Annotated in this window: 51 protein-coding genes and 1 tRNA gene (1 of these 52 running past the window's edge); 26 read left to right on the top strand and 26 right to left on the bottom strand. The window is 66.8% G+C overall.

The genetic code is table 11. From position 1 onward, the window contains the following. Positions 1 to 30: 30 nt before the first annotated feature. Together ACOGJB_RS05150 and ACOGJB_RS05145 are read left to right on the top strand one after the other, a co-directional pair. On the top strand, positions 31 to 861 hold the full coding sequence (locus tag ACOGJB_RS05150; RefSeq protein ID WP_419839739.1) for a DUF6159 family protein: 831 nt from the start codon (positions 31 to 33) through the stop codon (positions 859 to 861). An 84-nt stretch (positions 862 to 945) separates the two neighbouring features. Next, positions 946 to 1,146, top strand: coding sequence for a hypothetical protein (locus ACOGJB_RS05145; RefSeq protein ID WP_419839738.1), 201 nt, complete (start codon positions 946 to 948; stop codon positions 1,144 to 1,146). A gap of 77 nt (positions 1,147 to 1,223) precedes the next feature. Here ACOGJB_RS05145 and ACOGJB_RS05140 read toward each other — a convergent pair whose 3' ends face one another. The 3 genes from ACOGJB_RS05140 to ACOGJB_RS05130 all read right to left on the bottom strand — a co-directional run bounded on the left by ACOGJB_RS05140 (position 1,224) and on the right by ACOGJB_RS05130 (position 4,410). Further along, a complete protein-coding gene (locus tag ACOGJB_RS05140) occupies positions 1,224 to 2,072 on the bottom strand; it encodes an LLM class F420-dependent oxidoreductase (RefSeq protein WP_419839737.1) in 849 nt (282 codons plus the stop codon). A gap of 172 nt (positions 2,073 to 2,244) precedes the next feature. After that, positions 2,245 to 3,468, bottom strand: a complete 1,224-nt coding sequence (locus ACOGJB_RS05135; RefSeq protein ID WP_419839736.1) for an aminotransferase class III-fold pyridoxal phosphate-dependent enzyme — start codon at positions 3,466 to 3,468, stop codon at positions 2,245 to 2,247. A 258-nt stretch (positions 3,469 to 3,726) separates the two neighbouring features. Then, positions 3,727 to 4,410, bottom strand: a complete 684-nt coding sequence (locus tag ACOGJB_RS05130) for a nitroreductase family protein (protein ID WP_419839735.1) — start codon at positions 4,408 to 4,410, stop codon at positions 3,727 to 3,729. Between the two features lie 178 nt (positions 4,411 to 4,588). Here ACOGJB_RS05130 and ACOGJB_RS05125 point away from each other — a divergent pair, with 178 nt between their 5' ends. Then, a complete protein-coding gene (locus ACOGJB_RS05125) occupies positions 4,589 to 5,776 on the top strand; it encodes a CaiB/BaiF CoA transferase family protein (protein ID WP_419839734.1) in 1,188 nt (395 codons plus the stop codon). Positions 5,777 to 5,914: 138 nt separating this feature from the next. Here ACOGJB_RS05125 and ACOGJB_RS05120 read toward each other — a convergent pair whose 3' ends face one another. Next, positions 5,915 to 7,174 (bottom strand): acyl-CoA dehydrogenase family protein, encoded by a 1,260-nt coding sequence (locus tag ACOGJB_RS05120; RefSeq protein ID WP_419839733.1) that lies wholly within the window; start codon positions 7,172 to 7,174, stop codon positions 5,915 to 5,917. Positions 7,175 to 7,239: 65 nt separating this feature from the next. Between ACOGJB_RS05120 and ACOGJB_RS05115 the strand changes: the two genes are divergently transcribed. Continuing rightward, complete coding sequence (locus ACOGJB_RS05115) at positions 7,240 to 8,028, top strand: NUDIX hydrolase (RefSeq protein ID WP_419839732.1); 789 nt, start codon at positions 7,240 to 7,242, stop codon at positions 8,026 to 8,028. A gap of 324 nt (positions 8,029 to 8,352) precedes the next feature. Then, positions 8,353 to 9,924 carry an HNH endonuclease gene (locus ACOGJB_RS05110; protein ID WP_419839731.1) on the top strand — a complete coding sequence of 524 codons (1,572 nt, stop codon included), beginning with the start codon at positions 8,353 to 8,355 and terminating at the stop codon, positions 9,922 to 9,924. A gap of 447 nt (positions 9,925 to 10,371) precedes the next feature. Here the strand turns inward: ACOGJB_RS05110 and ACOGJB_RS05105 are convergent, their stop codons facing one another. After that, complete coding sequence (locus tag ACOGJB_RS05105; protein ID WP_419839730.1) at positions 10,372 to 13,437, bottom strand: AAA family ATPase; 3,066 nt, start codon at positions 13,435 to 13,437, stop codon at positions 10,372 to 10,374. After that, positions 13,434 to 14,672, bottom strand: a complete 1,239-nt coding sequence (locus ACOGJB_RS05100) for an exonuclease SbcCD subunit D (RefSeq protein ID WP_419839729.1) — start codon at positions 14,670 to 14,672, stop codon at positions 13,434 to 13,436. The genes ACOGJB_RS05105 and ACOGJB_RS05100 overlap by 4 nt, the downstream gene beginning before the upstream one ends. Before the next feature lie 177 nt (positions 14,673 to 14,849). Here ACOGJB_RS05100 and ACOGJB_RS05095 point away from each other — a divergent pair, with 177 nt between their 5' ends. Both ACOGJB_RS05095 and ACOGJB_RS05090 read left to right on the top strand, forming a co-directional pair. Next, positions 14,850 to 15,689: an SMP-30/gluconolactonase/LRE family protein gene (locus ACOGJB_RS05095; RefSeq protein WP_419839728.1), complete on the top strand. Its 840-nt coding sequence runs from the start codon at positions 14,850 to 14,852 to the stop codon at positions 15,687 to 15,689. 130 nt (positions 15,690 to 15,819) lie between these two features. Beyond that, positions 15,820 to 16,599, top strand: a complete 780-nt coding sequence (locus tag ACOGJB_RS05090) for an alpha/beta fold hydrolase (RefSeq protein WP_419839727.1) — start codon at positions 15,820 to 15,822, stop codon at positions 16,597 to 16,599. A 123-nt stretch (positions 16,600 to 16,722) separates the two neighbouring features. Here the strand turns inward: ACOGJB_RS05090 and ACOGJB_RS05085 are convergent, their stop codons facing one another. After that, on the bottom strand, positions 16,723 to 17,502 hold the full coding sequence (locus ACOGJB_RS05085; protein WP_419839726.1) for an SDR family NAD(P)-dependent oxidoreductase: 780 nt from the start codon (positions 17,500 to 17,502) through the stop codon (positions 16,723 to 16,725). Positions 17,503 to 17,676: 174 nt separating this feature from the next. Here ACOGJB_RS05085 and ACOGJB_RS05080 point away from each other — a divergent pair, with 174 nt between their 5' ends. Then, a complete protein-coding gene (locus ACOGJB_RS05080) occupies positions 17,677 to 19,206 on the top strand; it encodes an MFS transporter (RefSeq protein WP_419839725.1) in 1,530 nt (509 codons plus the stop codon). A 171-nt stretch (positions 19,207 to 19,377) separates the two neighbouring features. Here ACOGJB_RS05080 and ACOGJB_RS05075 read toward each other — a convergent pair whose 3' ends face one another. Beyond that, complete coding sequence (locus ACOGJB_RS05075) at positions 19,378 to 21,924, bottom strand: DNA polymerase (protein WP_419839724.1); 2,547 nt, start codon at positions 21,922 to 21,924, stop codon at positions 19,378 to 19,380. Between the two features lie 121 nt (positions 21,925 to 22,045). On the opposite strand from ACOGJB_RS05075, the gene ACOGJB_RS05070 reads away from it, so the two are divergent. Continuing rightward, positions 22,046 to 22,357, top strand: coding sequence for a HigA family addiction module antitoxin (locus ACOGJB_RS05070; protein ID WP_419839723.1), 312 nt, complete (start codon positions 22,046 to 22,048; stop codon positions 22,355 to 22,357). A 9-nt stretch (positions 22,358 to 22,366) separates the two neighbouring features. Here ACOGJB_RS05070 and ACOGJB_RS05065 read toward each other — a convergent pair whose 3' ends face one another. The 5 genes from ACOGJB_RS05065 to ACOGJB_RS05045 form a co-directional block, all read right to left on the bottom strand. Beyond that, a complete protein-coding gene (locus ACOGJB_RS05065) occupies positions 22,367 to 22,963 on the bottom strand; it encodes a hypothetical protein (RefSeq protein ID WP_419839722.1) in 597 nt (198 codons plus the stop codon). A gap of 74 nt (positions 22,964 to 23,037) precedes the next feature. Continuing rightward, positions 23,038 to 24,228 carry an AAA family ATPase gene (locus ACOGJB_RS05060; RefSeq protein ID WP_419839721.1) on the bottom strand — a complete coding sequence of 397 codons (1,191 nt, stop codon included), beginning with the start codon at positions 24,226 to 24,228 and terminating at the stop codon, positions 23,038 to 23,040. Between the two features lie 75 nt (positions 24,229 to 24,303). Further along, a complete protein-coding gene (locus ACOGJB_RS05055) occupies positions 24,304 to 25,374 on the bottom strand; it encodes an aminotransferase class IV (protein ID WP_419839720.1) in 1,071 nt (356 codons plus the stop codon). Positions 25,375 to 25,640: 266 nt separating this feature from the next. Continuing rightward, positions 25,641 to 27,167, bottom strand: a complete 1,527-nt coding sequence (gene hpaE, locus ACOGJB_RS05050) for a 5-carboxymethyl-2-hydroxymuconate semialdehyde dehydrogenase (protein WP_419839719.1) — start codon at positions 27,165 to 27,167, stop codon at positions 25,641 to 25,643. 60 nt (positions 27,168 to 27,227) lie between these two features. After that, positions 27,228 to 28,187 (bottom strand): helix-turn-helix domain-containing protein, encoded by a 960-nt coding sequence (locus ACOGJB_RS05045; protein ID WP_419839718.1) that lies wholly within the window; start codon positions 28,185 to 28,187, stop codon positions 27,228 to 27,230. 221 nt (positions 28,188 to 28,408) lie between these two features. On the opposite strand from ACOGJB_RS05045, the gene ACOGJB_RS05040 reads away from it, so the two are divergent. The 12 genes from ACOGJB_RS05040 to ACOGJB_RS04985 all read left to right on the top strand — a co-directional run bounded on the left by ACOGJB_RS05040 (position 28,409) and on the right by ACOGJB_RS04985 (position 41,054). After that, positions 28,409 to 29,443, top strand: a complete 1,035-nt coding sequence (locus ACOGJB_RS05040) for a carbon-nitrogen hydrolase family protein (RefSeq protein WP_419839717.1) — start codon at positions 28,409 to 28,411, stop codon at positions 29,441 to 29,443. A gap of 24 nt (positions 29,444 to 29,467) precedes the next feature. Next, positions 29,468 to 30,409: a phenylacetaldoxime dehydratase family protein gene (locus tag ACOGJB_RS05035; RefSeq protein WP_419839716.1), complete on the top strand. Its 942-nt coding sequence runs from the start codon at positions 29,468 to 29,470 to the stop codon at positions 30,407 to 30,409. Continuing rightward, positions 30,406 to 31,035, top strand: a complete 630-nt coding sequence (locus ACOGJB_RS05030; RefSeq protein ID WP_419839715.1) for an ABC transporter substrate-binding protein — start codon at positions 30,406 to 30,408, stop codon at positions 31,033 to 31,035. The genes ACOGJB_RS05035 and ACOGJB_RS05030 overlap by 4 nt, the downstream gene beginning before the upstream one ends. Continuing rightward, positions 31,032 to 31,772: an ABC transporter substrate-binding protein gene (locus ACOGJB_RS05025; protein WP_419839714.1), complete on the top strand. Its 741-nt coding sequence runs from the start codon at positions 31,032 to 31,034 to the stop codon at positions 31,770 to 31,772. The genes ACOGJB_RS05030 and ACOGJB_RS05025 overlap by 4 nt, the downstream gene beginning before the upstream one ends. Before the next feature lie 15 nt (positions 31,773 to 31,787). After that, positions 31,788 to 32,645, top strand: coding sequence for a branched-chain amino acid ABC transporter permease (locus ACOGJB_RS05020; RefSeq protein ID WP_419839713.1), 858 nt, complete (start codon positions 31,788 to 31,790; stop codon positions 32,643 to 32,645). Then, complete coding sequence (locus ACOGJB_RS05015) at positions 32,632 to 34,332, top strand: ABC transporter permease subunit (protein ID WP_419839712.1); 1,701 nt, start codon at positions 32,632 to 32,634, stop codon at positions 34,330 to 34,332. The genes ACOGJB_RS05020 and ACOGJB_RS05015 overlap by 14 nt, the downstream gene beginning before the upstream one ends. Then, a complete protein-coding gene (locus tag ACOGJB_RS05010; RefSeq protein ID WP_419839711.1) occupies positions 34,329 to 35,222 on the top strand; it encodes an ABC transporter ATP-binding protein in 894 nt (297 codons plus the stop codon). The genes ACOGJB_RS05015 and ACOGJB_RS05010 overlap by 4 nt, the downstream gene beginning before the upstream one ends. Continuing rightward, positions 35,131 to 36,414: a cytochrome P450 gene (locus tag ACOGJB_RS05005; protein WP_419839710.1), complete on the top strand. Its 1,284-nt coding sequence runs from the start codon at positions 35,131 to 35,133 to the stop codon at positions 36,412 to 36,414. The genes ACOGJB_RS05010 and ACOGJB_RS05005 overlap by 92 nt, the downstream gene beginning before the upstream one ends. Positions 36,415 to 36,947: 533 nt before the next feature. Beyond that, the gene (pgsA, locus tag ACOGJB_RS05000; protein WP_419839709.1) at positions 36,948 to 37,547 is read left to right on the top strand and encodes a CDP-diacylglycerol--glycerol-3-phosphate 3-phosphatidyltransferase; all 600 of its coding nucleotides are present in this window, start codon (positions 36,948 to 36,950) and stop codon (positions 37,545 to 37,547) included. Between the two features lie 94 nt (positions 37,548 to 37,641). Continuing rightward, positions 37,642 to 39,126: a molybdopterin-binding protein gene (locus tag ACOGJB_RS04995; RefSeq protein ID WP_419839708.1), complete on the top strand. Its 1,485-nt coding sequence runs from the start codon at positions 37,642 to 37,644 to the stop codon at positions 39,124 to 39,126. A gap of 100 nt (positions 39,127 to 39,226) precedes the next feature. Continuing rightward, the gene (locus ACOGJB_RS04990) at positions 39,227 to 40,129 is read left to right on the top strand and encodes a TIGR03560 family F420-dependent LLM class oxidoreductase (protein ID WP_419839707.1); all 903 of its coding nucleotides are present in this window, start codon (positions 39,227 to 39,229) and stop codon (positions 40,127 to 40,129) included. Positions 40,130 to 40,202: 73 nt separating this feature from the next. Continuing rightward, positions 40,203 to 41,054: a TIGR03619 family F420-dependent LLM class oxidoreductase gene (locus ACOGJB_RS04985; protein WP_419839706.1), complete on the top strand. Its 852-nt coding sequence runs from the start codon at positions 40,203 to 40,205 to the stop codon at positions 41,052 to 41,054. A 35-nt stretch (positions 41,055 to 41,089) separates the two neighbouring features. On the opposite strand, the gene ACOGJB_RS04980 is transcribed toward ACOGJB_RS04985, so the two are convergent. The 3 genes from ACOGJB_RS04980 to ACOGJB_RS04970 form a co-directional block, all read right to left on the bottom strand. Beyond that, positions 41,090 to 42,334, bottom strand: coding sequence for a CaiB/BaiF CoA transferase family protein (locus ACOGJB_RS04980; protein WP_419839705.1), 1,245 nt, complete (start codon positions 42,332 to 42,334; stop codon positions 41,090 to 41,092). 112 nt (positions 42,335 to 42,446) lie between these two features. Next, positions 42,447 to 43,064, bottom strand: coding sequence for an MFS transporter (locus ACOGJB_RS04975; protein ID WP_419839704.1), 618 nt, complete (start codon positions 43,062 to 43,064; stop codon positions 42,447 to 42,449). Positions 43,065 to 43,172: 108 nt separating this feature from the next. Continuing rightward, entirely contained in the window at positions 43,173 to 44,033 is an 861-nt protein-coding gene (locus tag ACOGJB_RS04970) for an enoyl-CoA hydratase/isomerase family protein (protein ID WP_419839703.1), read from the bottom strand. A 415-nt stretch (positions 44,034 to 44,448) separates the two neighbouring features. On the opposite strand from ACOGJB_RS04970, the gene recA reads away from it, so the two are divergent. The 4 genes from recA to ACOGJB_RS04950 all read left to right on the top strand — a co-directional run bounded on the left by recA (position 44,449) and on the right by ACOGJB_RS04950 (position 50,319). Continuing rightward, on the top strand, positions 44,449 to 45,534 hold the full coding sequence (gene recA / locus ACOGJB_RS04965) for a recombinase RecA (protein WP_419839702.1): 1,086 nt from the start codon (positions 44,449 to 44,451) through the stop codon (positions 45,532 to 45,534). 188 nt (positions 45,535 to 45,722) lie between these two features. Next, entirely contained in the window at positions 45,723 to 47,516 is a 1,794-nt protein-coding gene (locus ACOGJB_RS04960) for a flavin-containing monooxygenase (RefSeq protein ID WP_419839701.1), read from the top strand. Positions 47,517 to 47,562: 46 nt separating this feature from the next. Further along, positions 47,563 to 49,161, top strand: a complete 1,599-nt coding sequence (locus tag ACOGJB_RS04955) for a MiaB/RimO family radical SAM methylthiotransferase (RefSeq protein ID WP_419839700.1) — start codon at positions 47,563 to 47,565, stop codon at positions 49,159 to 49,161. 84 nt (positions 49,162 to 49,245) lie between these two features. Further along, entirely contained in the window at positions 49,246 to 50,319 is a 1,074-nt protein-coding gene (locus ACOGJB_RS04950; RefSeq protein ID WP_419839699.1) for a tRNA (adenosine(37)-N6)-dimethylallyltransferase, read from the top strand. Positions 50,320 to 50,360: 41 nt separating this feature from the next. Here ACOGJB_RS04950 and ACOGJB_RS04945 read toward each other — a convergent pair whose 3' ends face one another. From ACOGJB_RS04945 to dapF, 5 genes are read right to left on the bottom strand one after another with little or no spacing between them, the layout of a single operon-like run. Beyond that, positions 50,361 to 51,557 (bottom strand): aminotransferase class I/II-fold pyridoxal phosphate-dependent enzyme, encoded by a 1,197-nt coding sequence (locus ACOGJB_RS04945; RefSeq protein ID WP_419839698.1) that lies wholly within the window; start codon positions 51,555 to 51,557, stop codon positions 50,361 to 50,363. 4 nt (positions 51,558 to 51,561) lie between these two features. Next, positions 51,562 to 51,960: a type II toxin-antitoxin system VapC family toxin gene (locus ACOGJB_RS04940; RefSeq protein WP_419839697.1), complete on the bottom strand. Its 399-nt coding sequence runs from the start codon at positions 51,958 to 51,960 to the stop codon at positions 51,562 to 51,564. Further along, positions 51,875 to 52,219, bottom strand: coding sequence for a hypothetical protein (locus ACOGJB_RS04935; protein WP_419839696.1), 345 nt, complete (start codon positions 52,217 to 52,219; stop codon positions 51,875 to 51,877). The genes ACOGJB_RS04940 and ACOGJB_RS04935 overlap by 86 nt, the downstream gene beginning before the upstream one ends. Positions 52,220 to 52,252: 33 nt before the next feature. Further along, positions 52,253 to 53,614: a GTPase HflX gene (gene hflX, locus ACOGJB_RS04930; RefSeq protein ID WP_419839695.1), complete on the bottom strand. Its 1,362-nt coding sequence runs from the start codon at positions 53,612 to 53,614 to the stop codon at positions 52,253 to 52,255. Continuing rightward, positions 53,614 to 54,609: a diaminopimelate epimerase gene (dapF, locus tag ACOGJB_RS04925; protein ID WP_419839694.1), complete on the bottom strand. Its 996-nt coding sequence runs from the start codon at positions 54,607 to 54,609 to the stop codon at positions 53,614 to 53,616. Before dapF ends, hflX begins: the two co-directional genes overlap by 1 nt. Positions 54,610 to 54,703: 94 nt before the next feature. On the opposite strand from dapF, the gene ACOGJB_RS04920 reads away from it, so the two are divergent. Further along, on the top strand, positions 54,704 to 54,856 hold the full coding sequence (locus tag ACOGJB_RS04920) for a hypothetical protein (protein ID WP_419839693.1): 153 nt from the start codon (positions 54,704 to 54,706) through the stop codon (positions 54,854 to 54,856). A gap of 35 nt (positions 54,857 to 54,891) precedes the next feature. Here ACOGJB_RS04920 and ACOGJB_RS04915 read toward each other — a convergent pair whose 3' ends face one another. From ACOGJB_RS04915 to metX, 5 genes are all read right to left on the bottom strand, one after another. After that, a complete protein-coding gene (locus ACOGJB_RS04915; RefSeq protein WP_419839692.1) occupies positions 54,892 to 55,851 on the bottom strand; it encodes an SDR family oxidoreductase in 960 nt (319 codons plus the stop codon). Positions 55,852 to 55,873: 22 nt separating this feature from the next. Next, positions 55,874 to 55,950: transfer RNA gene (locus tag ACOGJB_RS04910), tRNA-Gly, on the bottom strand. Positions 55,951 to 56,037: 87 nt separating this feature from the next. Beyond that, positions 56,038 to 56,262, bottom strand: coding sequence for a hypothetical protein (locus ACOGJB_RS04905; RefSeq protein WP_419839691.1), 225 nt, complete (start codon positions 56,260 to 56,262; stop codon positions 56,038 to 56,040). A gap of 13 nt (positions 56,263 to 56,275) precedes the next feature. Further along, positions 56,276 to 56,485: a hypothetical protein gene (locus tag ACOGJB_RS04900; RefSeq protein WP_419839690.1), complete on the bottom strand. Its 210-nt coding sequence runs from the start codon at positions 56,483 to 56,485 to the stop codon at positions 56,276 to 56,278. After that, a protein-coding gene (gene metX / locus ACOGJB_RS04895) for a homoserine O-acetyltransferase MetX (protein WP_419839689.1) crosses the window boundary here: on the bottom strand, positions 56,482 to 56,764 show its end. It continues 956 nt past the right edge of the window; only the last 283 of its 1,239 coding nucleotides appear in the window; its start codon lies off the right edge, out of view — the gene reads right to left on this strand; the stop codon is at positions 56,482 to 56,484. Before metX ends, ACOGJB_RS04900 begins: the two co-directional genes overlap by 4 nt.

Raw genomic sequence — 56,764 nt, 5'->3', positions numbered from 1 at the left:
CGGCGCGCCGACTGACTCGGGAGCATGGCTATGGGCCGATTCGCTAACACGTGGCGCCTGACGAAGAACTCGTGGTCGTTGCTGAAGCAGGACCGGGAGCTGTTATGGCTGCCGGTGCTCAGCATGCTGACCTTGCTCGCAGTCGTGGCCGCGGCAGCCGTTGTGGGCTTCGTGACCGGCAGCTTCGACGCCGACCAAGGCGCCGAGGGGCTGGGCGGCAGTGCAGCCGTGCTCGGGCTGGTGTTCGTCTTCGTGGCAACGGCGACAGTGGTGTTCTTCGAAGGCGCGCTCGTGGCCGGCGCGCACGAGCGCATGACCGGCGGCGATCCCACGGTGCGCAGTGCCATGAGCAAGGCGGCTTCACGGCTGCCGAGCCTGCTGGGCTGGGCGCTCATCACCATGACCGTCGGGCTGGTGCTGCGCTTCCTGCGGGAGCGATTGGGCTTCCTGGGCCAGATCCTCACCTTCTTGGCGGAGGCTGCGTGGGGTGTAGCTACCTATCTCGCGGTGCCTGCCATCATCATTGACGACTACGGGTCGTTCGCTGGCGTCAAGCAGTCGATGTCGTTGGTCCGTCGCACTTGGGGCGAGAATCTCATCGCCCAAGCGGGCTTCGGGTTGCTCGGCTTCGTGATCGCCTTGCCGATCATTCTGGTAGCGGTGCTGATCGCCGCGCTGGTGCCGGGGGTCGGGATGTTCATCGGCATCGCTATCGGCGTGCTCGGCGTGCTTGCCGTCAGCGTCGTCGTCAGCGCCTTGGGGCTCTATTTCAAGACAGCGCTGTATGAGTACGCCACCGACGGGGTCGCCCACGGCGGCTACGACATCGATCAGATGCAGACGTCGTTCCGCACGAAGTAGCTGTCAAGCGGCTGGAAAAAGAACTCGCCGGATTCGAATGCCGCAGCTACTGTCGGGTCATGGCCGTTCGGACCTTGCGGGCACATGATGAGTGCTGCTGAGCTCGGCGCGTTGGCGGCGATGGCTGCCGCTGTAGTGGGCCCGATGGTCAGCGTGTTCATCTGGTGGTCGAGCCGGGTGGAGTCCAAGATCGATGCGCTCGGACGTGATGTCTCAGACGTCAAGCAAGCGGTCGCCACCCTGCGTGCGGACGTGACGTGGCTCAAATCGCATTCTGGCGACTAGCGATGCCATCACACGCTCGCGGCGTCTCGATCCCGGCTCTCAGCGCCTCAGGCCGCGCTCGGCGGCGAGGGGTGCGGTTAGCGATCGCCTGAGGTTGTGATGCCGTGCTCGGCGGCGAACGCCTGTAAGCCTGCGCTGATCTCGGCGACGTCGCCGGTATTCCACGAGACGACGAGTTCAGTCACGCCGACAGCTGAGTACTCGGCGGCCAACTCTGGAGTCAGTTCATTGGCGGTGAGACGCACCGACACCTCAGCGGGGATGCCTTGGCGGCCTGCGGCGTCGGCGGCTTCGCGGATAACCGGGAGGCGCTTTGCGGCGCTCTCGGGCGTCAGCATCATGGGATGCCAGCCGTCGCCTAGCCGGCCTACGCGCCTCAGCGCCGGCCGGCGGTTGCCGCCGATGAGGATGGGCGGGCGCGGCTGCTGCAGCGGTTTCGGCGAGCTGACCGCGCCCTCGAACGAGTAGTGCTGCCCCTTGTAATCGGCGCTGGGTTGGGTCCACAGCAGGTCGAGCACCTCGATGAACTCATTGCTGAGCTGGCCGCGGTCGTCGTATTCCGCGCCCAGCAACTCGTTCTCCTCGGGCAGGCTGCCCACGCCCAGCCCCACCACCAAGCGACCGCCGCTCAGCCGGTCCAATGTGGCCAGCTGCTTGGCCAGCACCATTGGGTGCAGGTACGGCATGACCAGCACGCTGGTGCCGAGTCGCACTCGTGACGTGTGTGCCGCTATCCAGGTGAGCGTCACCAAGGCATCGTGGTAGGGCCGTTCGCCTAGGCGGTCCCACACGTAGCCGACGTTGAGCACGTGATGGTTCACCCACACCGAGTCGAAGCCGAGCTCCTCGGCCTCGACGGCCAATCCGACCACGTCGGCGGGGTCGTCGACCCCGAAGTTGTTGGGCACAGTGAAGCCGTATTTCATGACTGGGTGCTCCTTTCGCTGCGCCAGCACAGCACATCGGCGTGTGGTGCAGCAGCAGTAGCGATCATTGTGGGCGGGTCGCCTGTGAATGAGACCGGCAAATCATTGGTCCGGCCGGCCGCTTCGTGCCGGGGCACACCGCAAGATCGCCCAGCGGCGCTGTGTGGCCGGTTCAGTCGAGTGCGGCGAACGCCGAGTCGGCGATGTCGCAGGTGCGCCTGATGTCGTCGTCGGTGTGGGCAGTGCAGACGAAATTGTTGTGATAGCTGAGCAGGTAGGCGCCGCGCCGGATGCACTCTGCCACCCAGCGGGCGTGAAACTTCGAGCCTCCCTCGCCGACGATGCGCAGGTACGGCATCGCTGGCACGCCGGTCACGCGCAGCTCGTGGCCGTGCGCTGCCGCCACATCGGTCAGCGCTTCGCCCAGGCGAACCCCGGTCTGGGTCGCGGCGGCGGCCGCATCGGTCGAGCGCAGTTCTCGCAGCGTCGCGAGGGCTGCTGCCATCGGGGCGGCGTTGAAGAACTGGGTCCCGGTAAAGAACGTCTGCCCGGCGGCGTCTTTCAGTGCGTCGCTGCCCGCCAGCGCCGCCACGGGGTGCCCGTTGCCGATCGCCTTGCCGAAGCACATGAGGTCGGGTGTGAACCCGTATGCGACATGCGCGCCGGCGAGATCGATCCGGAAACCGCTGCGCACTTCGTCCAGGATCACGACGATGCCTGCTGCCCTGCATGCCGACTCGACGGCCGTCCAGTAACCGTCCGCCGGCAGCTCGTTGTCTGCGAAGACGGGGTGGTGGTACGGCGACGAGATGAAGCAGGCGATATCGCCCGGGTGGTCGTCGATGGCGGCTTGCACCGCTGCCGCATCATTCCACGGCACCTCGATGACGAACGCTTGGTCCTCCGCAATGGTGCCCTTGTTGCCCGGTGGCTGCATCCACGGGGCCGAGCCGTGGTAGCCGCCTTCGATCTTGAGGATGTAGCGCTTCCCGGTTGCGGCGCGGGCGACCATGACGGCGAGCCCTGTCGCATCGGCGCCGTTCTTGCCGAACAGCGCCCAGTCGGCGCCGTCGACGAGATCGACCAGCTCTTCGGCGAGCTCGACCATGACCGGTGCGGCGAGGCTGACCGTGCTGCCGTCGGCGGATTGCTTCTCCGCGGCCTCTTCCACCGCCGGGTGGTTGTATCCCAAGATGTTCGGGCCGTATGCGCACATCCAGTCGATGTAGGAGTTGCCGTCCACGTCGGTGAAGCGGGCACCCTCCGCAGAGGCGAAGAAGACCGGTCCGTCCTCGATGATGGCGGGTCCGTAATGGCCGTAGACGCCCTTGGGAATCACCGACTGCGCCCGCTCGTACAGCTCGCGAGACTTCGATGTCGGCATCGGTTCGCTCATGACCTACCCCCTGTGAACACCTATAGAGCCTGACATACCGGATTCGGGAACGCAGCAGCCGGGACAGGTCCTTGAGCATGAGCGGGTAGCCACAGATGCCGAAGCTGTGGAGGCCGCCGGGAACTCTGCGACGTTGCAACCTGCTGGATTGCTGGAGCAGAGGGCCCTGCCGCCTCCAGAGCGGGCACACGCATTCGCAGGGCTTCTCGGTCCTTCACATGCGTGACGGTGAGCGAACTCGCCATTCGGCCGGGTCGATCAGCTTGCCCAGGCTCGACCGAACGTGTCGCGGTATGCCATCTCGGCCGGTGGCCGTCGAGTGATCGGGCCGTTGCCTTTGCCGACTGGGTACCCGATCGGCACCATCGCAACCGTGGCCCATGTCTCGGGCACGCCCAGCAATGACTTCACCTCGTCCTCCCGGAAACAGTGCAGCGTCGTGAGCGTGCAGCCCAGCCCTTCGGCCACGCACGCCAGCATCAGGTTCTGCACTGCCGGGTACACCGAGCCGCCGCCCACCATGCTGATCCGATCCAGACCGGCATCGGTGATCGCCATCATTGCTGGGTTGGCGCAGAACACGACGATCGCTGGGGCCTCAGCCAGATGTTCGGCGAGGTAGTCGCCCGCGGCGATGATCCGCTCCCACTTGGCAACTTCGTCGGCGGGGAGACCCTCGAGTCGCTTCGCGAATCCGCCGGTGTACCTCGCCCACTCCGGCGCGTAGATGTCGGCCAGTCCTTGCTTGACGGTCGGGTCGGTCGCGACGACCACGCGCCAGGGCTGCTGGTTACCGCCGGTGGGGGCCCAGCACGCCGCCTGCAGAAGCCGTTCCAGGACATCGGGCGGAATCGGGTCGGTGCGAAGACGGCGCACGGCCCGCAGCGTGCTCATCGTCGTGTAGATGTCCGCGGATTCTGTCTGCGCTGATGCGGCTGACATGGTCACCGTCCTTTGAGGTGTGGTCTCCGTAGTCTGGCAAGCCAGGATCGAGCGGCGAGACGTCGAGGCGGCCGTGCGTTGGTGCGCAGTCAAGCAACGCGGCGATCGCTCAAGAGCGAGCCGGGCTGGTTTGCAGCGACCCGAGACCGTCGCGAAGAGCGGGGGTTACGATCCTGCGATGGGAGTTCTTGATGGCTACGCCGTGCTCGACTTGTCGATATTGGTGCAGGGTCCCCAGGCGGCGTTGACCCTGGGTGACATGGGAGCGTCGGTCACCAAGATCGAGCTGCCGGGCATGGGTGACTTGGCGCGGGTCATTCCCGTGTCGCCCGATGATCCGCGAAATCCGTATTACGAAGCGTGCAACCGGGGGAAACGGTCGGTCACCCTCGACCTGCGCACGCCGGGCGGCAAGAGCGCGCTCGAGCGGTTCGTCGCTGAGACCGATGTGCTGATCCACAACTTCGTACCCGGGACCATGGAGGCCTGGGGCCTGTCGTATGAGCACCTGTCGGCCATCAATCCCCGGCTCGTGTACGCGACCGGTTCGACCTTCGGGCCGATCGGGCCCAAGTCCGGCCGTGAGGGAGCCGATTCGAGCGGTCAGGCAGAGGGCGGGCTCATGTTCGCCACCCGGATCGACGGCGGTCCCCCGATCATGAACGGCGCTGTCATTGCCGACCATGTCGGCTGTCAGAACATGGTCTCCGGCATCCTTGCGGCGCTGCTCCATCGCCGGGAGACCGGGACGGGGCAGCGGGTCGACGTGTCGCTCGTGGGCGGCATGATCTACGCCCAGGCGTCGGAGATCACCTACACCCTGCTGACCGGTCGCAACCCCGAGCGGATCGATTCGGGCCATGCTTTCGTTCCGACTCTGCTTCACACCGTGGAAGCGGCCGACGGCTGGATCCACCTGCTCAGCGGCACCGGGCCGGGGTGGCCCGTATTTGCTAAGCTGCTCGACCGGCCGGACCTCGCCGACGACCAACGCTTCTTGGATTTGATCCTGAGCTCTGAAGCCCGGGCCGAGCTGGTCGCCATCATCGACGAGGTCTTCCCGACGAAGACCCTCAAAGAGTGGGAAGCGGTGCTCACCGGAGCGGGTGTTCGCTACGGGCTGGTCCGCGATTACGAAACGATCGCGGCTGACGAGTCGATGTACGAGAACGGCTACTTGCGACGAGTGGAGCACCCCGACGGCGACCGTGCGGTAATCGGCACGCCGATCCGCATGTCGGCCACGCCGCTCGAACCCAGTGCCGTCGCCCCCGAACTCGGCCAGCACACCGAGGAGGTGCTGCTCGAGCACGGCTACACGTGGGACGACATCACAGCGCTGCGAGAAGAGGGCGTCTTCGGCTGAGCATTCCCGGCCGGCGGATGCATTGACCGGCTTGCCCTCTCGGCGCTGATCTTGCTGCTTTCTGTTCCCGTCCCGTGTGCCCATCCGTCAGGGCTCATGTTCCACCGAGGCCACGGCGTCGCGCGTCGGCGCAGCCTCTCACGCGTATATCGTGCGCAGCGAGCGTGCGATGCGGTCGGTCTGGATCTCGGTGCTGCCGTCCACGTAGTTGGCGATGCGGGCGCCGACGAGGTGGTGACCCCACGGATAGCTGCTGCGCAGGCCTTCAGCGCCCATCGCCTGGATGCATGCGGCGATGTCGGCCTCCGCCGTCTCGGTGGCGAACTTCTTCGCGTGAGCGGCGGGCAGGATTGCGCCTGAGGCGTCGCCGGTGCGCAGAGACTCGGTGACGGCTGCGACGGCTCGCTCGGTGAGCAGCTGGGCCGCCTCAAGTCGGTTCTGCACGTCGGCCAGCTTCCAAGCCAGCCCTTGGTGCCCGAGGATGGACTTGCCGAACGCCTCGCGCTGCGTGGCGTAGCGCACCGTGCCTGCCAGCGTCGCCTCGACCATGGCGCAGCACATGACGGCGACGTAGGTGCGGGCGCCGTTCACGCTGGACATGGCTGCGAGGAATGCTTGCCCGGGTGGGCCGATGAGATCTTCGGCGGGGGCGATGTAGCCGTCGAGCCGGAAGCCGCCTGTGCCGATGAGGTGACCGCCCGCCAGTTCATAGGGGGGCAGCCGTTCGAATCCCGGCCGGGTGCCGTCGATGAGGAACGATGCGATGCCACGGCCCCGAGAGCCGGGTTCGGTCTGCGCATAGCAGAAGATGACGTCGGAGTGAGCGGCGTTGGTGATCCACGCCTTGGCCCCGTCGAGCCGCCAGCCGCCCTCGATGCGTGTTGCGGTGGTGGCGATGTTGGCGAAGTCGCTGCCGGCGCCCGGTTCGGTCAGGGCTGTCGAGCCGAACCGGCGCCCGGCCATGAGGTCGGCGAGGTAGCGCTCGCGGTGGGCGTCGCTGCCGAGGTTTGCCACCCTGGCGGCAACGTTGCCAGTGTTGACGAGGCTGAAGGCGAACGGCATCGACACGGCGCTCAGCACTTCGACGATGCGGCACTTCTGGGCGAAGTTCATCCCGAGCCCGCCGAGCGCGGTGGGCACTTCCATGGCCAGCAGCCCGATCCCTGAGGCCTCCTTGAGGGCCTCGGGCGCCATGCGTTTCTCGGTTTCCCAACGGTTCACATTCGGTGCCACGACCGTGTCCCGGAATTGTGCGACCTCTTCGACGAAGGCCTCGAATGCCGCGGCGTCCATTCCGGCCGCCGGATGGTTGGTTGAAACGTCACCACGGCCGCCGACATCGCCCGCACCGAATCGGGGAATCGTGTTGCGCGGGGTTTCGGTGTCTTCGGCAGCCATCGCGGGGACGGTAGCAGCGGCCGTCACAGCCGAGTCCAAGGTCTCTGGGGCTCGACGACACATGCATGGACGTGTGCATCGCGGCCGGGGTCGAGTCTGCGCGCAACCCAGAGCCGGCAGCGCGCGGTGACGAAGGCATGGTCATCCGGGCAGCTGCCGATGCCACGGCTGCGGGCAACTCGGAGCCGAGCGGGCGCAGCCACCTACGCTGCGATGTCGTGGTTGGGCAGCACTCCGTCGTCGGGGCGTTCGAGGCTGAGCGCTTGTCCGAGGTGCTCAGCCAAGACTTGGACACGCCGCATGAGGGTCCGACTGCGGCCGTGGCAGCGGTGGTGCGACGGGGCGGCGGCGGTCCCGAGATGCTGTTCATTGAGCGCGCTATCCGCAACGGCGACCCATGGTCTGGCCACATGGCGTTTCCGGGCGGCCGGACTGAACCCGACGACGACGACACGTTCGACACGGCCGTGCGCGAGAGCCGCGAGGAGATCGGCTTCGACATCACCGCGCACGCAGGGGTCCACTGGCTTGGCCGGCTCAATGACCTCGAAGGCAATCCGCGTTGGCGCGGTGCCGCCCTGCGGGTGACCCCGCATGTGTGCTGGCTTGAAGGCGACCGTCCCGCCTTGACGCTGAACTACGAAGTGGCGGACGCGCTGTGGGTGTCGGTGGCGGAACTGGCCGACCCGAAGCACCACATCGACTACCTCTACCCGCCGCGGCCCGATGAGCGCTTCCCGGGCATCGAAGTCGGGCACGGACGGGTGGTCTGGGGCATGACGCTGCGGATGCTGCAGGACCTCTTCACTCGAACCGGACACCCGCTGCCCATCACATTCAGTCCTTCGAGCTGACCCGGCGAGCGCTGCATCCAGTGCCGTCGCCGTTAGCGGTTCGCGCGGTCTTCTCCCCGCAGCAGAGCCGACAATCACTGAAATCAGTCAGCTACGAGCCGCGCGAAGGGCCGTGCCCATGGGTGGGGAGACTTCCTCTCATCCAGTGCCCTCGACTGTCAGCGATGGCAAACACGTAGGTCAGGGTCCTGAGTGCGAATGAGATCAGCCGCTCGTTTCCGCAGGTCAGCGCCTGGTGGAGCGGGCTCCAAGTGTCATATGGCTGCAACAATTCTGGCAGCGCACAAGTGTTCGGGTGTGACACCGCATCGGTATGATGAACGTATGTTCTCTCAGGTGCGGCAGGCGCTCGACTCGCTCGCAGCAGCGCTCGACGGCGTCGATGGCGCGCCCACTGGGGAGCTGCGCGAGGCGCTGGGGCTGGCCAAGCCGCTGCGCGCCAAGCTCGAGACGCTCGAGACCGCCGTGGCCGCACAGATCGCGCAGCGCGAACGTCACGGAGACGGCGGCGCCGGAGTGCTGCATCAGATCGCGGCAGTGCCGCGCTCAGAGGCAGCCCGCAATGTGCGCACCGCTGCCGAGCTCGAGCGTGTGCCCGATGCGCAGTCCGCGCTGGCCGAGGGCGAGATGTGCATGGCGAACGCCGCCCGTTTGGCCCGCGCAGCGCGCGACACCAGCCCCGACGCGGTGCAAGACGACGCCGAGTTCGTGAATCTGGCCAAGACGCTGCCGCCCGACGAGTTCGCCCAAGCCTCCCAGCGTTGGACTGCACAGCACCGCAACGCTGCGGACCTCGCTGAGCGGCATCGCCGAAACCGCCGAAACCGCAGCGTGCGGTTCTGGAACGGCGACGACGGAACCGTGCAGATGCGAGGCGCGTTCGACGCCGAGATGGGTGCCCGCATCCAGGCCCGCATTCGTGACGAAGCCGAACGCCTCCGCCAGGCCGACCGTCGCCTGCTGCGCAACGGTACTGCCGCGAGTCCGCAGGACGCAGCCCTCCAAGACACAGCACCTAACAGCACAGCAGGCGACGGCGTGGTGCCCGACGGCGCGGCACGCAACCGCTCGTCTGGCGACGGAGCCGTACGCACCCGCGACCAGCGCATGGCCGACGCGCTCGACCGCATCCTCGCCCACGCTGGCCCCGCGCCCATAACCATCCACGAATCCGGTAGCAGCGACGCCGCTGCAGGCGACAGCACGAACAAATGTTTGTCCTCCAACGCCACATTCCCAGGTGGCTTGCCAACAGATGCGACCGCTGTAGACGACGAAACCAACAGCGATGTCGTGACAGCAAGCGCATCCTGTTGCGGCGACGACGCCGCTACCGGCTGCGGCCACGCCCCCTGCGACTGCACAGGCGCACAGGGGCACACAGCCCACTCGACGCAGATCATCGTGCGAGCCGACCTCGCAAGCCTGCTCGACGAGTGCTCTGGCATTGGCGAGATCGCCGGCGCCGGCCTCCTTCCTGCCGGTGTGGTCGATCGGCTGAGCTGCAACGCTGACGTTTCAGTGGTGCTGTTCGGCGATCAGCTCACACCGCTCTATGAGGCTGTCGCATCACGAGCGCCTACCGCGGCCCAACGCCGCGCCCTGATCGCCCGCGACGGTGCCTGCGTCGGCTGCGGCGCCCCGCCCGGAGATTGCGAGGCCCACCACATCATCCCCTGGAAACGCGGTGGTCCTACCAAGATCGACAACCTCGTGTTGGTGTGCTGGTCCTGCCATGACCGCATCCACGACCACAACTGGCAAGTCATCCGCCGCAACGGCCGCTACCGACTCATACCGCCCGACGCCGAGTCGCCACCCAACCCCGCCCCAGCTCACAAGCCCGTTTCATCGTGCAATCTCGCTCAGTCTCGAGAGCCCGCCCTGTTCCCATAGCAGGATGCTGAATGCGGCAGGTATGGCTGTAGCGGCAAGACCCTGACCTGTGGGTTTGCGATCAGCGAGCGCCCCACAAGCCACTCTTGCGGCATCTTGCCGTTGCTGTGTCAGGAAGCACTTGCGACGGTTTCCATGCCGCCTCCTCCCTTGTCGCTGCGGTTTCCAGCAACTTCGACCGCATTGAGAGTTACCTGGCATGGCACCAGCGACGCGCCGCCGCGATCGGCAGTGCCCCTGAGGACGGCGTAGGCCTGTCCAACAAGGACTTGGGACCAAAAGCGAATGCGGAGCACAGCAGCCACCGCAGCCGCAGCTCCTGCCAGCGTGCGCGTCCCGCATTGAGGAGCGTCCCCACCCGCTGGTCGCTGGTTTTCGCAGCGGTGACGTAAGCCGATTCGTGCGTCGGTAAAGGCGGCGCCCTGGCGATCAGTTCAGAGCCCGGGGTCAGATCTGGGATATCGGGCCGACGGTGATATCGGAGCCCTTGTCCGTTCGATGGACTTCGATGCCAGTGTGAATGCGTTCGCGCAATTCGGAAACGTGACTGATGAGGCCAACGGCGCGGCCGCCCTCGCGCAAGCGGTCCAGTTCGTCCATGGCGAGCTGCAACGCTTCGCTGTCGAGGGTTCCGAAGCCTTCATCGACGAAAAGAACGTCGAGATGCACGCCGCCGGTGCGAGCAGTCACTACATCGGCGACGCCGAGCGCAAGCGACAGCGACGCTTGGAAGGTCTCGCCGCCCGAGAGTGTGGAGACCTCGCGTTCGGCGCCCGTGTGGGCGTCGTGAACGCGCAGGCCGAGTCCGGCCTTGGCGCCTTGCCGTTCGCCCTCGCGGTAGACGCTGAGTCGGTACCGGCCGCCGCTCATGGCACCGAGTCGACGGCTGGCAAACCCGCATATCTGTTCTAAGTAGGCCGACAGCACCCATCGCTGCAGTGACACCTTCGGAGGAAGTCGTCCGCTGCAACGGTTGGCGGCAGCGGTCCAGAGTTCGGCGTCGGCGAGGGCGCTTGCGTACTCAGCGTCTACATTTCGATGCTCATCGGCCCAATCGCCGATTGCATCTCTGGCGCTTGCGATGCGGGTGTGATGTTCTCCGGTCTTCTTGGCCGCTGCGGTCGCCGCCTCCGCGGCTTCTTGGCTCGCGTGCGTATCGGGTCGATCATCGGGCAGGCACTCCAAGTCATCTGCACGGAGGTCGCGTTGAGTGTCATGCATCGCTTGGTCATGGCGCGCCACTTCGTCTCGCAACTCTTCGCGTGCAGTGGCATCAAGCAATGCGGATTGAGCCTCGTCAGAAGTGGTGAACGGGGAGCTTTCGAGCTGTGCTGCGAGCGTGCCGGCCAATGCGTCGAGCGCAGTTCGGGCCTTCGTCTGATCCTCAACGGAAGTCTGCAATTCGTCGAGACATGATTCGACAGCTTGGAGACCGGCCACGGCTTCGTCGAGGTCGAGTTCGCCGATCGCTTGGCTGATCTTGGATCTCAGTTCTCTGGCGTCGCCCTCTGCCGCCTCGGCCGCAGCGAGGGCGAGTGCCGCGGCGGTACCAGCTTTCCCGGACTGTTGCCGTGCCGACTTCGCCTTGCTCTGGTGGTCCGCAAGCACATCCTGCAGTGCTGGCTGCTTGCCGGCCAGCTCCGTGGCAGCTGTTAGCTCGGCGGCGGCAGACTCCGACTGTCTGGCTGCAGTGTCCGCATCATCGGCAACGTCACCGGCCCGTCCGCGCAATTCACCAATCCGGGATTTGATGCCCTGCAGCACGTCGCCCGCACGCTCTTCGGCTTCGACGGCGCGCTCGACGGCAGCCGAGGCGGCTTCGAGATGCTCGAAACGGACGGCGTCGCCGGCAGGCTCGGCTGGGTTCGGATGCTCCGCCGAACCGCAGACGGGGCACGGCTCAGCGTTGACAAGCGAGCCTGCAAGCACGGCAGCGATTCCATCGAGGTAACGACGTCGCAAGTCGAGTTCTTCATCGCGGCGATCGAAGGTTGAGTCTTTTGCGGACTGCAAGGACCTTGTGGCGTCGCTGAGTTCAGGTGCCAGTGATTGAAGGCCGACGGCCGCTTCAGCCCGCTCATGTGCGCTCGTCGCGGCGGCTGTGAGCGCCGAGATTCGATCAGCGGCCGATTTGGCATCGCGAAGCTCCCTTTCAGCTTCTTTGCTCTCGGAATCGTGCTCTGCGGCGGCACGTTCCAGCTGTTCTTGTCGATCGAGGTGGGCGGCGGCGGCATCCCGCTTAGCAGCGGCATCTGACTCTCGCTGGCCTGCGGTGCTGGCGTCGTCGGCGAACTTGCTGAGCTTGTCCAGGTGAAGGGCGATCTGCGTGCCAAGGTGCGCAAGGCGGCTCTGCAACGCTGGGTCGTCGACGGACGGGATGGCGAAAGTGTCGGGGAGGTTCAGCGTCTCGGCCAAGCTCTCGCGCAAGGCTGCGTAGTGCGCTGACACAAGCGCAGCACGCTGAGCGAGTTTCCCGCGCCTGCTCTGTTCGTCGTCAAGCACTTGTCGCAGCGCTTCGGCGTCGTCGGCGAGGCTGAGGGCTTCCCGCTTCGCCTTGATGTCGGCCATGGCATTGACGAGCCTGCTCAGCTTATGCCGAAGGCCCTCGCGCCGATCCCACCGGCCTGCGAGTTGTGTCGCGCAGCTGTGGTCTTCGTTGGCCGAGCGCTGCCTTGCCTCGGCAGTCGCCGCTATCGCAGCGGCATCGCCGGCAACCGACTGCGCTCGTTTCAAGAGTTCGTCGAGTTCGATCTGATCGGCGGGCCATGGCGCATCGGCCGAGTCTGCGGCCCCCGATGGCTCAGCAGAATCGTCGGGTGATCCGCCGCTCTCGTCGAAGGGGAACTCCTCGCTCCACCGATCGGCTGCCCGGCTGCGTAGGCCGAGGAGTTCGCGCTCGATGCCTGCTGCTGTGTCTCGCCGATGCTTGGCCTGTTCGTCCAGCCAACTCGCCGCCGACGCATAGATCGACGTGTCGAACAGCGTGAGCAGCAGTTTCTCGCGCTCATCGGATTTGGACCGAAGCACTTTCTCGAATCGCCCTTGGGGGAGCAGGACGACCTGCTGGAACTGCGAGGCGGTGAGGCCGATCAGCCGGGTGACTTCGGCATTCACCTCGGCAATCCGCTGCGCGACGGCACGCCATTGTTCTCCTTCCCGTCGCTCCAGAGTCGCCTCGGGCTTGTTCTCGGTGGTGCCTTCGCCTCGCTTCTTGGCACGCTCATGCCAAGGAGTGCGACAGATGCGCCAGCGGGTGCCTTGGGCGGTGAACTCGAGTTCGACCAAGGGAGACGCATGAGGCGGGGCATGATCCGAGCGGAGGGCGTCATGGCGGCGCTCTCCGGGCACCTCGCCGTACAGAGCGAAGCACAGCGCGTCGAGCAGGAATGTCTTGCCGGCACCAGTCGGGCCCCAGATCAAGAACAGCCCATCTGCGACGAGCTGGTCGAAGTCGATCGCGGTCTCTGCAGGGTAGGGACCCAAGGCGCAGAACGCGAGGCGGTGCGGTCTCATGTCTCGTTCCCGGCGGCGGCAGCCGCGAGCGCCGAGGCCAGCACCTCCTCCTGGGCATCTGACGCGTCGGCGCCGTGCTGATCTGCCCAGAATCGCCGGATGAGGTCGAGCGGGCTCTCTGAGTTCTCCACGGCGCCGACCACGTCTTGGCTGCCGGGCGACATTCGCCCTTCGGGATGGTGTTCGAGCGCCACGGCGTGCCGAAAACGGGCTTGCAGCCTCTTCATAGCTTGCAACGGCAACTCGGGGTCGGTGAGCTGGAACCGCACCCGAGCCTGCTCGGCATCGTCGAACGCAGGGTCTCGGAGGAGGTCGGCCAATCGGCCGCACAGCGTGCGCAGCGGAAGGCCGACGCCGAGCGGAACGATCTCGGTGCAGCAGCGCCCGGCGGCATCCATCTCGACGATGCGCACCGACTTGATCTGGTCTTCCTCGGAGAACGAGTACGCGAGCGGGCTGCCTGAGTAGGCGATTCGGCCGTTGTCGAAGGGTTGGCTGCGGTGCAGATGGCCGAGCGCGACGTAGTCGAAGCCGTCGAATACTTCGAGGTCGACACGGTCGATGTTGCCGATGCTGAGATCGCGCTCGGAATCGGTGGTCGTGCCTCCATCGACGAACGTGTGCGCCACCACGATCGTGCGAGTGGCGCCCGCAGCGGTGGCGTGTCGGCGGATCAATGCCGTTGCGTGCGCTGTGACGTCGTGGTGATTGGCGCGTCGAGTTCGCTCACGATCCGCGGTCTCAGCATCTTCAGCCTCAGAATCTGCGACGTCGGAGGCCTCGCTGGACAGTGCACCGAGCTTGTTGAGAACCTGGCCGGCAAGTGCTGGCTCGAGGTAGGGCACCGGATAGACGAGAACTGGTGGTCCGTTGTCGTCGGCGTCGATCTGCACGGGCTGCAGACATCGGCCGACATCGCCTCGGACGGTCACGCCCGCTTGTTCGAGGACCCGATCGGCAATCGCAACTCGAGACGGCGAATCGTGATTGCCGACGATCGCCACGACCTTCGCTCCGGTTGCGCGCAGTTGTACCAGTGCGTCGTCGAAGAGCCTCACGGCGTCGGCTGGGGGAATCGCTCTGTCGTACAAATCGCCCGCAATGACCACGAGGTCGACCTTGGCTTCCGCTGCCAGATCGACGAGGCGGTCAACGACTTCTTGCTGCTCGTGCATCAACGACGCGCCATGGAATCTTCGGCCCAGGTGCCAGTCGGAGGTATGCAGGATTCGCACGGCCGCAGAGTACCGAGGGGCTGTCACGTTGAATCCGGAAAATCGAGATTCCCGAGCGCCGACATATCGCAACCGCATGAGTTCGTCGGCCCTGCGCCGGTTCTCGCTGCGTTCGTTAGTGTCCGCACACCGATGGCCGATGGATGAGTGTCAGGACCTGGAGCGGGGGAGAGCTCAATGAGCGATGTATTCGAGTTGGAGCTGCTGAGTTCGGGATGGGGGTTGATCGAAGGGCCCCGGGTGGACCAGCACGACAACCTCTATTTCTCCGATGTGCCCAACGGCGGTGTGCGTCGGCGGAGGCCCGACGGCGAGATCGAGGTCGTGGTGCCGAAGCGTCGGGGGGTGGGCGGCATGGTGCTGCACGCCGACGGCGGCGTCGTGGTGAGCGGACGCAACATCCAGCACGTCACCGACGCCGGCTCGGAGGTGCTGTTCGCTCCCGATGTCGCCGGCTTCAACGACATGCACACCGATGCGGTGGGTCGCGTCTATGTCGGTTCGCTGCGACGCAATCCCTTCGACGAGTCGTCTGCCGACGTGCCGGGCGAGCTGTACCGCATCAACCTCGACGGCTCCGCTGACGAGGTGTACGGCGACGTGCGGCTCACGAACGGCATCGGCTTCTCGCCCGACGGCTCACGCCTGTACCACTCCGACAGCATCCCGGGCCGGGTGTGGGTGTCCGATGTGGACGGCGACGCGGTTTCCAACCGTCGGGAGTTCGTGCGGGAAGGCAAAGTGCCTGACGGCTTGGCGGTGGATGTCGAAGGCGGCGTGTGGGTGGCGCTGGCTGAAGGCGGCCGGGTGCAGCGCTACACGCCCGACGGTGAGTCGGACGTTGCCGTGCCGGTGCCCGACCACTTCGTCACCAGCGTCTGTTTCGGCGGTGCCGACATGCGCGATCTCTATGTCGTGACCGGCGGCGGCACCGACGACGGCGGCTGCATCTATCGCACCCGTGCCCCCGTAGCCGGCGTGCCGACCCCGTTGGCGCAGGTGCGCCTGAACCCGTGAGCGCTCTGCACGCCAGCTCGAATCTCCGCTCTTCCTTCGCCAAGCACGACATGCGCGCGCCAACTGGATCTGCGCTGGGGAGCCGGCGAGCGAGCGTGGTCGGCGATTCTCCCGTAGTGGGGGAGGCGGCATGAGCAGCATCTTTCGCTGGTCCTACGGTGCCCATGACGCGCCGGTGCTGCTGTGCCTGCACGGCATCGGCTCGTGCGCTGATGCCTTTCTGGGTCAGCGCCCGCTGGCTGAGCGCCTGGGGATGCGGCTGGTGGCCTGGGACGCTCCTGGCTACCGCTATTCGGCTGATCCCGACGACGCCCCCGGCATCGACGGCTGGGCTGATGCGGCTGCGTCGCTCATCTCTGCAGAGTCAGGTGGCCCGGTCGCCGTGCTCGGTGTCTCGTGGGGCGGCGTCACCGCGACCCGGCTGGTTCTGCGCCACCCTCAGCTGGTCTCGGCGCTCGTTCTGGCCGACTCGAGTGCCGGCGCTGGAACCAAGCCCGAACAGGCGGAAGCCATGCGTGCGCGGGCGATCGACTTCGTCGACCTGGGTCCCGAAGGCTTCGCCGCCGCACGGGCGCAGCGGCTCGTCAGCCCCGATGCAGCCGACGATCTTCGATCTCATGTCGCCGACATGATGATCCCGTCAATCCGCATGCCCTGCTACCAGTGGGCGTGCGACTCGATGGCCGAATCGAACCACTACCCGGACCTCGGTCGCATCGCAGCGCCGACGCTGGTGGTGGTGGGGGAGCACGACGAGGTCACTCCACCGCGCGCGTCGCAGCGGCTTGCGGAGGGAATCCCCGATGCTCGCTATGCCGAGATCGCCCACGCCGGCCACCTCGCCAACCAAGAACAGCCCGAGGCGTTCAACAACGCCATCGCCGAGTTTCTGGCGGGCGCGACCGGCTGAACGCTCGGCGCGTCGCAGCCGGCTGACGCGCTGGGCTCGCCGTGAGCATCGAGGGGCGGGTAGTGCCTTTTCCGCGATGGGCACACCCATTCGTCCGGCCTTGTAGGCGGCCAGAGATGTCGACTAGCGCGGGGGCAGCCGGATGCCGCCGTCGACCCGGATGACCTCGCCGTTCATGTACGGGTTGGTGATGCACTCCATGACCATGAAGGCGAGCTCTTCGCCGTAGCCGAGCCGCTTGGGGAACAGCACGCTCTGGCCCAGGTGCGCCTTGAACTGATCGGACTGCTCGCCTTCGCCGTAGATCGGCGTATCAATGAGGCCCGGTGCGATCGTGTTGACACGGATGCCGGTAGCGGACAGGTCACGGGCGATCGGCAGGGTCATGCCCACCACGCCGCCTTTGGAGGCCGAGTAGGCGGCTTGGCCGATCTGGCCGTCGAATGCCGCGACCGAGGCCATATTCACCACAGCGCCGCGTGACCCGTCGGCATCGGCGGGTTCGGTCTTGGCCATCGCTGACGCAGCTTGGGCGAGCATGTTGAACGAGCCGATCAGGTTCACGTTGATGACGAAGCGGAACTGCTCGAGGTCCATCGGCACGTTGTTGCGGTCGATGGTGCGCCCTGCGCGGCCCAGCCCGGCCGAATTGACTAACGCTCGCAGCGGCCCCATCTCCGATGCGGCATCGACGGCTGCGCTGGCGTCGTCGACGCTGGTGACGTCGCAGCGCACGAACAAACCGCCCAAAGACGAAGCCACCTCGGTGCCGAGGTCGTCCTGCAGGTCGGCGATGACGACATGAGCGCCTGCGTCGGCGAGCTGGCGTGCGCTGGCCTCGCCGATGCCCGACGCGCCGCCGGTGACGATGGCTGAGGTTCCGCTGAGGTCAAGGCGCGGCATCTGGGAAATCTCCTGGTTGCGTGTGAGCGAGTCTCGTGTCCGCCTTCGCGGACTGCGGGACGCGATGACGCTAGCCGCCGCCGTCGCGACGGCGGCAGGGGCGACTGGGAGCTTGTCGGCGAGGGCTTCCTCCCCGTTCAGCGGCGAAGCGGGCCGCTAGCGTCAATCCCCGGCATGACCGATTCGGCCTCCGAGATCGCGGCCCGTCGGAATTCGGCCGCTGTACCCGCTCCCGGCGCGACCCCAGCGACGAAGCGCGATGGGGCGCTCGCCGAAGATGCACGATCTGCCCACGCCACGCCGGCGACGGGCAGCCATGTTTCAGGCGCACTGCGGTCGCCCGGTGGCGCAGTCGGAACGGGCAGCAGCGCGGGCATGTTCACTTCGCTGCGTGTGCCGGCGTTCCGAGCGCTGTGGTGGAGCGGCGCATTCTCGTTCGTCAGCGTTCACATGCAGTTCCTGCTGCGCGGACTGCTGGCTTGGGATCTCACCGAACGAGAGGGAGCGCTCGGGCTCGTCTACCTTCCGTTCGGCGTCGCATTGCTGCTGGCCACGCCGCTGGGCGGGGTCGCGGCCGACCGTCTGTCCAAGCGGCGGCTGATGCTGGCGGGCCAGCTGATACTGACGCTCACCGCGGTCGGCATGGGCGTGGCGGTGGCAACCGGCACGATCAGTTTCTGGATGCTGCTCGTGGCTGCCGGCCTGCAGGGGCTGATGTTCGGGTTGATCGGACCCGCTCGCATCTCGATGACCACAGAGATTGTGGGTCGTGAACGAGTCGGCAATGCCATCACGCTGTCATCGCTGTCGATGAGCGGCAGTCGGCTCTTCGCCCCGTCGTTGGCGGGCACCCTGGCGGGCACTGCTTTGTTCGGATTTGCCGGCGCCTATTTCGTCTCGGCGACATGTGCCGCGGTCAGCCTTGTGCTCCTGCTGCCGCTTCCGGAGACTCGCGTTGTGGCGCCCGGTCGACCCGCGGCTGCAAGCCACGCAGCGTCAGACGTCGCTGCTGATGCCGAGATGTCCGTGCATTCGCGGCGTGGTGCCTTCGCCTCGGTGGCGTCCGCGTTAGGCAGCGCCCTGGCTGACATCGCCGAGGGCGTCCGCTATGTGGTCGGTCGACCGCGGCTCCGACGGGTGATTGTCGTCTCGACAACGGTAATCATGTTCGGCTTCAGCTACATCGTCTTCTTGCCAGCGCTTGTGGAGGGATTATTCGAACGCAGCGAAGCGGATGTGGGCTATCTCACCTCGGCAACAGCGGTTGGCGCGGTCGCCGCCGCAGCCATGCTCGCGAAGCGCGCCGATTCTTCGAGTGCACCGCAGCTCCTCGTGATTTCGGGATTCGGTTTCGGTGCCACCGTCATCGCCTTGGGCCTCTCGCCTTCCTATTGGGTCGCCATGGCGTTCGCCGCCGGCGTGGGCGCTGCCGCCACCGGTTTCATGACCTTGTCCCAAGTGCTATCGATGCGAGCAAGCGACGACGCACACCAAGGCCGGGTGCAGTCGTTGCTGCAGTTGGCCTTCGCGGCTTTTGCGCTCACTGCCACTCCGGCGGGCGCTCTGGCCGAGTTGGTCGGGCTGCGCACGGTGATCGCTGGCATGGGTGCCGCGGTGATCGTCGCCATGGCGGCCTATGTGCTCACGGGCCGACGCGAGAACCAATTTGCAGAGAACGGTGCCGTGGCAACGCGTGCCCGCTGAGGACCAGAGTCGGTAGGTGCGGTAGCGGGGCTTGACCTGCCGCAAGCGCGGGTATTCGTAGCCCCTTCGGCGACCTGCCCGCGCCGGTCCCAAGTCACCGACCTCAGCGAGATCTGCCCAGTCGCCTCGGGAACCGCCAGAGGGCCTCGCTTGGCGGGCGGCGGGATCAGGTCAGCCCACCTCGGTCAGGATCGAGGTTTCGGACAGGCTCGTGCGAATGTCGGTGTCGGCCACGGTGGGCACATCGGGGCACCAGTGTGACATCGCCGCTTCCAGCGTCGCCTTGACGTCGGCGGCGATTGCCGGGGCGTCAGGTTCGTCGCACTCGATGACGACGCTGTCGTGCACGGTTTGCACGGCATCTGCGGTCGGGTAACGGGCCAGCATCTCGCCGAGGCGTCCATATGCATCGAGCATCACGTCGGCCACGCCGCCTTGGATCGGCGCGTTGCGGTACGCGTTGGCCATCTGGCCGACCCGGGTGTGCAGCGCGCGCTGGAGCAGAAACTGCTGGTCGGCATCGCCCATCGCGACGCCCACCTCATCAATCACTGCGCGCCGCAGATGTCGCTGCTCGAGCACCTTCTCCACTGCTGGTCGCAGCAATCCTCCCACCGGAGCCGACGGGGGAGCGAGCTCGAATCGCTGAAGTACCCGGCGCCATACCGCTGCAGGGCGAGGCTTGGCCGAGCAACCGACCACGGCCGCGGCTTCGCCCAGCACCCAGTCCACCGAGAAGGTGAACTGCTGGCGACGGCCAGCCGGTGTCCGGGAGCTGAACGACAACGGAGCGCCGTCGGACCGCACGACCACCGGTGCCGCGAATGACAGCGCCCATGCCACCTCCGCGACGTTGACCTCTCGCAGGTCGATCTGCGGGCCCTGAGCGAATCGGCCAGCGTCGATCGCCTCTGCACGCTCCGCAGCGGCCACCGCTTCGTGGACCTCCTCGGCACTGTGATGCCGACGCTGCTGATTGCGCAGTGTCCGGCGGGCATCGTCAGTGCGCGGCCACAGGGCTCCCAAGCGCAACGACAGCGGCCAGTCGGCGTCCAGCGAGGTTGCCGCGAAGTGCCCGATGGATCGGTCACGCTCGTCGACCCATGCGGCGATCCCGGGGTACGCGGCGAGGTATGCCTCGATCAGCGCGTCCGCCTCGCCGCGGCTGGTGGGCACGCCGGCATCAGTCAGCCCGCGGGATAGCCCCGCGCCGCGCTGCCCGTACAGGATTCCGAAGTTGATGCGTTTGGCCTTCGTGCGGAATTCCTCGTAGCGGGGCCGGTCCAGCGCCGCCAGGCCCGCCGGACCGCCGAGCTGCACGCCGAACATCCGCTCCGCCGTGGCGGTGTGAATGTCGTGGCCCGCGATGAAGGCTGCCCGCAGGCCCTCGTCGCTGGCCAACTGTGTGGCGAATCGCAATTCCGCCTGACTGAGGTCGGAATACACGAAGGCCCGACCGGGCGGCGCCTTCATGTAGGGCTTGAGACGCGGGGTGAAGTTCTGCGCGTTCGGATTGCGGCTGGCCAGCCGGCCCGTGTTGGTGCCCACCACCTGCAGGTACTCCGGGTGGAGCCGACCATCGGGCCACAGGTGCTCAGACATCGTGCGGCCGTAGGTGCTGAGAGTCTTGGACAGATCGCGATACGCCAGGAGCGCCGTGCAGATGTCGCCGCCGATGCCCGCGAGCACCGACGCGCCGAGTGAGTCGGTGGGCGCCAACGGCCGGGCGCGGCCATCGGCCTTCAGCGTCCACGCTTCAACCCGGTCGGCTGCGAAGCGATTCAGCACATCACGTGCCTGCAATTCGCTGTCTGGATTCCAGTTCGGTTCGAGGCCGCCGCCGAACAGGTCGCCTTGACCGCCGCCGGTCAGCTCAGCGAGCTGTGTCAGCACCTCGGTTCGCCGGATCGCCAGCTCGGCCAGCTCGGCCTCCCACCCTCGTGCATCGAAGGGCAAGCCCGCCCGCTCCATGCGGTCCAGGAATGGCCGGGCCGACTGCTCCAGGCGGCATACCTCCTCCAGCCCAGCCTCCTGGAGGCGTTCGCGCAGGACGTCGGATACCCACAGCGTCTCGACGGCATCCGCCGCGGCGTAGGCCACTTGGCGGTCGTTCAACGGGCCATTGGCGCCGAATGACAACTGCGTCGTGGCCTTGCCCTCGACGCGCAGCCCCAGGTAGCGCTCGGCTGCCCAGGCCAGCCCGTGGAAGAAGCCGAACCCGGTCAGGCCCTGGTGCAGCAGGGCATCGGCAAGCTGCGCGTCCCACCAGCGCAGCGATCCGACGGCCGCTCCAGCCGCGATGGCCGGCTCCATGAGATGGGTGTCGATGACCCGATCGTCGAAGTTTGCATTCCAGGCATCCGACGCCAGATCCTGCACCCGGAGACCGTCGTGCAGTGCTGTGGCCAGTTCTGCCAGATCGTGCGTGGTGACGTCAACGACCCAAGCGCGTTCGGTGCCGTCGGGGGCACGGGTTGCCGCCGAGATCACCCGCAACTGCGGGACGTGGCCGCGTGCCGCCACACCGCGCGGCTCGTATTCGGTCTCGGTGTCGATCGCACGACTCACCGAGGCGGCCAGTGCATCGACGAAGTCGCCGAGCCCATCAGGACCCACCACGCTGACCGGCACATCGGCAGGATCCTTCGTCTGCACCGGGCGTGGATCGAGCCGTCGGGCATCGATTCTGCCGTCGGCGACATCGGCTGCGAGGTCCACGAGCGAACCCTAGGACGGCCCTGTCACAGCCACCGAACTGCCGTTAACGTGCCCGTTCAGCGAGACTGGTAGGTGGACGCAACCGACGCGAAGTGCGTCGACATCTACGGAGGAACCGGTCATGCCAATGCACGATCCGCCCCATCCCGGCGAGGTCATCAAGTCGGAGTGCTTGGAACCGCTCAGACTGACGGTCACGCAGGCGGCGCAGGGCTTGGGCGTGACCAGACAAGCGTTGTCGAGTCTCGTGAACGGCCGCAGCGGTGTGTCGACCGAGATGGCCTTCAGGCTGTCTGCGGCGTTCGGATCGTCGCCTGAGACGTGGTTGCGAATGCAGGTGTCCCACAACCTCTCGACGGCCCGCGAGCAGTTCGCGTCGCTGGAGGTGGAGCGCTTCTCGGACGCCTCGTGGGCAGTCGCGCCCCGCGCGTGATCAATGCAGTCACGGAACCGTCGCGCAGCACTCAGCAACCGAGTCGCGAAAGCGTTCGAACGAAGGGCTCAGGCCTGTCAGCGCCACCCCACTCTCGATAGCGGACGCGATGTGTTCGGCGATCCTCGGCGAGTCTGCTTCCGAGTACGCGTGCCTGCGGTCGCCCCTGCCTGTGCGCTCCCTGAGCTCCTCCTTCGGATTTGCCACTGCGTCCCAGTTGCGGCTTGATCGTTGAAGGGCGTCCTTCCAAACGGAAGGGCGAAGTTGCTCGGTGGCGTCGGGAAACAGCAACCACCACGCCTCAATCTCGTGGACCGGTACGACAGCGTGAGCATTGGGGAGGCCGGAATCGCGGAGTGCTGTTTCCGTCTCCTGTTGCAGCCTGCCTTGCGGGTCGTCGATGTCCGAATCCCGATGAACGAAGATGCACGCAACAGGTCGTTCGTTGCTGTACACAACATCGGCGATTCTGTCTGTCCATCCCAGTACGGACTGTTCCGATGCATCGCGCTGCAGCGACGTCGGTTCGCGGCGGGCTTGGATGCGTCCTTTGAGTTCAGGGCAGAGCGCTTCGATCAGGCGCTTGATGGCCTGGGTGTCATTCATGCCCTCGCCAAAGACGAGTACGACCGGAGCGCGACCACGTTTCGTGGGCCGAGAATTCTGAGCCACGTGATGCCTCAGTCCGGGACGCCGCCCAAGGCTCCGCTGAACCAGAGTTCACCAAGTCGCAGCTTGGACTTGACCTTGATGCGCATCAAATCATTCCTTGAAACCCTAGGTATCAGCGAAGCGCCGGTCTCGGAATCTCTATCGCAGACAACCAGTTCACTGGGCCGAAGTTGATTCACGAAGGTAGGTGCATGGGTGGTCACCAGCAGCTGCGTATGACGCGAAGCCGCCCTCATCCGCTCGACAAGCAAGTCAAGCGCATACGGATGTAAGCCGTGGTCTGCCTCTTCGATCGCCGTGAACGCTGGAGGATCGGGCTCATGCAGCGCGGTGAGCAAGGCGAGGAGCCTGACGGTCCCGTAGGACGCGTCCGCAAGCTCAATCGGCGAGCGCACACCCTTTTCGCGCAGTGTGACAACCATGCCCTTGCCGGGGCCCCCCATTGGCTGAAACTCAATTGCTTCTAACCCAGGAAGGCACTGTCTCATTTCACCTTGGAGGATCTCAAATGACTCGGGATCATTCTTGGACAAGCCATGCAGCGCCGGAGCGAGATTGCTCGCGTCGTCGGCGAGGCTGCCTGGGATGATCCGGGAAGGCTGGCGTGCAGCGTCTACATCGGGCTCAAGTACGCGAATATTCGAGAGGAACTCGGCGAGGAGTCGAATGCCCTCGCCTCCCTCGTTATCGGACCAATCAGGCAAAGTCGCCAATCCGGTGGCCTGTCGGCTGGCGAGTTCTCTTGTTCGTGAAGGAGCCTCATCGACATCGTCCCTTCGAAATTCGACCTTCCGTCCCGTGACAGTGATCCGCCGACCTTGGCCCTTGGTGCGCTTGAAAGCAAACGACTCTTCGCGGCTCAGCAATCCCCGAGGGGTTTGATAGAAGGAGAGTCGGTAATCGTCAGGTGCATTTGCACTTGCATGGCGCGTTACGATTCCTTGGATTCCCAAAGTCACACGCGATCGCGAGGGACGGCCATCCTGACGTCTGACGAAGTCATATCCGCCCCAGTCATCAACAGCTGCTGCGAGATCAAACCGGACGGTCGAGGCCAAGAAACGAAGGACGTTGAGAATGTTGGTCTTGCCGGAGCCGTTGGGTCCTACTAGGACCGTAAGTGGATCGAGCGACAGCGAGACGTCAGCGAGCGAGCGAAATCCCCTCGCCGTCAATTTCGTGAGCATCGGATTGGCCATGTCGAGTCCTCGAGGGCTCAGCCACGCAGCTGCCGGGATCGGATTGGCAGGTATGCGAACGGTACAGGGAACGAGCTACCGGTACGGCACCGCAATGAAGTCGTCGGACGAGCCGGTGCCTGAGGCGGTCTCGGCCTCGATGAGCTCGTGCAGCCGTTTCGCCACCGGTCCGACCGTGCCGTCGCCGATCGGGGCGCCGTCCCACTCGACCACTGGGAACACGTGGGTATCGCCGCCCGACATGATCAGCTCGGCACCGCGGCGTGCCTCGTCGGCCCGCAGCGGCCGCTGCTCCACGCTTGCCAGCAGGCCTTCGTCGCACAACGGCCCTCGGGCCAGGTCGAGCAGCCGGCGCATGGTTATGCCGTGCAGGATGCCCTCGAATGGGGGCGTGACGAACACGCCGTCATTGCTCACGCTGCACACGTTCAGCACGCACGCCTCGGCGATGTAGCCGTCGTCGTCCACGATGATGCCGAACGTACCGCCGCCGTCGGCTGCCTCCAGGTGGGTCAGCACGTTGAGCAGGTAGTTGTTCGACTTGATCTGGGCGAGCAGCGGCGGCTTTTGAGGTGTCTCGCGCACCGTCGCTTCGCGGAAGCCGTCCCTCATCGGATCGAAGCTCCCGGCGCCGAACCCCATTGGGTCGAGCACGACGCAGTAGAAGCATGGCTCCTCGCATTCGGCGGGCATGAACGAGAAGCCGCCGGGTCCGGGCGTCAGCCAGTATCGGACGATGCCGTCGCGGGCGCCCGAGGCAGCAGCCGTATCGGCCACCATCTGCATGAGCTCGCTTTGAGACCACGGAACCCGAAGGCGCGCGCCCACAGCGCTCGCAAGCAGCCGGTCGATGTGGATGCCGAGCCGGTACAGCCGGCCGTTCACCAGCGAGCAGGTGTCGAAGACCCCGTGGCCCCGGTGAACCATGTGATCGTCGAGCGGCACGGTCATGACGGTGGGATCGGTGACGACGCCGCCGAGGTATGAGCTGAACATTGCGTAGCAGCCACGCTTGTCGCGACGCTTGTCCGCCATGCGCTCGACGGCTTCGGCAGCGCTCAGTACCCGTTGGGCAGGACGCAGGCTCGCGTTCGGCTCGCCCGACGTGGCGGCGTCGCCGTTCCCAGAGACCGTCCGCAACGCCACATGTCGATACTACGTGGACTGCCTTGTCCGGCTCAGGTTGATGCCGTAGCAGCGGCACGTCGCAGCCACGCTCCCGGAGACTTCCTCGGCGTGGCGAAGCACCGCCAGGCGATGCCCGATCTCGCATTGCTGCTCTCAATCGACCATCAGGACCTCCTCTCAAGAGAAACCCTGAATGCCAGCAGCCTCCATCAGCATCAGATCTAGGTTCACGGAGGAGCCCCTATGCGCTCTTATCCGGCCGGCATCTGCCGAGCGAGGCTCGATCAGCCGACGAGCTTGGGGATGTCGTGGGTGTCGTATGCGACGGCCACGTTCTTGGTCTCGGTGTAGAAGTCGAGGCTCCAGTCGCCGCCGTCGCGCCCGATGCCGCTGCGCTTGGTACCGCCGAAGGGGGTGGGCAGGTGGCGGACGTTGTGAGAGTTGACCCACACCATGCCGGCGTCGACCGCGTCGGCCATCCGGTGTGCCCGGCCCACATCGCTTGTCCACACGTAGGCGGCCAGCCCGTAGTCGGTGTCGTTGGCGAGGGTCACCGCATCGGCTTCGTCGTCGAAGGCGATGACGGTGAGTACCGGTCCGAAGATTTCCTCGCGGGCGATGCGCATGTCGTTGGTGGCCCCGGCGAACAGCGTTGGGGCCACGTAGTTGCCGCCGCGGGGTGCGCCGTCCCAGCCGGTGCCCTGCATCACGGTGGCGCCCTCGGTCTCGGCGAGCTCGATGTAGCTTCGCACCTGGTCGCAGTGGCGCGGATGGATCAGCGGGCCGATCACGGTGGCGGGGTCGAGGGGATTCCCGATGCGGATGCTGTCGAGCTGGGCCGCCAGCCGCCGGGTGAATTCGTCGTGAATGCTGCGGTGCACGAGCAGGCGGCTCGAACTGGTGCAGCGCTCGCCGTTGAGGCTGTAGATCATGAACAGCACCGCGTCGAGGGCCCGGTCGAGGTCGGCATCTTCGAACACGATCACCGGGTTCTTGCCGCCGAGCTCGAAGTGGAGCCGCTTGAGGGTGGCAGCCGACTGCGCCTGGATGGCCGAGCCTGTCGCGGACTCTCCGACGAACGCGATCGCCGCGATGTCGGGGTGCTCTGTCAGTGCCCGCCCGGCGGTCTCGCCCGTGCCGTGCACGACGTTGAGCACCCCCGAGGGCAGTCCCGCCTCCAGCGCCGTCTCAGCCAGCAGGCAGGCGGTGAGGGGGCTCCACTCCGCCGGCTTGTGCACCACGGTGCAGCCCGCTGCCAAGGCGGGGGCGATCTTCCAGGTGGACAGCATGAACGGCGTGTTCCACGGTGTGATGACCCCCACCGGGCCGATGGCGCGGCGGCCTGTGTAGTTGAGGTGGTGCGCTGAGGGCAGCGCCAGCCCGTCGGATGCGCCCGGCGCCTGGTCGGCGAAGTACCGGAAGTTCTCCGCTCCCCGCAGCGCGGCCGACGACATGAACCGGATGGCTTGGCCGGTGTCTGTCGACTCGACCACCGCTATCTCGTCGGCCCGGGCCTCGACGGCGTCGGCCACTGCGTGCAGGATCCGCTTGCGCTGGCTGCCCGGCGTGGCGGACCACTCCTCGAAGCTGTCGCGGGCCGCAGAGGCGGCTGCGTCGATGTCGGCGGCGTCGCCGGCGGCCACGTCTCCGAGGTGTTTGGCGTCGATGGGGGACAGGTTGGGGAACGTCGAGCCTGAAGCGCTGGCAGCGGGCACACCGCCGATGAGGTGCAGCGTGGGCGCGGCCGCGAAACGGGCAAGGTACAGGCGGCTGGCGGCGAGGTTCGCGGCGAAGCTGGCTGGAGGGCGCATTGGTCCGGAAGGGCGCGCCGTCTTGGTGTGTGCAGTCACGAGCTCGTCCGATTCCGGCGGTCAGGTGCGGGTCGATCCCGCCTGCTTCACCTGTTTCGGGGAGACGCCGTAGGCCTGGGTGAAGCGGCTCCAGAAGTGGGCTGAGGTCTTGAATCCGTTCTTGTGCGCGATCTCGGTGATCGTGCTGGCCGCGGTCGAGGGACTGAGCAGGTCGTCCCTGCATCGGGCGAGGCGGCGCTTGATCAGGTACTCGTTCATCGTCATGCCGTGCTCTTTGAAAATGGCCTGCAGGTAGCGCAGCGACACTCCGATCGACGAGGCGATCCGGGCGGGGGTGAGGTCGGGGTCCGATGCGTACGCGTTCATGTAGGTGCACGCTCTCAGGAAGTGCTTGGTGCGCTTGGCGTTGGGGCTTCCGTCGTCGCCGAAACGGTCGGCGAGCGCCACTCCGAGAAGGTCCAGCGCGCTCGTGGCCAGCTGACGCGACACGGCGCTCTCTTGGCGAAGCGCCAGCGGCTCCAGCGAACGCAGGAACACCGACACCGGGGCGGTGACCGTGGTGTCGGTGGACATCCGCATCGCTGTCAACCGCTCGGGCGAAGGGCATCGCTCCATCAGGAACTGGCGGTCGAATTGGAACACGAGCATCTCGAACTGCTCGCGCATGATGAGGTCGTAGGGGCGGGTCGCGTCGTACAAGGCGAAGTCGCCGGGATCGAGCACTGCTTGGCGGTCGTCCTGCTGGATGACGGCGTTGCCTCGGAGCTGCACTGAGACCAGCACTTCGTCGCGGGGCTCCTCGTTGATGAACCTGGTGGAGCGCTGCACTGCGTGGGGTTCGGCGCGGACGCGGCTGAGGGTCAGGGGACCGAGATCAGCGCTCGCGATCTCGGCTCTGAAGGGCAGCTCGGACGGCAGCGTCTCGGCCTCGAGACGTACGAACGCCGTGCAGATCACCTCGTGCCAGAAGTCGAACCGCTCCTTGGCCGATACCGAGTCGGTTGTCACTGCGATGCTCATGTCGCACCCCACCGCTGGCTGGCGCGCCGACGAACAAGAGACTAAGCGCAGCGAGGACCGGCAGAGCCCCCACGAGCAGCATGTGCGCTGTCAGGAAAGCAACTGCACGCTCACAGGGAAGGATCGGCCGTCCCTCGCTCCATACGTTGCCTAGTGCCGAGGCACAAACCGCTGCGGACGTCCGACGTCCGGAGCCCGACCACACCCCGGGAGTGCTGACCGTGAGCGCTGAGGGCCCATACAAGGTGGCAGCCGTGCAGGCCGAGCCGTGCTGGCTCGACGCCGAAGCCGGAGTCGACAAGGCGACCGCCCTGATAGCGGAAGCCGCCTCCAGCGGCGCCCGGCTGGTCGCCTTCCCCGAGCTGTGGATCCCCGGCTATCCGCACTTCCTGTGGCTCGACGCCCAGGCCTTGGGCATGCGGTTCGTTCCCGAATATCACGCCAACTCGATCGTGATCGGCGACGCCAGGTTCGACCGTCTGGCGCAGGCCGCCGCTGAGAACGAGATCACGGTCGTGATGGGGGCCAGCGAGAAGGACTTCGGCTCGCTGTACATGGCCCAGTTCATCTTCGGCTCCGACGGAGAGGTCCTGTTCACCCGCCGCAAGCTCAAGCCCACCCATGTCGAGCGGGCCATGTTCGGCGAAGGCGACGGAAGCCATCTCCACGTCCTCGATGTGCCCGGGGTGGGCCGGCTCGGCGCGCTCAACTGCTGGGAGCACCTTCAGCCGCTGACCAAGTTCGCGATGTACAGCCAGGGCGAGCAGGTCCACGTGGCCAGCTGGCCCTCCTTCTGCCTGTACCGCGGCGGCGCCCACGCCCTCGGGATGGAGGTCAACATGAACGCCACTCAGCTCTATGCGGTGGAGGGCTCGAACTTCGCTCTTGCGGCCACCACCGTCACGGGTCCCGCGGGCATGGAGCTGTTCTGCGACAACGACCAGCACGCCGCTCTGCTCGGCGGCGGCGGGGGCGGATGCAGCCGCGTCTACGGGCCCGACGGCTTGCTGATCTCTGATCTGCTGGACGAGCACGCCGAGGGGATCGTCTACGCCGAGATCGACCTGTCTGCCATAGCGATCTCGAAGATGGCCGCCGATCCCAGCGGCCACTATTCGCGTCCAGACGCCACCCGGCTCCTGTTCGACAAGCGGCCCCAGCCAGCGGTCGAGATCGTCGGCGAGCCCGAACCGTCGGCACCGGCTCTTGCCGCTGCGGGGACCGCCGACGGCGCGCCTGTGCGGCCCGCCGACTGAGCCCCGAGGCGAGAGGGTCCCGCGATGACCGCCAGTCGGCCCGAGGGCCATGTGCCCAGCGTTCCGGCCTGGAGCGCCGTCGATCTGCCCGAGCGCACCGCTTTCTCGATGATCTCGGTGTGGAGCGGCGTCGACGCTGCGGCCGTCGAGGAACTCAAGACAGACCTGACCAGCGGCGACGACACTCCCGACCACCTCGAGCGGGCCCGCCTCGTCAACACCGACGACCAGGTGGCGGTGTTCCTTGGCTATTGGACCGATCCGGAGTCGCACTCTCGGTGGTGCCGACGCGCCCGGGCTCTGAGCCGGCGCGGGGTGATGTCCGAGACAGCGGTCATCCCCGCCGAGCGCTGGGAGACCCTTCACTCCACCGAGGAGACGACCCCGGGGGTCCGCAACCTGCTGGCGGCCGAGCTCACCGACGTCCACGAGTACTGGGGCGCGGCCCGCGACCGCATACCGGCCAGCGCCAAGGACGATTTGGCGTCGGAGCCGGCGGAGCCGCTGCCCGGGAACCTGTGCCTGATCCGGTCGGGTCAGGTCTGGGGGCGCTGCGGGGACCGGGAACGGTCTCTGTACTTTTCCGACGTCGAGCCCAACCTGTCCGCCGGAATCGACTTCCTGGCCGAGCATCCCGAGACGGGCTGCATATCGAGCCGCTTCCTCCGAGAGCAGACCATCGACGGCGAGGACCTCGAGTCCACGAGCTTCGTGGGCTGGTTCCGCGACCTCAGGTCGCTGGAGGACTGGTCGAAGTCGCACCCGACGCACCTGGCCATCTTCGACTCGTTCCTGTCGATGGTCGCCGACCTCGGCTTCGAGATCGAGCTTCGGCTGTGGCACGAGGTGGCCGTGATACCCGCCGGAGGCGTCCGCCTCGCTGGGACGGAGGCCTCCCCGCTGGCAGGCGCACCGTCAGCCGTGCCCTCACAAGCCACCTACCGAAAGTCCCAAGGAGGACCATGATGAGACTCAATCCACGGCCGAGGCTGATGGCCTGGGCCGCCGCGGGGCTCGCGCTGTGCCTGCTCGCTGCTTCGTGCGGCGCCGACGAGGACGGCGCGCCCTCACAGGACACAGCGCCGGCCGCCGAGTCGGACGACACAGCCGAGCCCGTCAGCGAGACCTCCACCGAGTCCAGCGACGCGACCCCAGATGGCGCGACCGATGACGTCGGCGACAGCGAGCCCGTCGGCACGACGGCAGCGGTCTCGGAGGAACCCGACGGCGAGTCCGCGGCGGCCGACGGAGAGCCGATCAGGGTCGGCAACGTGAGCTCCCTTACCGGCGGCGCGCTCTTTCCTGAAGCGTCGGCTGCGGCCAAGGCCGTGTTCGACCGGGTCAACGACCGAGGCGGCATCAGCGGGAGGCCTCTGGAGCTGATTGTCGAGGATGACGGCGGCGCTCCCGAAGGTGCCGCTGCCGCGGCCCGCAAGCTCGTCGAGCAGGACAACGTCGTCGCGCTCGTCGGGTCGGCGAGCGTGCTCGAATGCGCAGTGAACTCGGGCTTCTATGCCGAGCAGGGCGTGTACTCGATCCAGGCACCGGCGTGGACCCGCTGTGCTTCTTGTCCTCGAACATCTCCCCGGTGAACACTGGGCCCTTCGCGGGCATCACCGTCTCGCTGTACTACGCGTCGGAGACGCTGGCACTGGAACGGGTCTGCAACATCAACCTGTTCGTCATCCCGGACCTCGCGCCGGCGTTCGACGCGGCGGTGGCCCGCTGGGAGTCCATCACCGGCAAGTCCCTGACGTTCCGGGTCAAGGCCGCCACGCTGCAGGACGACCCGACGCCGCTCATGCTGCAGGCCCGCGACGCCGGCTGCCAGGCAGTGGTCATCGACGGCGTCGAGCCGCACGCCGTCGCCGTGGGACGAGCCATCGACGCCCAAGGTCTCCACGACATCGTGTGGGTCGGGCTCACGTCGTACTACACCGACTCCATCGCCTCACAGCTGGGAAGCGCCGGCAACGGGCTCCAAGCCAACTCAGAGTTCGAGCCCTACGGCTCGGACTCGCCCGCACTCGACGACTGGAAGTCTCTGATGGCCACCGCGGACGTGCCGCTTACATCGTTCGCTCAGGGCGGCTACCTGGCGGCCACGATCTTCGTCGAGGCCCTGCGGGGCATCGAAGGGGAGATCAACCGCGAGTCGGTGGCCGAGGCAATGCGCAGCCTCAAGCCCTATCAGACTCCGCTGCTCGGCACGCCCTACACCTTCGGTCCCGGCGACGCCCACGCCCCGAACCAGGCGTCGAAGTTCGTGGAGCTGCGCGACGGGCGGTGGGTGACCGCGGCCGACGAATGGGTGATACTGCCCCGCTGAGCTGCAGGGCCGGCCGTGCTCACCTTGGTCGTCGCCGGACTCGCGGCGGGAGGCGCCTACGCCATCTTGGGCGTGAGCATCGTCGTCCTGCACCGCATGGCCGGCGTGGTGAACTTCAGCCAAGCGGTGGTAGGCGCATTCGGCGCCTACTTCGCCGCAGCAGCGGTCGAGCGTGGCTGGGGCCTGCTGTGGGCGGCCGCGGCCGGAATCGCCGTGTCCTGCGCACTGTCCACAGCAATCGGGCTGTTGTTCGCCCGCCTGTTCGGCGAAGCGGGAGCCGCTGTGCGCACCGCCGCCATGATCGCCACCACGGTGGGGCTGTTCGCTGCGGGATTCCGCCTCTTCGGCGACACGCCCCGAGCGGTGCCCGTGATCCTTGCGGGCGCATCGGCATCGATCGGCGGCGTCGTGGTCACCGCGGCGACCGTGATCGTGGTGGCGATCGCGTTGGCGACGGTGCTGGCGATGGGCTGGGTCCTCGGCTCGACAAGGGTGGGCATCCAAGTGCGAGCGATCTCAGAGCGGCCCATGGTGGCCGAGCTGCTCGGAGTCCCGCTGTTCGCGCGGACCGCGCTCGTGTGGGGCTTCACCGGCTTCGTGTCCTCGGCGGGGATGCTCATCGTCGCGTCCAACCTTCCCGGCAGCTTCTCCAGCCTGGGATTCCTCATCTTCCCCGCCATGGCCGCCGCCCTCATCGGGGCCTTCCGCAGTCTCGGGCTGGCCTTCGTCGGAGGCATCTCAGTGGGCGTGGTCGAAGCGGTGTCCTCGTACCGCGAAACGTGGTCGGAGTTCCGAGGCGCGGTCCCGTTCCTGATCGCGGCAGCAGTGCTGCTGTGGACGCAGCGCAAAGAGGTCTGGGATGCGGCGCGCTGACGTCGCCGCTGCCGCGGCGTACTGCGGCGCGGTGCTGGCCGTGTCGCAGCTGGCCGGGCCGTTCTGGCTGTTCCTGCTGACCAGCGCCGTGATCACAGCAGTCGTCGCGGTGAGCGTGGGCGTGATCTACGACAACGCCGGTCTGCTGTCTCTGTGCCAGATGACCTTCGCCGGCATAGGGGCGTGGACGGTCGGCTGGCTGAATCTCAAGACGAGCCTCCCGTACCTGGCGATGCTCCCGTTCGCCGCTGCGGTGCCCTTCGCGGCCGGCGTGGCCATCGGCATCCCCGCGCTGAGGCTGCGCGGCCAGAACCTGGCGGTGTTCACCTTGGTGTTTAGCGCGGCGGTGGCCAGAGTGCTGTTCGCAGACGGCTTTCCGGGCCTGATCGAGGGCAATCGCGTCAACCCGCCGGGCTTCGCGGACAGCGACGCCGGCTTCTTCCTGCTCTGCGCGGGCGTGCTGGGCGTCATAGCGGCAGCGGTCACCGCGCTGCGACGCACGAGCACGGGCCGGTGGTGGTTCTCGGTGCGCCACAGCGAGAGGGCCACCGCCGCGATGGGCCGCAGCGTCGTCGTCACCAAGATCTCCGCCTTCGCGGCCAGCGCCGCCATCGCCGGTGTAGGAGGGGCCTTGCTGCTTGCTCTCAACGGCATCGTGAGCGGGGCCAGCTTCCAGCCGATCGAGTCAATGACAATCCTGACGTCGGCGCTCATATTCGGGGCGGGGCACTTCGAGGGTGCGCTGCTCACCGGACTGTTCGGCCAGCTCATCCCCAACTTCTTGAGCGATGTCGGGCTCCCCAGAGACATCGCGCCAATACTCTTCGCGGTCGGGGGAGTGTTCGCTCTGAGCCGCGGCGAGGGCGGACTCTCGGCTGCGGTGCGAGCCGCGGTCCGCAAGCCGTCAGCCAGGCGCGGCGCCGGCCAAGCCGAGGCCGGCTCTACATCGGTTCGGCCTCCTGCGACGGCGCGACGCCGAGCCGCGGGCGGCGGCACCGTGCTCGACATCCGGCAGGTGTCGGTGAGCTACGGCGCGGTCAAGGCGCTGCACGACGTCAGCCTGTCCGTTCCCGAGGGAGGCATCTACGGGCTGATCGGCCCCAACGGTGCGGGCAAGTCGACGCTGGTGGACGCTCTGAGCGGATTCGTGACCGGCCACGACGGACGCTTTCTTCTCGACGGAGAGGACATAACTGCGCTCCCGCCCCGGGTACGCGCCGTGCGGGGCCTCAGGCGGACCTTCCAGCAGGGCCACACGCCGCGGGACCTGACCGTCGGCGGCTACCTCGCGCTGTGCGCGACGCGACAGAGCACTTCGGTCGCAGAGGCGCTCGACTGGTTCTCGCTTCCCTCGGCGCAGACCTCCATCTCGGCCCTTGACGTGGGAACGCGGCGGGTCCTCGAGGTGTGCGGTGCGCTGATGCCGTGCCCGAGGATCGTGCTGCTCGACGAGCCGACCGCCGGTCTCGCTGGACCCGACAGGGAGGCATTCGTGGACTCCTTGACGGTGGTCACTGCGCGCTTGGAAATAGCTGTCCTGCTGATCGAGCACGACATCGACGTGGTGCTCGACTTGTGCGACTCGGTCGCCGTGCTCGACTTCGGCGAGCTGATCGCGGCCGGCTCGCCTCGGGACGTACTCCGTGATCCCAAGGTCGTGGCCGCCTACCTGGGTGCAGAGAAATGACCTCGGCCGAGCAGCACGAGGAAGCGGACCCCGGAGTTCCGCGCCCTGCGGTCCTGCGAGTGGAGGGCCTGCGAGTCGACCGGCTCGGCCAGCCAGTGGTCAGAGGAGTCGACCTGTCGGTGGCGCCCGGCGAGGTGACAGTGCTTCTGGGCGCCAACGGCGCGGGCAAGTCGACTCTGCTGGACGGAATCAGCGGCGTGGTGATCCCCAGCGCAGGCCGAGTGGTGCTGGGCGGCGAGGACATCACGCAGTCATCGCGGCGGCGCAGATTCCGGGCGGGACTCTCCTATGTCCAGCAGGGGCGAATGGTGTTCGAAGGACTGACCGTCGAGGAGAACTTCCTGGTGACTGCGGGCCGCGCCGAGCTGAGTCCCGCCTTTGAGCTCTTCCCCGAACTCAAGGCCAGGTCGTCGACCCCAGCCGGACTTCTCTCAGGCGGCGAGCAGCAAATGGTCGTGCTGGGCAGAGCGGTGGTGCGAGAGCCCCGCGTACTGATGATCGACGAGCTGTCGCTGGGGCTTGCGCCCGCAGTCATCGACCGGATGCTGCAGGCCGTAGAGCACATGGCCAGCTCCGGCATCGGGCTGCTGCTCGTGGAGCAGTTCGCCGACCGGGCACTGAACTCGGGGACAGAGCGGTGGTCATGGCTCGCGGTGAAATCGCGCTGCGGGGCGCGGCGTGGCAGATTCAGCAGCAGCCCGACCGGCTGCGCTCCGCCTACCTGCGAGCCGAGAGCCCCGACCTCTCCGCCGACAGCGGCCTCGGGCCGCCCGCGGCCGACAACGGGAGCAGCCGCTCATGAGCGAGAACACCTACCACCAGCAGCCCGCCGAGATCCCGCAAGCGCCGGCGGGGTGCCCTGTGCACCGCACGTGGAGCCCGCTCGATGACGGCTATCTCGCCGACCCCTACCCCATCGCGTCGGACCTGATGTCCGCTCACCCGGTTTTCTATGCCCCCGAGGTGGGCTGTGTGGTCGTCACCGAGATGGCCGACATCGAAGCCGTGTTCTCGGACCACGAGACGTTCGCGTCGACGAACGTTCAGGATCCGGTGTACCCGCTGTCGCCCGAAGCGACAGCGATCCTCTCGGCGGAGGACTTTGACCCCGTCGCGGTGATGTCGAATCGACCCGAGCCGGACCACGGACGCATTCGACGCCACACCCGCCGAGGGTTCTCGAATCGCAGAATCAGGTCCCTGGAGCCGTACATCCGCCGCCGCAGCCACGAGCTGATCGACGACATGATCGCCGCAGGCCCGCCGACGGAATTCGTCTCATCATTCGCGTTCCCGCTGCCGGGCGAGACGATCTTCCGCTTCATCGGATTCCCCGAGAGCGACGACGAGATGCTCAAGTCGTGGTGCGGCGACCGCAAGGCCTTCTCCTGGGGACGCCCCACCTCGGCCGAGCAAGTCGAGATCGCCGAGAACATGCTGGCCTACTGGAGATACTGCCGGGACTTCACTGCGCACAAGCGCCGCCGCCGCGGCGACGACTTCGCGTCCGAGTTGATCGACGCTCACGAGGCCAACCCCGACAAACTGAGCTACCGCGAGGCCGAATCAGTGATCTACGGTCTGTCCTTCGCAGGCCACGAAGCGGTCACCGCGCTCGTCTGCAACACGCTGCTCTGTCTGCTGCCTCGTCGCGATGCATGGGACGCGATCCGCGACGATCACACGCTCATAGCCAATGCCGTCGAGGAAGTCCTGCGGTTCAACTCGAGCCAGATCTCGTGGCGACGCATCGCCACCCGCGACACCGCCATCGCGGGCGTCGACGTGCCGGCGGGCACGGCGATCTTCTTGAACTTCGCCTCAGCCAACCGACAAGAGAGCATCTTCTGTGACCCCGACAGCTTCGACATCCGCCGCCCCAACGCAGGCCGGCACATCTCCTTCGGCAAGGGTGTCCACTATTGCCTGGGAGCCAATCTCGCCAAACTCGAGGCCCAGACAGTCACCGAGATCCTCTCCCGACGTCTGCCGTCGCTGGAACTCGCCGCGACCGGCAAAGATCTCGACTACTTCCCCAACATCACCTTCCGCGGACCCGCCGAACTGCATCTGACCTGGTGAGAGGCACGTCGTGCGAACGAACCGGCACGCCCAGCACAAGCCTGCGATCACTCATAAGCGCAGTCTCCCCAGATTGGCTTCACATTCGGCTCTGCGACGCTGTGACCAGCACGAACACCTGCCGTCGGGTCGCGCCAAGGACCCAAGATTCGGCACGAATCGGCTCGCAGGGGACACCAGCGGAGTCTCGACGCAGCAACAAAAGCGCCCTGCACATTGGCGACACGCTCCAAAATGTCATCTGACCTGCACAAACGCGGCTCAAAGGCGGCGCGGAACGGCCCGGAGAGGGCAGATCGCCAATGTGGAGTACCCCCCGTTTGAAGTGTGGAGCCTCCTTCTGGGGCCTAAGCAGGCCGAGCAAACCCGCAGGTCAGGGGCACCAATCGCTAACTCGCGACCAAGCCGGCTCAGGAAGCCTCTGCGCAAACCGCCGCGCCAATTCAGCAGACGAGACGTGGGCGAGGGGTCGGCGACGGATGAGCGGTGGCCAGCATCCCGCCCCACCCCTGCTGCCGTAGCCTCGCCGGGCAATGGCGGTTCCGGATGGGGAGGACGCGCCTCCGGCGTTCGGGCCGGCGGCTCTGGTCACTCCGGCCAACCTCGTGACGGTCGCCCGCATCGCGGCCTCGCCGGTTTTCATCGTGATGATCGTGTCGTGGGGCGCACGGTGGGCAACGTTCGCCGTCGGGTTCGTGATCGCCATGACCGACTACCTCGACGGATGGCTTGCCCGCCGTCACGGCCCGACGCGCGCCGGCGCATTCTTGGACCCGCTGGCAGACAAGGTATTCGTGCTCGGCGGGATGGCTGCACTCGTGTGGAATGGCCAATTTCACGTGGTGCCGGTGGTCATCATCGCCGTGCGAGAGCTGGCGATCAGCGCGTACCGGTCAAGAGCCGGTCGCCGGGGCATCTCGATCCCGGCCACCAAGCTGGCCAAGTGGAAGACGTTCACCCAGCTCTGGGCCATCGGCTTCGCAGTCATGCCGCCGCTGGCGACGAACGCCCACTGGGTCGCCACGCTCACCTTGTGGGTTGCGGTGGCGCTGACCGTTTGGACCGGCTGGTCGTACCTGCGCTCGGCACGCAGCGTTGCCGCAGCTCAGCTCGGCGACGACGCAGACGGCTGACGCCGACCCGGTAGGCGGAACCGTGGCCCGCGCGGCCCGTGGTGCAGCGAGCGGGCAGGGTGCGCGCAGCCGGCCGCAATTAGGGTCACGCCTTGTGAAGACCGAGATCGTCGCCGTGGGAACAGAACTGCTGCTGGGCCAGATCGTCGACACCAATTCGTCGTGGATGGGCGAACAGCTCGCCTTGGCCGGCATCGACAGCCACTACCAGACGAAAGTGGGCGACAACTGGGACCGCATCGACGCATCGTTCCGGCTGGCGCTTGACCGCAGCGACGCCGTCATCGTGTGCGGCGGGCTGGGGCCGACCCAAGACGACATCACCCGTGAAGTCCTCGCATCGGTGATGGGTGTTGAACTGGTGCTCGATGAGCGGATCGCCGAGCGGATCCGGGCGATGTTCGCGAGCCGCAGCCGCCCGATGCCCGAGAACAACCTGCGCCAGGCCATGGTGCCAACCGGTGCCTCGCCGATCCCGCAGCAGCCCGGCACGGCCCCTGGATTGATGGCGCCGATTCGCTGGGTGCGGGGCGTGGGTGCAGTGCCGCCGGGCGCCGAGCCTCCAGACGGCGCTGAGGTGCTCGACCGCGTGGTCTACGTGGTGCCCGGCGTGCCCTATGAGATGCGCGAGATGCTCAACGGCACGGTGCTGGGCGATCTGCAGCGGCGTGCCGGTGTCAGCGCCACGATCGAGAGCCGGGTCCTGCGGACGTGGGGCCAGAGCGAATCGGGGCTGGCCGAGATGCTGTCCGGCCGCATCGACGAACTCGACGAGACCGGCAACCCGACGCTCGCGTTCCTGGCCAGCGGCATCGAGGGCATCAAGGTCCGCATCACGGCCAAGGGGGCTGACTCTGCTGAGGCGTGGAGTCTGATCGACGCCGAGCAGGCGGTGTTGGAACCGCTGCTGGGCGATTTGGTGTTCGCCTACGACGACGACAACATGGAAATGGCAGTGCTCGGTGAGCTCAGCCGGCTCGGGCTGACGCTCGGCGTCGCTGAGACGATCACCGGTGGCCGAATGGCGAACCGCCTGTCATCCGCCGAAGCGGCCATGCGGGCAGGCACCGCCTTGGGCGGGGCGAAGCTGGGCGATCCTGGCTTGGCGTCGGCAGGCGACGCGGAGACGAATTCAGCAGACTCGGCGGCGTCAGCTCGTTCGAGTGTTCGGACGTTCGCCGGCGGCATCGTGGCCCGCTCAGAGCACTTGGCCGAGTACCTGCTGCATGCCGGTTCGTCGGAAGTGTCGCCCATGGGAGATGGCCTCGTGCCTCCGCTGGCGTCGACCGCCGGTGCCGAAGCGCTTGCACGGGCCGCTCGGCTGCGCACTGGCGCCAGCGTCGGCCTTGCAGTGACAGCAGTCGAGGACCGTGCTTCAGCAACACCCGAGCACCCATACGGCACCGCATTCCTTGCTGTGTCGATTTCGGCGCAAGCGGCGCACGGCGACACACCCGCCGTGGCGCACCGGGACTCCGCAGACGAGATCCGCCTGCCCGGCGACCGCGAGCGGCTTGCCGACTACAGCGCCATCTCGGCGCTCAACTTGTTGCGCCTGATGCTGACCGGCCGCCGATAGCGGGCTGATTCGACAGCTCGAGTCGGGGCTCAAACGGTCCCCACGCGACGACTGCTGCAGGCTTACCGCGAATTCGAACTCTGGATGGCAGGCTGTCCCGATGCGTTTCGGATTCTGGACCAAGAACGACCAAGAGATCTCAGCAATCATCGAGTGCTGCCAGCACGCCGAGACAACCGGCTGGGACGGCCTGTGGTTTGCCGACCACTTCATGCCCAACGAGGAGAACGTGGATCAGCCCGTGCACGAGGCCTGGTCGGTGCTGGCCGCGCTGGCAGTGGCAGTGCCCCGGGTTCGGCTGGGTCCGCTGGTTGCGGGCAACACGTATCGCAATCCGGCGCTGACCGCCAAGACTGCCGCGACCATCGATCACATCTCCGGCGGCCGGGTGGTGCTCGGCATCGGTGCCGGCTGGCAGGAGAACGAGCACGAGGCCTACGGCTTCGAATTCGGCACGCTGCGCAGCCGCATGGACCGATTCGACGAAGCCGTCGAGATCATCAGCTCACTGCTCGGCAACCACCGCACGAACCTGAACGGCGAGCACTACACGGTGACTGACGCGCCGCTGGATCCCAAGCCGGTGCAGTCGCCCATCCCGCTGCTCATCGGCGGGGGCGGGCGCAAGCGCACCCTGCGTACCACCGCTCGCTGGGCCACCGAGTGGAACTACTGGGGCATGCCCGACGACATCGCCGATCTGTGCAGCGTGCTCAACGGGCACTGCGAGGCGATCGACCGCGACCCCGCGGAGATCAGCCGCTCCGCGTGCGCCCTGCTGTTCATCAACGAAGACTCCGCCAAGCTGGACCGCTTCCGCGCCATGGACCTGGGCCGGGCCACCATCGTGGGCACCCCCGACGAGGTCAGCGAGGTTGTGGAGCAATACCGGCAAGTCGGCGTCGACGAGCTGATCATCCCCGATTTCACGTTCGGCCCGATGGAGGCCAAGAAGCACTCGATGGACCTGTTCATCAATCAGGTAGCCCCCAACTTCCCCTGAGCACGCCGCGCGAACGCCAGCTGGCGTACCCCGCACGGCACCAGACCACGAGCCAGACCACGAAGGGAATGCGATGAAGATCGGACTGTTTCAGATCAACATGGGGGCGCTGGGTGATGCGGCCGGCCCCGAGGGCGCCGGGCGAATTGCCGTCGCCGCCGAGCAAGCCGGCTTCGAGTCGGTGTGGACGGGGGAGCATGTGGTGCTTCCCGATCCGCAGGCACCGCCGTCGCCGTTGCCGCCGCTGCACCCGATGCTCGATCCAGCAGTTGCGCTCGCCTACGTTGCAGCGCTCACCAGCGAGATCAAGCTGGGCACCGGCATCATCATCGTCCCCCAGCGCAACCCGCTGGTGCTGGCCAAGGAGCTCGCCAGTGTGGACGTGCTGTCGGGGGGACGGCTGCTGTTCGGCGTGGGCGTCGGCTATCTGGGCGCCGAGTTCGAGGCGTTGGGAATCCCCATGGAAGACCGAGCCCGCCGCACCGAGGAGTACATCGAGGCGATGCGGGCGATCTGGTCGATGGATCAGCCGGCCTACGACGGCGAGTTCGTGAATTTCTCGGACGTGCAGGCCCGGCCCCGGCCAGTCCAACAGCCGGGACCGCCGGTGGTGATGGGCGGCCATACGGCTCCTGCCTACCGCCGCGCCGTCACCATGAGCGAGGGCTGGTACGGGTTCGCGCTCGACTACGACGGCACCCAGCACTGCATCGAAGGGCTGTCCGAAGCGGGCGCCCGCTACGACCGCCCCTCCGAGCTCGGCCGCTTGGAGATCACCGTCACGCCCCGGGTTCGCCCGACACCGGAGATGGTCGAGCGCTTCGCCGAGATGGGCGTCGACCGGCTGGTGCTGCTGCCCAACGGCCAGACCGTCGACGAGATTGCCGCGTTCGTCGACCACATCGGCGAAACCCTGCTGTCCTGAGGTCGCGGCATCGTCTCCGCTGACGCGCCGTCGGGTCAGCGGCGTGCGGGGCCCGACTGGCGGAAGACGGGCGGGCCGGCGGAGACCACGCCGTCGGCTTCGAGCGTGTCGATCGTGGTGTCGTCCAGGCCTGCTAATTCGGCGAGTACTTCGCGGTTGTGCTGCCCGCGGTCGCCGGAGACTGATCCGGGCCGGGCGCCTGCGTCTGCTTCGGCAAAGCGCCACGGCGACTGCGGCACCGTGAGCGGCACCGCCGCTTCGCCGGCCACAACATCCACGAAGGCGCCTCGCTCCTGCGCCCAGGGGGTCTCGGCCAATTCGGCCACCGTGCGCACCTCGGCGGCCATCACCGACTTCACGCCGATCGCGTTCTCCACGGCTTCGGCGCTGTCGAATTGGCTCACCCACTCGGCGAAGATCGCCTCGATCTCTTCCCGATGATTCACCCGGTCCTCGATGCGGGCGAACCGGGGGTCCTCGCGCAGATCGGGACGATCCATCGCTGCGGTGATCACCTTCATGCCGAAGTTGGCGGTCAGGTCCAGCGTCACGGTGACGTGCCGGCCATTCGACAGGGGGTAGATCGCGGCCCAGTTCTGACCTCCCTTGAAGCCGATCTGGGGGTCTTGGCCGGTCATGTCGGTGGCGGCCAGGTCGTTGCACATGAGCGTGCTCTCGGCCATGGACACCTCGACGGCCTGCCCGTGGCCGGTCCGGTGCCGCATGTGCAGTGCCGCCAAGATCGCGCCCAGCGCATGGAGCCCGGTGTAGGTGTCGGCATGGGACATCGGATCGTTGCGGTAGGGCTCATTGCCGCGCCGGCGAGCCACCATCTCGGTGACGCCGGCCTCGGCGTGCAGGACCCCCGCAAAGGCGCCGCGGTGGCTGCGGCTGTTCCCGTGCCCCCAGCCCGACACCGAAGCGACGATGATCCCGGGGTTGACCTCCGCGAGCGCGTCGTACCCCAGCCCGAGCTTGTCGAGCACGCCGGGGCGGTAGTTCTCGAGCACGATGTCGGCCTTGGGAACCATGGTCATCAGTACTTCGCGGCCCGCCTCAGTCGTGAGGTCGAGCGAAACGCATTCCTTGCCGGCGTTGAACTGTGCGAAATAGGCCGACTGGCCGTCCACGTGCGGCACAACGAAGCGGGTCAGATCGGCATCGGGCGGCTCGATCTTCACCACCCGGGCGCCGAGGTCGGCGAGCAGGCGGCCGGCAATCGGGCCCGCGACAGCGCGGGTCAGGTCCAGCACCAATACATCTTCGAGCGGCCGTTCCACGGCGTTTGACGATAGAGCCGCGCGGCGGCCGTTGCCCGGTCTCAGGTACCGCAACCTCGACGTCGAGGCGAAACCCGACGATCTGTGCGGGCGCGGCGGCTGTTGCCCGGTCTCAGGTGCCGCGTCCCGCGCTGCCGGCCGGCACCGGCATCCAGACGCTGGGCGGTGACAGTTGCGCGGGAGAACGCCGTAGCGGCGCAGGGGTGGCCGGCTCGAGCAGCACCGGGTCGGGTGTCAGCCCCCAGATGACCACCACCCCCGCAAGCGCAACGGCCCCGGCGAGCGCAATCGGCAACAGCGTTCCGCCTGAGCTCTCCAGCAGGAAGAACATGGCGATCGGGCCGATCATGCTCCCGATCCCGTAACAGAAGAACAACCGCCCCAGCACCGAACCGATGCCGGCCACGCCAAAGAGATGGGGTGTCACATCGCCCTGCAGCGCAACGAAGCCGCCGTAGCCGATGCCCAAGATGACGGCGAACACCACGATCTGCGCGTAGCGATCCGAGGCGAAGAACCAGATCGCGAACGCAGCCGGCAGCATTGCGAACGAGATCTTCAATAGGCGGATCGACCACAGGGGTCGAGCGAAGCTGGTCAGCAGCAGCCGACCGAAAATGCTCGCACCGCCGACCACAGACAGCAGCCACGCGGCCGCGCCGGCACTGATGCCGACGGACGTCGCGAAGGGGATGATCGCGCCGAAGGTGTAGATGGTGCCGAAGGCCACGCCACACGCCAGTCCTGCGGCCGATCGCCACCAACCAGGCGCGCCACGAGTCGATGAGCTCGGGTTGGCTCGCAAGCGGGGGAGCGGCGGTCGCCACAGCTCGGGCCGTCAGCCCTCTGTGCTGATCTCGCCAGTGAGGTCTGCCACTCGTATCTCGCCTTCTCGTGTCTGCCCGCCGAGTTCGAGAAACTGTTCCATTGCAGGCATGGCCTGTGGAGTCCGCAACAGCCGCTGGAAGAGGTACCGCTCTTCGAACAAACCTTCCCGCAGCGGCAACTCGTCAGCAGCGTTGACAGCCTGCTTGGCCAGCGCGATGGCATGGGGCGGGAACTTCGCGATGCGGTAAGCCAACGCAGTCACGAAGGGCCTCAGCTCGTCGGCGGGCAGCGCCCGGTTCAGATAACCCCACTGCTCGGCGGCGCGCGCGTCGAGGTCGACGCCGCCCAGGATCACCTCCATGGCTCGCCCTCGCCCGACCAGGCGTGGAAGACGCTGGGTGCCGGTGCCGCCGGGCAGGATGCCGATGGGCACCTCCATCTGGTTGATGACGGTGCGATCGATGGCGCCGAAGCGCATGTCGCACGACATCGACAGCTCGCTCCCGCCGCCGCCGACCCGGCCGCCGATCTCGACGATGGTGGCCTTCGCCATCGTGCGGTAGCGCTCGCACATGTCATGGAACCCGGCGTGCTCGGTGGGCCGCTCGGCCTCTCCGTCGGTCGGGTAGCCCAGGATCGCCGTCACGTCGAAGTGCGCGATGAAGAAATCTGGGTTGTCGCTGCGCAGCACGACCACCCGCACCGAGTCGTCATCGGCCACGTGCGTACTGAACTTGGCGAGCTCGCGAAACAGTGCAGGCGTCATCACGTTGATCGGCGGTGCGTCGATGGTGGCAAACGCCACCCCTGCGTCACGTTCGATATGCAGCAGCACGAAATCGTCGTCGGTCATCTGGGCTGGGGTGCTCATGGGTCGCAGCGTGCCACATGACTGTGACATCGCGACGTGCCGAGCCCCGGTTCGCCGGGCACGCCTGAGGTGGCGTGCAGCCTCATCGAACGCGTCCGAATCGATCATCAGGCCGTGCCTGCTGCGTTGTGCGCGACTGAGGTGGCGTGCAATGTCCAGATTCGGCCCGTCTTGCCTTGACACGAACTGATGTTCGGAACTACATTGCTGTTATTCGAAGTGGCCGTCGCGTCAGCGCAGAGCGCAGGGGCGGCGGCTGCCAGTGCAGCGGCGTGCGGCGTACCGAGCGTTGCCGCGGTCCGCAGGAGATCAACCGGCAGAAAATCACCCGAGAATTGTCACACCCCGCTTCTACGGTGCCCCTAGACGGCATCGCACGCTGGGTGCGGCCGAACGGGAGTCCGAGGAGGACGACATGGCTCAGCAAGACACAGATCGGAACCGAGCACTGGACATGACGCTCACGCAGATCCGCCGCCAGTTCGGCGACGGGTCCGTGATGAAGATGGGCGAGAAACACCACATGGCGGTCGAGGCGATCTCCTCGGGCAGCCTCGCGATCGATTTGGCGCTCGGCATCGGGGGCTTTCCCCGCGGCCGGGTGGTGGAGGTGTACGGCCCCGAGGCATCGGGCAAGTCCACGCTCGCCATGCACCTGGTGGCCGAGGCGCAGCGCACCGGCGGCGTGTGCGCCTACGTTGACGCCGAGCATGCGATGGACCCGGTGTATGCGAAGAACATCGGCGTCGATGTCGACGAGCTGCTGATTTCCCAGCCCGACACCGGCGAGCAGGCGCTCGAGATCACCGACATGCTCATCCGCTCGGGCGCCATCGATGTCGTGGTGATCGACTCGGTGGCGGCGCTCACGCCGCGGGCCGAGATCGAGGGCGAGATGGGCGACCACCATGTCGGATTGCAGGCGCGCCTCATGTCCCAGGCGCTGCGCAAGCTCACCGCCAACCTGAACAAGACCAAGACGATCTGTGTGTTCATCAACCAACTGCGCGAGAAGATCGGCGTGATGTTCGGCAGTCCCGAGACGACGTCGGGCGGTCGGGCGCTGAAGTTCTACTCGTCTGTGCGGATCGACATCCGCCGTATCGAAGCCATCAAGGTCGAGGGCGAAGTGGTGGGCGGGCGTACCCGCGTCAAGGTCGTCAAGAACAAGGTGGCGCCGCCGTTCCGCCAGGCCGAGTTCGACATCATGTACGGCAAGGGCATCAGCCGTGAGGGCTCGCTGCTCGACGTGGGCGTCGAGCACGGCATCGTGAAGAAGTCGGGTGCTTGGTACACCTACGAGGGCGAGCAGTTGGGCCAAGGCCGCGAGAACGCCAAGAAGTTCTTGATCGCCAATCCCGAGATCACCGTCGAGATCGACGGCCGCATCCGCTCAACGCTCGGCATCGGAGTCGACGGTGAGGCCGACGACTCCGACGCCGACGTGCTCGACCGCCTCGACGACGCCCAGGCACGGGCCGAAGGCGCCAGCGTCGACTGACACCGTCGACGAGCAGCGACCGCCGGCGTCGGCCCCGGTCGGCTCGTGCCGATCCGCACGGCACAACGGCAGCCGTAACGAGCACTCTGGCGAATCGGCGCTGCATCGCGGTGGTGCCCTAGCCTGATCCGGTCGTAGGCGAGCGGGGCGATTCGGCCTCGGCTTGGTCTCGGATCGGGGAGAATCAGGTGGCGCAGCAGAGCGGGAAGCAGAAGACCGACAAGCCGCAGAACATCTTCAACTTCGACTACTCGCGAGAGGCCGACGGGCGGCCGCCGCAGTCGTACTACGACGACATCAAGCGACGCTTTGCCGAAGAACGCGACCTGCGGCTGAGCTACCGGCCTCCGGGCACGCAGCTCTATACCTCCGACCTCGACGGAGATCTGGCCCGCTACGCCGAAGATCCGTACGCGACCGAGCGCATCGAGCGTCCGCCAGTGCACGACGAGGTCGAGGTGCTGTTCATCGGGGGCGGATTCTCGGCGCTGCTGACGTCGGCTCGGCTGCGCCAGAAGGGTGTCGAGAGCATCCGCATCATCGAACGCGGCGCCGACGTGGGCGGCACGTGGTACTGGAATCGATACCCGGGTGTGGCCTGCGATGTCGTGTCGTACGACTACTTGCCGCTGTTGGACGAGACCGGCTACGTGCCGTCGCGCCACTACGCCACCGGCGACGAGATCTACGAGTACTGCCGGATGATCGCTCAGAAGTACGAGCTCTACGACCTGGCGATGTTCCAGACAACGGTGACCTCGACGATTTGGGACGGCGAAGCTGAGGTGTGGCGCATCGGCACCGACCGGGGTGATGAGATCACAGCCCAGTTCGTCATCTGTGCCAACGGCACCCTCGCGAAGCCCAAGCTGGCGGTCATCGAAGGAATGGAACGGTTTGGCGGCCACTCATTCCACACGTCTCGGTGGGACTACGACTACACCGGCGGCGATCTCGAGAACCTCGCCGACAAGCGGGTCGGCATCATCGGCACTGGCGCGACGGCAGTGCAGGCCATCCCGCAGCTCGGCGAGATGTCCTCCGAGCTCTACGTCTTCCAGCGCACGCCGTCCTCGATCGACATCCGTGACGATTGGGAGACCGACCAGGAGTGGGCGGCGAAGCTGGAGCCGGGCTGGCAGGCGCGCCGGCGCGAGCGAGCAATGGCAGGACCCCGCATCAGCGACGAGCAGAAGGCGCGCCGTGCGGCGATGACCCGCGAGGAGAAGATCCGCCGTCAGGAGAACGCCAACATTGACGCGATGATGCGCATCCACCGGCGCATCGACGAGGTCGTGGAAGACCCTGAGACAGCCGAAGCGCTCAAGCCCTGGTACATGCTGATGTGCAAGCGGCCCTGCTTCCACAACGACTACCTGCCCACGTTCAACCGGTCGAACGTGCACTTGGTCGACACCAAGGGCAAGGGCATCACCCAGATCACCGAACAGGGGCCGCTCCTCGACGGCACGCAGTACGAGCTCGACCTGCTCATCTACGCCACCGGCTTCGAGGTGCAGCAGACCGGCATCTACAACCGCATCGTCGGCGAGAACGATCTCGAGCTCAACGACAAGTACTCCGAGGGCATCCGCACGCTGCTGGGCATCCACACGGCCGGCTACCCAAACCTGTTCATCATGGGCGGCTACCAGGCCTTCTTTGCCTTCAACCTGACCGATGTGCTCAACAGCCAGGGCGAGCACATCGCCGAGTGCATCGACTTCGTCCGCCGGGGCGGTCTGCAGTCGATGGATTGCCTGCCCGAAGCCGAGGAGTGGTGGGTGCAGCAGGTCATCGCCAACCGCGGCAAGACCACTCGCAACCGCGACTGCACTCCCGGTTACTACAACTTCGAGGGTGCCGAGAACCGACGCCAGGACGGCAACTTCAACGGCAACATCAAGCAGTACCTGGGCTTCATGTCGCACGCCCGCGAAAACATGTCGCAGAACTTCGCCTTTACCCGGTCCAGAGGCTGAGCCCCGGGCCCGAGCGGCCCGCGAGCGCGCCCCTAGCCTTGACGCCGTGGCTGCGGGCGAGCATGAGGGCGACGTCGAGGGCCGGCGCAGCTATTTCGTGCGCACCTATGGGTGCCAGATGAACGAGCACGATTCCGAGCGAATCGCAGGCCTGCTCGAAGCCGACGACTTGGTGGCCGCGTCGACGATGGCCGATGCCGATGTGATCGTGTTGAACACCTGCTGCATTCGCGAGAACGCCGACAACAAGCTCTACGGGCAACTCGGGCACCTCAAGCGCCTCAAAGAGGAACGGCCAGACGTGCAGATCGCAGTTGCCGGCTGCCTGGCGCAGAAGGACCAGGACTTGGTCCGCCAGCGGGCGCCCCATGTCGATGTGGTCTTCGGCACTCACAACGTGGCACGCGCCGTCGACTTGCTGAGCGAGGCTCGCGTGTCGGGCCCGGTGACGGAGATCCTTGCCGAGTCTGAAGAATTCCCATCGGCGCTGCCGGTACGGCGAGATGCCCAGCACGTCGCGTGGGTCACGATCCAGATCGGCTGCGACAACTCGTGCGCGTTCTGCATCGTGCCCTCCGTTCGGGGCCGCGAGATCTCCCGCCCGTTTGGCGAACTCATCGACGAGGTGCGTCGTCTGGCAGCCGACGGCGTCAGCGAGGTGACACTGCTCGGGCAGAACGTCAACAGCTACGGCCGCGACGTCACCCTGGCGCTGCGCAGCACCAACGTTGCGCCGACATGGGACCACCTCGCTGATGCCAGGCTCGGTGGCACGAGCGGTTCAGCGGTACCGGGCAGCTCCGCCGGTGCTGTGCTGCGCGGCGCGAACGGTGCACCTCCCCTGGACCATCGCGCCGATGCGGTCTGGCGTGCGGGCGAGGCTTGGGTCGATGGGCGGCGCACCGCCCGCCCGCTGTTCGGCGACCTGCTCCGCGCGGTCGGTGCAGTCGACGGCATCGAGCGGGTGCGCTTCACCAGCCCGCACCCGAAGGACCTGCGAGCCGACGTGATCTCGGCGATGGCCGAAACGCCCGAGGTGTGCGAGCACCTCCACCTGCCGCTGCAGTCCGGCAGCGACAACGTGCTCGCAGCCATGCACCGGGGCTACACCGCCCAGCGCTACCTGGAACGACTCGAGGCTGCCCGCGCCGTCGTCGTCGACCTCGCAGTCAGCACCGACATCATCGTGGGCTTTCCCGGCGAGTCCGAGCGCGACTTCGCTGCGACGCTGGAGCTGGCCGCAGAAGCCCGCTTCGACAGCGCATTCACCTTCGTCTTCTCGCCGCGGCCCGGCACCGAAGCGGTCGAGATGGCTGATCGCTTCGTGGCCCCTGACGTGTCGGCTGAGCGCATGGAGCGGCTGCGAGCCGTCATCGAGCGCTCGGCGCGCCTGGGCAACGAGTCCCGAGTCGGTCGCACCGAGGAGGTGCTGGTCGAGGGACCGTCCAAGCGAGATCCCGGCATGCTCTCCGGTCGGACCCGCCAGAACCGCCTGGTGCACTTCGCATCGACTGAACCGCTGCGAACGGGCACCTATGCCCGGGTGCTGGTGCGCGAGGCCGCCACCTTCCATCTCAGCGGTGAGCTCATCGAGGTCACCGCGCCAGCCCGACACCGCACCCGCATTCCGGTTGCCGCCCGCTGAGTCCGGGCGGTTGAGAGGCACCTCGTGCGCCGCCGCCGAGTCTCGCAGCGAGGCCATGCCTCGCGCGGCCCGTCAGCCTGTCTCATGACGACGGGAATCAAGAGCGGGGAGCACGGCGTCGGGGCCATGGGTGGAGACGGCGGCCACCGGCCACTGGTCATTGTGGGTCCGACGGCTTCGGGCAAGTCGGCGCTCGCACTCGAATTGGCCAGGCGTGCCCGCTCCCGGACCGAGACTGTGGGTCCGCCGGAATTGGTGTCGGTCGACTCCATGCAGGTCTACCGAGACATGGACATCGGCACTGCGAAACCCACTGCGCCCGAGCAGGCGGAGATTCCGCACCACCTCATCGACCTTGTCGAGCCTGCAGAGCGATTCACCGTCGTCGACTACGCCGACAACTTCTCCTCGGCAATGGCCGACATTGCCCGCCGCGGCGCAGTGCCCTTGCTCGTCGGCGGGACCGGCTTGTACCTGCGCGCCGTCGTCGACGGGTTGACCCCGCCGCCGGAGTTCACCGACATCGCCACCGAACTCGAATCCGAAGCCGCCGCCATATCGGTGGCGGCACCGGCACCGGACGGGCTCACCGTCTGCGGGGGCACGGCTGACTCGGCCGCGATTCGCCAAGCCGCAGAAGGTCGAGCGCCCGGCGCGGCCGTGCTGCACCAGCGCCTCGCCGAACTGGACCCTGTGGCCGCGTCACGCATGGAGCCGACGAACCTGCGGCGAATCGTGCGGGCGCTGTCGGTCTGCCTCGGAACCGGCCAGCCGTTCTCGTCGTTCGGACCGGGTCTGCAGACCTATCCCGAGGTTCCCTTCCGGCTCGTGGGGATCGACGTCGACCGCGACACGCTCGACGAGCGCATCGCCGAGAGGTACCGCCAACAGATGGACAAGGGATTCTTAGGCGAAGTCCGGGGCCTTGGGGAGGCACCATTGTCTCGCACCGCAGCGCAAGCCCTCGGCTACAAGGAACTTCGCGCGCACCTCGCGGGGGAGTGCACTCTGGTCGAGGCACTTGACGTTGCTGCCGCACGGACCCGGAAGTTCGCCCGCCGTCAGCAGCGTTGGTTTGCCAGAGACCCGCGGATCATGTGGATCCCGTCCGGGAGCACTGCGGAGATGGCGGACCGTGTGCAGCAACTCGAAGCCTGAAGACAACCGACCACACAAAATCTCAAGTTGAAGTTGAATGTTCAGTCGATGCGGGACTCGACCATGTCGAGCGTGTCGTCGGTCAGCACAGCGGCAACCCTGACGTAACCCACAGCCGAGGGGCCGTAGAACTCGCCAGGAGAGACGAGAATGCCCGCCTCGGCGAGCAGCGTGCGGGTGAACGCCCACGCATCGCCGTCCGGGGCCGCAGCCCACAGGTAGAACCCGCCGCGGGGAAGCGGGGGCTCGGGACCGAAGCGACCCACGATGCGGGCGAGACGCTCCAGCCGCGACCGGTATCGCTCTCGTTGTTCGGCGACGTGGACGCTGTCAGCCAGCGCTGCGACGGCCGCCGCTTGGGCGGGGCCAGGAACCATGAACCCGGCGTGCTTGCGCAGCTCACGCAGGTAGTGGACGAGTTCGGGGTCTCCGGCGTAGAAGCCCACCCTGACGCCGGCCAGGTTGGACCGCTTGGACAGCGAATGAACGGCCACTACGCCATCAGTGTCGGCACGCCGAGAGCGGCGAGTCGCGGCGTCCGCAACCGCGTCGGCACTCCGGGAGCGATCAGCGGCGGTGTCAACGGCCGTCGCCGCCAGGATCGTGTGGGGTGGTCCGTCCCAAGTGAACTCGGCGTAGCACTCGTCGCTGAAGACTGGCACGCCCCGTTCACGGCCCCACGCTGCCGCAGCGGCCAAGTCGTCGAGACCGCCCGCCGGATTGCCCGGCGTGTTGACCCACAAGACCAATGCCCGATCGGCATCAGCCTCGGAAATGGCGTCGAGCTGGATCGACCAGTGCTCGTCTGCCGGCACCCCGACCGCCCGGCAGCCGGCCAGCTCGGCTCCCATCGCGTAGCTGGGGTAGCTGACCTCGGGGTACAGCACGGTGTCGCGCCCGGGTGTGCGCAGGCGCAGCCAGTGCGGCAGCCCGGCCACAAATTCCTTCGAGCCGATCGTTGCCGCGATCTCGGCATCGGCGTCCACCTGCACGCCGAACCGCTGCTCACACCAGCGTGCAGCGGCATCCCGCAGCTCTGGCGTGCCGATCGACGGCGGGTAGCCCCGCTCGGAGTCCGACCCGCCCAGCGCAGCCAGCACGGCCGGCGACGGCGGGTCCACCGGCGTGCCGATGGACAGGTCCACCAGCCCGCCTTCATGCCGGTCGGCCAGCGGTTTCAGCTCGTCCAGCCGGTCATAGGGATACGGCGGCGGAACGAATCGGGCGCGGGTGCTCACCGGATCAGTGTGCCCCGATCGGCGTCCAGACGATCCCGTCGATATGGGAGAAGTGCCGGTCGGCCGAGACGAGTTCTGCCCCCGTCTCCATTGCGTGGGCGGCAATCCAGACGTCATTGGTCGGAATCGGACGACCCTTCGCTCGAAGCGCGGCTGCGATGCGTGAGTAGCGGTCGGCGGTCACCGGCCCGACCTCCACCACAGAGGCGTACGGATTGTCGATGAACGATCGTAGGTCTGCAAGATTCCGCTCCAGACGTGAGCCGCGTCGAAATCCGTACATCAGCTCGCCGACGACGACTGCTGAGAGCAGCAGCTCACGGGCGCTCCTGACGATCTGCGCCACTTCCTGCTGGCCACGCATCAGCAGTGTGTAGGCGTTGGTGTCCAGCAGCAGCCTCACTGCCCCACGCTGCCTCGTCGATGACGGCGAGATCGCGCAGCGCGGCATCCATTTCGTCGGCTTCCTCTGGTGACCAGCTGCCGATGAGATGGTCGAGCGAGTCACCGACGCAGCCGCCGCCGGGGGTTTCCGACAGTCCGGCGCCTTTGCGCAGGAGTCGGAGCGCCGCCTGATTCAGCGAGACACCTTCGCGTTGAGCGAAGCGTCGCATCGCCTCGCCGAGTTCGTCGCCGAAGCCCCGGACCGTGAGCTGCTGCATTGGCCGGCTCCCGGGTGAGTCAAGAATGAGTCACTATGAATCGTAGTCTGAGTCGCCAACGGCAAACTCTGCGAACAGGCTGCGGGCGACGTCGTCGAGGCGGGCGTGCACCAGGGTCCCATCGTCGTCGTGAGTTTCCGAGAGCACCTCGCCTTCCCGGTGCACGGCCGCGAGGGCGTCGCCGCGGGAGTACGGGATGCGCAGCTCCGTCACTTCAGTGAGGTGCCGCAGCCGGTCGCCGACGGCGAGCAGGAGGTCCTCCACGCCGTCACCGCTGTTGGACGAGATCGCATGGGAGCCCTCGTAGCGCCCCAGCAACCGTCCCACGATGCCGTCATCGGCGGCGTCGCTCTTGTTGAAAGCGATCAGCTCGGGGACATCGCCCGCGCCGATCTCTCGCAGCACCGAGCGCACCACATCGATGTGCATCTCCGGCTCCGCCGCTGAGGCGTCCACCAGGTGCACCAGAAGGTCGGCCTCGGCCACCTCCTCCAGCGTCGACATGAACGCTTCCACCAGCGATGTGGGCAGCTTCTTGATGAACCCGACGGTGTCCGTCATGAGCACCGTCTCACCGCCGGGAAGCTGCAGGCGACGGGTAGTGGCATCGAGCGTGGCAAACAGCCGGTCCTCGATCAGCACATTGGCGCCGGTAAGGCGGCGCAGCAGCGTCGACTTGCCGGCGTTGGTGTAGCCCACGACGGCGACCGTGTGATACCTGGATCGGCGGCGCGACTTGCGCTGGTTCAGCCGCGTCCGCCGCAGCCCGCGCAAATCCTTCTCCAACCGCGCCAGACGCCGCTGGATCCGTCGCCGATCCACCTCGAGCTGCGTTTCACCGGGTCCGCGTGTGCCGATGCCGCCCGCCTGCTGGGAAAGCTGCCGCCCTCGGCCGCGCAGCCGGGGGAGACGGTAGCGAAGCTGCGCCAGCTCCACCTGTGCCTTGCCTTCGAGCGTCGTGGCGTTCTGGGCGAAGATGTCGAGTATCACCGCGGTGCGGTCCAGCGCGGTGCGCTTGAGAATCCGTTCCAGGTTGAACTGCTGCGCCGGCGACAGCTCGTCGTCGAACACCACCGTGTCAGCGTCGTGCTCGAGCGAGGCCTCCAGAATCTCGTCAGCTTTCCCGCGACCCACGAACGTCGCGGGGTCGGGAGCATCCCGCCGCTGAACAATCCGCTCCACCGAATCGGCCCCAGCAGTGTCCACCAACCGCTCCAGCTCATCGAGGTTGGCGTCTACCTCATCGGCAGTCCGCTGCGCCAGCTGCACCCCCACCAGCACGATCTGCTCCCGAAAAGCCCGATCAATCAGCCCAGACTCAGCCCCCCCAAACTCCCCAAACCCCCCACGATGGCTCTCGTCGGACGGCTCCGCCGGCTGTTCGGATTCAACCATCAGGCGTCCTGCAAGGGTGCAGGTATGGGCCACTCATGGTCGCCGAGCGGTTCCACCCAGACGCTGAGAATGGGATGACTGTCATCAGTGTCAATAGACACGGTTGCCGTGCCGCCTGGCATTGCAACGACCGTCTCGCTGCCCGGTGCCACGAGACCCCAATCCTGCGCTCGCACAGCCGCAGTGACGGCACCCGTCCCACATGCCTGCGTAAGGCCTGCGCCGCGCTCCCAGACGGACATTCCGAGTGACTTGCCGTCATCGCCGATAGGCCAAATGAACTCCACGTTGATTCCCGTGCTCTCGGGGAAATAGCTTTCATAGAGCTCGCCAAGTCGCGCCGTATCGGCCTTGTCGATTTCAGCCCCGGCGGCGACAACGAGGTGCGGATTTCCTACATCGCCGGTTCCGCGCGCGGCCTCATCGAAGCGAGCGCTGATGAGATCGTCGAGTTCGGTCGTGATGCTCGGTCCGGGGACAACCTTGGGCATGTGGACTTCAGCGAGCGATTTGACGGGCTCGACCGAGCCGCTCTCGGTCATGGCGAATTCGGCACTCAAGGTCACCCGCCGCGCTCCGTCCACCGTGTCAACGGTGAGTTCGAGAAGGCTGTCGGGTGCTTCTTCACCCTCGCCGAACTCCATGCTCGAAACGAGAGTGCAGGCAACCTCATTGGCTAGACAGGCGAGTCCGTTGCCGCTCACCTCCGCTGACGACCCGTCCGAGTTGAACAGCGTCATCCGAACTTGCCTGACCTGGTTCGCGGAATCGGTTTCGAGTGCGTCCTGATCCGCGCTCGGTTGCGTGGCTGTCGTGTCGACGGCCAGGATCAAGCCGTCGGCGCCGATACCGCAGCTTCGATCGCAGAGCTGCGACGTCAGCGCTGACCAATCGAGTCGGAGCGAGTCGAGAGCCGCCTTCTCGTGCGGCTGCATGAGCGCGATGAGAAAGTCGTTGCCGAGAGCTTGGTGTTTGGCGAACCGCAGCGTCTCCACGACTCCATTGTCTCACCTCGCCCATGAATTCCACGAGCGAATTGCCGCGCACCCAGCCGACGTGGTCACGGTTGCGAAAAGTACGATTATCGGCGTGGCTACTGAGCGCTTGACGATCTCGCTGGAAGCAGGCCTCGCGGCTGCCGTGCGCGAGGCCGCCGAGGCTGATGAGCAGAGTGTGTCGGCGTGGCTGGCCGATGCGGCACGCCGTCGGCTGGTCACTCGTGGGCTGCTCCAGCGCGCCTGAACACGGCGCACGGGATCCTGCGAGCGCCCCCGCAGCTAGGTGGTGGGTTCGCGCTTGCCGAATCCCTTGAAGGTGTCGCCGATCGCTGTGGCAACCGAGGCCAGCTTCGAGCGACCCTCGTTCAGCCGGGGCGCGATCTGCTTCAGGCCCTCCACGGTCCAGCGTCCATCGGTAGCAATGATGTCGTCACCCGAGAGCGACCAGCCCTGATACAGGCCCACCTCATTGCCTCCCACGTGGAAGACACCCCCGGTGAACGGGCAGTCTTCCATCGCCAGGTATCCCACCAGCGGGCTGACGTTGGCCGGGTCGTACAGATCGAATTCGGCTGGGTCGTCAGGCGCCCGCACCACCTCTTCGAGCCCAGGCGTCTGCAGCGTCAACCGTGTCCGGGCAATCGGCGCCAGGCAGTTCACCCGCACGTTGTAGCGAGCCAGCTCGCCTGCGGCCACCAGCGTCATGGCCGCAATGCCGGCCTTGGCGCCCGAGTAGTTGAACTGGCCGAGGTTGCCGAGCATGGCGCCCGAGGCGGTGTTGATGACCGAGCCGGTGACCTCCTTGCCTGCCTTGGACTGCTCACGCCAGTAGGCGGCCGCCCAGCGGGTGGGGCAGAAGTGGCCCTTCATGTGCACCTCGACGACGGCATCCCACTCCGGCTCGGTCATGTTGACCACCACCCGGTCGCGCAGGATGCCCGCGTTGTTGACCAGCACGTCCAGGTCGCCAAACGCTTCGACGGCCTGGTTGACCATGCGCTGCGCGCCCTCCCAGTCGGTGACGCTGTCGCCGTTGGCGACTGCCTCGCCACCCATGGCCTCGATCTCCGCCACAACCTCGCCTGCGGGGCCCTGGTCGGCACCCGTGCCGTCGGCGGAGCCGCCGAGGTCGTTGACCACGATTTTCGCCCCTTCAGATGCCATCAGCAGGGCATGCTCGCGGCCGATGCCCCGGCCGGCGCCAGTGATCAGGACGACACGTCCGTCAAGTGCACCCATGTTGTTCTCCCGTCGTACAACTTGGAGCGGATGACCGGGGTCGAACCGGCGACCTCAACCTTGGCAAGGTTGCGCTCTAACCAACTGAGCTACATCCGCGCGGGCGGATCACTGTAGCAAGCGGCCCCCGCAGAGACGCGTGGATCCGGCAGGCCGCTGCCGCGCCCGGGCAAGCGCCCGGATCGGCTATTCCTCGGGAGGCCGCAGATCGATTCTCAGCGTCAGGATCCCGTCGTCGAACGTGGCGGTGGCATCGCCGATCATGGCGTAGTCCATGAAGTCCAGCTCGGCCTGGCGGATGAAGTGGCGTCGCTCCTCGCCGCCGACGGCGGGAAGGTTCCGCTTGCGCACCGCCTCGGCACGCTCCGCGAAGCGGGTGATCATTTCCTGAGGATCGAAGGTTTCGCTCATGTCGTTCTGGCTCTCATGATGGCTCGGCCGCGGTGTTCTCTTCACCTTGCCACCGATCGGGGGCTGTGCGCCGCAAGTACACAACGAATCCGGTGGCGCACGCGACGGTGAGCAGGCCGAGCACAGCTACCAGCACCCACCACACCCCCAAGCCCGAGCCGACAGCCTCGGAAGGCACGTTGGCATGCACGTCAGCCAGCAGCGCCGCGGCGCCGCTGATCAACGGGTGACTCCCGGGGGTCCCGAATCGCTCTTGTAGATGTCATCGATGAACTCGCCCATCGGGGGGCCAGTCTGATCGGGCTCGGTGAGGAAGCCGTCATGGCCGTTGTCACTGTCGATGTCGACGTGCTCGACCCGCACAGTTCCCCGGCGTGCCAGCGCCTCGGTGATCCGCAGCTGCTGGGGCCTCGGGTACAAAAAGTCGGTGCGAACGCTCATCACCATCGTCGGCGCGACGATCCGGTCGAGCGCTGCATCGATGCCGCCACGGCCGCGTCCG

The organism is Candidatus Poriferisodalis sp., assembly GCF_965208895.1.
In the GTDB taxonomy this organism is placed as follows: Bacteria; Actinomycetota; Acidimicrobiia; order Acidimicrobiales; family Poriferisodalaceae; genus Poriferisodalis.
This window is presented reverse-complemented; position numbering and strand designations above follow the sequence as displayed.

Coding starts and splice junctions, on each gene's coding strand:
- ACOGJB_RS05150 (WP_419839739.1), top strand. CDS start 31: ATGGGCCGATTCGCTAACACGTGGCGCCTGACGAAGAACTCGTGGTCG.
- ACOGJB_RS05145 (WP_419839738.1), top strand. CDS start 946: ATGATGAGTGCTGCTGAGCTCGGCGCGTTGGCGGCGATGGCTGCCGCT.
- ACOGJB_RS05140 (WP_419839737.1), bottom strand. CDS start 2,072: ATGAAATACGGCTTCACTGTGCCCAACAACTTCGGGGTCGACGACCCC.
- ACOGJB_RS05135 (WP_419839736.1), bottom strand. CDS start 3,468: ATGAGCGAACCGATGCCGACATCGAAGTCTCGCGAGCTGTACGAGCGG.
- ACOGJB_RS05130 (WP_419839735.1), bottom strand. CDS start 4,410: ATGTCAGCCGCATCAGCGCAGACAGAATCCGCGGACATCTACACGACG.
- ACOGJB_RS05125 (WP_419839734.1), top strand. CDS start 4,589: ATGGGAGTTCTTGATGGCTACGCCGTGCTCGACTTGTCGATATTGGTG.
- ACOGJB_RS05120 (WP_419839733.1), bottom strand. CDS start 7,174: ATGGCTGCCGAAGACACCGAAACCCCGCGCAACACGATTCCCCGATTC.
- ACOGJB_RS05115 (WP_419839732.1), top strand. CDS start 7,240: ATGGACGTGTGCATCGCGGCCGGGGTCGAGTCTGCGCGCAACCCAGAG.
- ACOGJB_RS05110 (WP_419839731.1), top strand. CDS start 8,353: ATGTTCTCTCAGGTGCGGCAGGCGCTCGACTCGCTCGCAGCAGCGCTC.
- ACOGJB_RS05105 (WP_419839730.1), bottom strand. CDS start 13,437: ATGAGACCGCACCGCCTCGCGTTCTGCGCCTTGGGTCCCTACCCTGCA.
- ACOGJB_RS05095 (WP_419839728.1), top strand. CDS start 14,850: ATGAGCGATGTATTCGAGTTGGAGCTGCTGAGTTCGGGATGGGGGTTG.
- ACOGJB_RS05090 (WP_419839727.1), top strand. CDS start 15,820: ATGAGCAGCATCTTTCGCTGGTCCTACGGTGCCCATGACGCGCCGGTG.
- ACOGJB_RS05085 (WP_419839726.1), bottom strand. CDS start 17,502: ATGCCGCGCCTTGACCTCAGCGGAACCTCAGCCATCGTCACCGGCGGC.
- ACOGJB_RS05080 (WP_419839725.1), top strand. CDS start 17,677: ATGACCGATTCGGCCTCCGAGATCGCGGCCCGTCGGAATTCGGCCGCT.
- ACOGJB_RS05070 (WP_419839723.1), top strand. CDS start 22,046: ATGCCAATGCACGATCCGCCCCATCCCGGCGAGGTCATCAAGTCGGAG.
- ACOGJB_RS05065 (WP_419839722.1), bottom strand. CDS start 22,963: ATGAATGACACCCAGGCCATCAAGCGCCTGATCGAAGCGCTCTGCCCT.
- ACOGJB_RS05060 (WP_419839721.1), bottom strand. CDS start 24,228: ATGGCCAATCCGATGCTCACGAAATTGACGGCGAGGGGATTTCGCTCG.
- hpaE (WP_419839719.1), bottom strand. CDS start 27,167: ATGCGCCCTCCAGCCAGCTTCGCCGCGAACCTCGCCGCCAGCCGCCTG.
- ACOGJB_RS05045 (WP_419839718.1), bottom strand. CDS start 28,187: ATGAGCATCGCAGTGACAACCGACTCGGTATCGGCCAAGGAGCGGTTC.
- ACOGJB_RS05035 (WP_419839716.1), top strand. CDS start 29,468: ATGACCGCCAGTCGGCCCGAGGGCCATGTGCCCAGCGTTCCGGCCTGG.
- ACOGJB_RS05030 (WP_419839715.1), top strand. CDS start 30,406: ATGATGAGACTCAATCCACGGCCGAGGCTGATGGCCTGGGCCGCCGCG.
- ACOGJB_RS05015 (WP_419839712.1), top strand. CDS start 32,632: ATGCGGCGCGCTGACGTCGCCGCTGCCGCGGCGTACTGCGGCGCGGTG.
- ACOGJB_RS05010 (WP_419839711.1), top strand. CDS start 34,329: ATGACCTCGGCCGAGCAGCACGAGGAAGCGGACCCCGGAGTTCCGCGC.
- ACOGJB_RS05005 (WP_419839710.1), top strand. CDS start 35,131: ATGAGCGAGAACACCTACCACCAGCAGCCCGCCGAGATCCCGCAAGCG.
- pgsA (WP_419839709.1), top strand. CDS start 36,948: ATGGCGGTTCCGGATGGGGAGGACGCGCCTCCGGCGTTCGGGCCGGCG.
- ACOGJB_RS04990 (WP_419839707.1), top strand. CDS start 39,227: ATGCGTTTCGGATTCTGGACCAAGAACGACCAAGAGATCTCAGCAATC.
- ACOGJB_RS04985 (WP_419839706.1), top strand. CDS start 40,203: ATGAAGATCGGACTGTTTCAGATCAACATGGGGGCGCTGGGTGATGCG.
- ACOGJB_RS04970 (WP_419839703.1), bottom strand. CDS start 44,033: ATGAGCACCCCAGCCCAGATGACCGACGACGATTTCGTGCTGCTGCAT.
- recA (WP_419839702.1), top strand. CDS start 44,449: ATGGCTCAGCAAGACACAGATCGGAACCGAGCACTGGACATGACGCTC.
- ACOGJB_RS04950 (WP_419839699.1), top strand. CDS start 49,246: ATGACGACGGGAATCAAGAGCGGGGAGCACGGCGTCGGGGCCATGGGT.
- ACOGJB_RS04935 (WP_419839696.1), bottom strand. CDS start 52,219: ATGCAGCAGCTCACGGTCCGGGGCTTCGGCGACGAACTCGGCGAGGCG.
- hflX (WP_419839695.1), bottom strand. CDS start 53,614: ATGGTTGAATCCGAACAGCCGGCGGAGCCGTCCGACGAGAGCCATCGT.
- ACOGJB_RS04915 (WP_419839692.1), bottom strand. CDS start 55,851: ATGGGTGCACTTGACGGACGTGTCGTCCTGATCACTGGCGCCGGCCGG.
- ACOGJB_RS04905 (WP_419839691.1), bottom strand. CDS start 56,262: ATGAGCGAAACCTTCGATCCTCAGGAAATGATCACCCGCTTCGCGGAG.